At 45.9% G+C, this 44,487-nt stretch carries 25 protein-coding genes, 2 tRNA genes and 2 rRNA genes (2 of these 29 running past the window's edge); 5 read left to right on the top strand and 24 right to left on the bottom strand.

Annotation, left to right across the window (positions count from 1 at the left end; genetic code table 11):
* The 11 genes from NEE14_RS15460 to NEE14_RS15410 all read right to left on the bottom strand — a co-directional run.
* Positions 1-1,090, bottom strand: a 23S ribosomal RNA gene (locus tag NEE14_RS15460); it reaches 1,793 nt to the left of the window's first position.
* 111 nt (positions 1,091-1,201) lie between these two features.
* Positions 1,202-1,275: transfer RNA gene (locus NEE14_RS15455), tRNA-Ala, on the bottom strand.
* A gap of 100 nt (positions 1,276-1,375) precedes the next feature.
* Positions 1,376-1,449 (bottom strand) — tRNA-Ile (locus NEE14_RS15450).
* A 123-nt stretch (positions 1,450-1,572) separates the two neighbouring features.
* Positions 1,573-3,098: ribosomal RNA gene (locus NEE14_RS15445) — 16S ribosomal RNA — on the bottom strand.
* Together the 16S and 23S rRNA genes with 2 tRNA genes alongside form the textbook arrangement of a ribosomal RNA operon.
* Positions 3,099-4,016: 918 nt before the next feature.
* Positions 4,017-7,172, bottom strand: coding sequence for a DUF5107 domain-containing protein (locus tag NEE14_RS15440; protein WP_251968072.1), 3,156 nt, complete (start codon positions 7,170-7,172; stop codon positions 4,017-4,019).
* A gap of 151 nt (positions 7,173-7,323) precedes the next feature.
* Positions 7,324-10,314, bottom strand: a complete 2,991-nt coding sequence (locus NEE14_RS15435) for a glycoside hydrolase domain-containing protein (protein ID WP_251968071.1) — start codon at positions 10,312-10,314, stop codon at positions 7,324-7,326.
* A gap of 24 nt (positions 10,315-10,338) precedes the next feature.
* Positions 10,339-11,361, bottom strand: coding sequence for a sulfotransferase family protein (locus NEE14_RS15430; RefSeq protein ID WP_251968070.1), 1,023 nt, complete (start codon positions 11,359-11,361; stop codon positions 10,339-10,341).
* A complete protein-coding gene (gene chrA, locus NEE14_RS15425; RefSeq protein WP_251968069.1) occupies positions 11,358-12,587 on the bottom strand; it encodes a chromate efflux transporter in 1,230 nt (409 codons plus the stop codon). The genes NEE14_RS15430 and chrA overlap by 4 nt, the downstream gene beginning before the upstream one ends.
* A gap of 12 nt (positions 12,588-12,599) precedes the next feature.
* The gene (locus NEE14_RS15420) at positions 12,600-14,090 is read right to left on the bottom strand and encodes an aryl-sulfate sulfotransferase (protein WP_251968068.1); all 1,491 of its coding nucleotides are present in this window, start codon (positions 14,088-14,090) and stop codon (positions 12,600-12,602) included.
* A 76-nt stretch (positions 14,091-14,166) separates the two neighbouring features.
* Positions 14,167-15,717, bottom strand: a complete 1,551-nt coding sequence (locus NEE14_RS15415; RefSeq protein ID WP_251968067.1) for a RagB/SusD family nutrient uptake outer membrane protein — start codon at positions 15,715-15,717, stop codon at positions 14,167-14,169.
* A gap of 27 nt (positions 15,718-15,744) precedes the next feature.
* Positions 15,745-18,855 carry a SusC/RagA family TonB-linked outer membrane protein gene (locus NEE14_RS15410; protein WP_251968066.1) on the bottom strand — a complete coding sequence of 1,037 codons (3,111 nt, stop codon included), beginning with the start codon at positions 18,853-18,855 and terminating at the stop codon, positions 15,745-15,747.
* Positions 18,856-20,191: 1,336 nt separating this feature from the next.
* Here NEE14_RS15410 and NEE14_RS15405 point away from each other — a divergent pair.
* Complete coding sequence (locus NEE14_RS15405; RefSeq protein WP_251968065.1) at positions 20,192-23,224, top strand: SusC/RagA family TonB-linked outer membrane protein; 3,033 nt, start codon at positions 20,192-20,194, stop codon at positions 23,222-23,224.
* Positions 23,225-23,236: 12 nt separating this feature from the next.
* On the top strand, positions 23,237-25,018 hold the full coding sequence (locus tag NEE14_RS15400) for a RagB/SusD family nutrient uptake outer membrane protein (protein ID WP_251968064.1): 1,782 nt from the start codon (positions 23,237-23,239) through the stop codon (positions 25,016-25,018).
* Positions 25,019-25,118: 100 nt separating this feature from the next.
* Here the strand turns inward: NEE14_RS15400 and NEE14_RS15395 are convergent, their stop codons facing one another.
* The gene (locus NEE14_RS15395) at positions 25,119-26,561 is read right to left on the bottom strand and encodes a CCA tRNA nucleotidyltransferase (RefSeq protein WP_251968063.1); all 1,443 of its coding nucleotides are present in this window, start codon (positions 26,559-26,561) and stop codon (positions 25,119-25,121) included.
* 134 nt (positions 26,562-26,695) lie between these two features.
* Between NEE14_RS15395 and NEE14_RS15390 the strand changes: the two genes are divergently transcribed.
* Together NEE14_RS15390 and NEE14_RS15385 are read left to right on the top strand one after the other, a co-directional pair.
* Positions 26,696-27,526, top strand: a complete 831-nt coding sequence (locus NEE14_RS15390; protein WP_251968062.1) for a hypothetical protein — start codon at positions 26,696-26,698, stop codon at positions 27,524-27,526.
* 64 nt (positions 27,527-27,590) lie between these two features.
* Entirely contained in the window at positions 27,591-29,417 is a 1,827-nt protein-coding gene (locus NEE14_RS15385; protein WP_422394716.1) for a CocE/NonD family hydrolase, read from the top strand.
* 82 nt (positions 29,418-29,499) lie between these two features.
* Here the strand turns inward: NEE14_RS15385 and NEE14_RS15380 are convergent, their stop codons facing one another.
* The 10 genes from NEE14_RS15380 to NEE14_RS15335 form a co-directional block, all read right to left on the bottom strand.
* The gene (locus NEE14_RS15380; RefSeq protein WP_251968073.1) at positions 29,500-30,759 is read right to left on the bottom strand and encodes an ABC transporter permease; all 1,260 of its coding nucleotides are present in this window, start codon (positions 30,757-30,759) and stop codon (positions 29,500-29,502) included.
* A gap of 13 nt (positions 30,760-30,772) precedes the next feature.
* Positions 30,773-31,951, bottom strand: coding sequence for an ABC transporter permease (locus NEE14_RS15375; RefSeq protein WP_251968060.1), 1,179 nt, complete (start codon positions 31,949-31,951; stop codon positions 30,773-30,775).
* Positions 31,952-31,953: 2 nt separating this feature from the next.
* Positions 31,954-32,964: an HlyD family secretion protein gene (locus NEE14_RS15370; RefSeq protein ID WP_251968059.1), complete on the bottom strand. Its 1,011-nt coding sequence runs from the start codon at positions 32,962-32,964 to the stop codon at positions 31,954-31,956.
* A 30-nt stretch (positions 32,965-32,994) separates the two neighbouring features.
* Positions 32,995-34,386: a TolC family protein gene (locus NEE14_RS15365; RefSeq protein ID WP_251968058.1), complete on the bottom strand. Its 1,392-nt coding sequence runs from the start codon at positions 34,384-34,386 to the stop codon at positions 32,995-32,997.
* A gap of 118 nt (positions 34,387-34,504) precedes the next feature.
* Positions 34,505-35,920 (bottom strand): ATP-binding protein, encoded by a 1,416-nt coding sequence (locus tag NEE14_RS15360; RefSeq protein ID WP_251968057.1) that lies wholly within the window; start codon positions 35,918-35,920, stop codon positions 34,505-34,507.
* 471 nt (positions 35,921-36,391) lie between these two features.
* Complete coding sequence (locus tag NEE14_RS15355; protein WP_251968056.1) at positions 36,392-37,165, bottom strand: prephenate dehydrogenase; 774 nt, start codon at positions 37,163-37,165, stop codon at positions 36,392-36,394.
* A 9-nt stretch (positions 37,166-37,174) separates the two neighbouring features.
* Complete coding sequence (locus NEE14_RS15350; RefSeq protein ID WP_317259019.1) at positions 37,175-38,266, bottom strand: bifunctional 3-deoxy-7-phosphoheptulonate synthase/chorismate mutase type II; 1,092 nt, start codon at positions 38,264-38,266, stop codon at positions 37,175-37,177.
* A 98-nt stretch (positions 38,267-38,364) separates the two neighbouring features.
* Positions 38,365-39,546, bottom strand: a complete 1,182-nt coding sequence (locus NEE14_RS15345; protein ID WP_251968054.1) for a pyridoxal phosphate-dependent aminotransferase — start codon at positions 39,544-39,546, stop codon at positions 38,365-38,367.
* On the bottom strand, positions 39,521-40,366 hold the full coding sequence (locus NEE14_RS15340; RefSeq protein ID WP_251968053.1) for a prephenate dehydratase: 846 nt from the start codon (positions 40,364-40,366) through the stop codon (positions 39,521-39,523). The genes NEE14_RS15345 and NEE14_RS15340 overlap by 26 nt, the downstream gene beginning before the upstream one ends.
* A 318-nt stretch (positions 40,367-40,684) precedes the next feature.
* A complete protein-coding gene (locus tag NEE14_RS15335) occupies positions 40,685-41,611 on the bottom strand; it encodes a hydrogen peroxide-inducible genes activator (protein WP_251968052.1) in 927 nt (308 codons plus the stop codon).
* Between the two features lie 111 nt (positions 41,612-41,722).
* Between NEE14_RS15335 and NEE14_RS15330 the strand changes: the two genes are divergently transcribed.
* A complete protein-coding gene (locus tag NEE14_RS15330) occupies positions 41,723-43,063 on the top strand; it encodes a sigma-54-dependent transcriptional regulator (RefSeq protein ID WP_251968051.1) in 1,341 nt (446 codons plus the stop codon).
* Positions 43,064-43,069: 6 nt separating this feature from the next.
* On the opposite strand, the gene NEE14_RS15325 is transcribed toward NEE14_RS15330, so the two are convergent.
* Positions 43,070-43,996, bottom strand: coding sequence for a GNAT family N-acetyltransferase (locus NEE14_RS15325; RefSeq protein WP_251968050.1), 927 nt, complete (start codon positions 43,994-43,996; stop codon positions 43,070-43,072).
* Positions 43,997-44,000: 4 nt separating this feature from the next.
* On the bottom strand, positions 44,001-44,487 hold the 3' portion of the coding sequence (locus tag NEE14_RS15320; protein WP_251968049.1) for a DUF2156 domain-containing protein. The gene runs 431 nt beyond the window's last position; the window shows 487 of its 918 coding nt (coding positions 432-918); its start codon lies off the right edge, out of view; its stop codon occupies positions 44,001-44,003.

The raw sequence follows: 44,487 nt of genomic DNA, 5'->3' as shown, positions 1-44,487 counted from the left end.
ATCCTAGCTGTCTTTGCAATCTGACTTCGTTTTCTCAACTTAAGCATTATTTCGGGACCTTAGCAGGTGGTCTGGATTCTTCTCCTCTCGGACATGGACCTTAGCACCCATGCCCTCACTCCATGGAATCATATAATACGCATTCGGAGTTTGTCTGGACTTGATAGGCGGTGAAGCCCTCGCATCCAATCAGTCGCTCTACCTCATATTATACTTCGCACAGGCTGCACCTAAATGCATTTCGGGGAGTACGAGCTATCTCCAAGTTTGATTAGCCTTTCACCCCTACCCTCATCTCATTGGAACACTTTTCAACGTATAACCATTCGGACCTCCAGGTGGTGTTACCCAACCTTCATCCTGGACAAGGGTAGATCACTTGGTTTCGCGTCTACTCACAGTGACTTGACGCCCTTTTCAGACTCGCTTTCGCTTCGGATTCGTACCTGAAGTACTTAACCTTGCCACTGAAAGTAACTCGTAGGTTCATTATGCAAAAGGCACGCCGTCACTCATTGCTGAGCTCCGACCGCTTGTAGGCAGACGGGTTCAGGGTCTATTTCACTCCTCTGTTCGAGGTTCTTTTCACCTTTCCTTCACAGTACTGGTTCGCTATCGGTCTCTCGGGAGTATTTAGCCTTACGGGATGGGCCCCGCTGCTTCGCGCAGAATTCCTCGTGCTCCGCGTTACTCAGGATTCCACTAGGCTTCGGCCTTGAGTCGTGTACCGGGCTGTCACCGTCTCTGGCCCACCTTTCCAGATGGTTCTACTTCAAGGCTGTCTTGCCACGTCGTGGTCCTACTACCCCGGCTTTGCCTAGACAAAACCGGTTTGGGCTTTTCCGCGTTCGCTCGCCACTACTTGCGGAATCACATTTTGTTTTCTTCTCCTACGGGTACTTAGATGTTTCAGTTCCCCGCGTTTGCCCCTTCTTTCAAGGTGACAGGCCTTCAACCTGCCGGGTTGCCCCATTCGGATATCCCGGGATCAAGGATTATTTGCATCTCCCCCGGGCTTTTCGCAGCTTATCACGTCCTTCTTCGCCTCCGAGAGCCAAGGCATCCACCGTCTGCCCTTGCTTACTTTCTTTATCTGGCACTTTGCGCGCCGGATTGATATTTACTAAGCTTGCTCTTCTTTTTTACTTTACTGAATGTACAACATGTCAAAGATCTTTTTCTGATGTTTCCATCAGGACTGTGGAGAATAACGGATTCGAACCGTTGACCCTCTGCGTGCAAAGCAGATGCTCTAGCCAGCTGAGCTAATCCCCCATGTGAGTTTTTTAGTTTCTTAGTTTTTTAGTTTGTGAGTTTTTCTGTCTGTCGACAAACTTGAAAACTTACGAACTGAAGAACTTAAAGACTTACATCGTAGTCCCAGGCAGAGTTGAACTGCCGACCTCTACATTATCAGTGTAGCGCTCTAACCAACTGAGCTATAGGACTGTCAACTTTGCCGGTTTCCCAGCTTCATCTTTTCTCTCTATTATCTTTTCATATCCAACCTGTAGTACAAGGTATTCTTCATTCATACCTCTACTCGATCCTTCTCGGAATCTCTCGCTCCAGAAAGGAGGTGTTCCAGCCGCACCTTCCGGTACGGCTACCTTGTTACGACTTAGCCCCAGTCACCAGTTTTACCCTAGGCCGATCCTCGCGGTTACGGACTTCAGGTACTCCCGGCTCCCATGGCTTGACGGGCGGTGTGTACAAGGCCCGGGAACGTATTCACCGCGCCATGGCTGATGCGCGATTACTAGCGAATCCAGCTTCACGGAGTCGAGTTGCAGACTCCGATCCGAACTGAGACGTGGTTTGGAGATTAGCTCCTTGTCGCCAAGTGGCTGCTCTTTGTCCACGCCATTGTAACACGTGTGTCGCCCCGGATGTAAGGGCCGTGCTGATTTGACGTCATCCCCGCCTTCCTCACAGCTTACGCTGGCAGTCCCGCTAGAGTCCTCAACTTTACTTGTTAGTAACTAACGGCAAGGGTTGCGCTCGTTATGGCACTTAAGCCGACACCTCACGGCACGAGCTGACGACAACCATGCAGCACCTCGCACATCGCTATTGCTAGAAAATCAGTTTCCTGATTCGTCGCTGTGCGTTCAAACCCGGGTAAGGTTCCTCGCGTATCATCGAATTAAACCACATGTTCCTCCGCTTGTGCGGGCCCCGTCAATTCCTTTGAGTTTCACCGTTGCCGGCGTACTCCCCAGGTGGATTACTTAACGCTTTCGCTGTAGAGCTTACACTATATCGCAAACTCCTAGTAATCATCGTTTACTGCGTGGACTACCAGGGTATCTAATCCTGTTTGATACCCACGCTTTCGTGCTTCAGTGTCAGTTATGGCTTGGCAAGCTGCCTTCGCAATCGGAGTTCTGCGTGATATCTATGCATTTCACCGCTACACCACGCATTCCGCCTACCTCAAACATACTCAAGTCTCCCAGTATCAATGGCAATTTTATGGTTAAGCCACAAACTTTCACCGCTGACTTAAGAAACCACCTACGCACCCTTTAAACCCAATAAATCCGGATAACGCTCGCATCCTCCGTATTACCGCGGCTGCTGGCACGGAGTTAGCCGATGCTTATTCATACGGTACATACAAAAAACCACGCGTGGCTCACTTTATTCCCGTATAAAAGAAGTTTACAAACCATAGATCCTTCATCCTTCACGCGACTTGGCTGGTTCAGCCTCTCGGCCATTGACCAATATTCCTCACTGCTGCCTCCCGTAGGAGTTTGGTCCGTGTCTCAGTACCAATGTGGGGGACCTTCCTCTCAGAACCCCTATCCATCGTCGGTTTGGTGGGCCGTTACCCCGCCAACTGCCTAATGGAACGCATGCCTATCTATCAGCGATGAATCTTTAACAAATATTCCCATGCGGGACCCCTGTTTCATGGAGCATTAATTCATCTTTCGATGAGCTATTCTCCTCTGATAGGTAAGTTGCATACGCGTTACTCACCCGTGCGCCGGTCGCCGGCAGAGTATTGCTACTCCCCGCTGCCCCTCGACTTGCATGTGTTAAGCCTGTCGCTAGCGTTCATCCTGAGCCAGGATCAAACTCTTCGTTGTTGAAATTGTTTTATGTCTTTGCTCAAGATTCCGTTATTCTTTTCAGGTTCAAGTATTATTGACGGTATTCATTCTAAATACTTGTACTACTGTTGTATATGTAATTTTCTCAAAGAACTCTTCTCAATCGTTTCTTGCGAAACGTGGTGCAAAGGTAAGGATTTTTATTTTTATCTTCCAAATTTTTTCGAAGTTTTTTTTCGATTTATTTTTCGGAAGACCTCCGGGCGGATGTCGGATATCTGCTTGGATTCTTCCAACCTCATCCTCTTTCCTCTCCGGATCCTTAACCCGTTCCATCATGTCGTCTCACGCATCTCTCTCGATTGCGGGTGCAAAAGTACTGCTTTATAACATATCCTCCAAATGTTTTTGCCACTTTTTTTCAATTATTTTTTGCCTTTCCTGATTGACAGGATGTTATAAACACACTTTTTCTTCCTTCTATCGGAATTACTTTTCCACGTTCTTTTGGCTTGACCCAAAAGAACCAAAAGGTCAAGGCTACACTCCGAAGGCTGCAAATTAGCTTCCCTCCGCTAAAATCCCGGATAACTCGCGCTTCGCGCTCAGACAGCCGGGATTTCTTTACGCTCCGCTCGCAATTTGCTTTACGCCTTCTCCGTTAGGCCGGTCCTGTTTTCTTCTTGCTTTTTGTTCTTACCTCTTATTTTTCTTCCTTTCCTCTTATTTTTTCTCTCTTTAATTCTCAATTTTCAATTCTCCATTTTCAATTGACCAAAAGCCGGCGTGTTTTTATCATTTCACGCCGGCTTTTCAACAAAAGACGCCGGCTTTTTTCTCTTTCCTGCCTACCTTTTTAAATCAAATAAACGGGAATCGATTTCGATCCTCGGCGGATTTAATTTCGATTCCCGTTTAGTTTGAATAGAGATTACTTCTGATCAGAAGTCTGTCTTATTTAAATAAGCGTACGATCAGGTCAAAATTCGTATCTCGATAGGTCGCTTCCCATGGAGTAGTGTCTTGCTGGCTATAGCGACTCTTCAATAATTCGGAAGCCTTTGCTGCATCACCGTTATAAATAGCGGCACACCATTGAGCCGGTTTGCTATCCGGGAAATTTTTTGCCCAAGAAGCAACCATCGCATCGGCTTCTGTTTGTTTTCCGACTTCCCTCAGCGATAAAGCCGTCAGCAGGTGAGCTGACTCGAAATACTTCGGAGAAGTCTTCACTGCCGCTACCCGATTAAAGCATGCTTGAGCTTTCTCCTTCTGTCCTTGTCCAGCATAAACCTTTGCCTCCAAATAATCTTCCAGACGGCTATCTATCTGGTCGTTGTACGGTTTTCCGACACCCAAGTTTTCCGGCCATTCCTTGGAAGCCTCGATAGATTTCAATGCCGACGCATATTTCCGCTTACTAATCAAATCCATTGCCTGATATAAGTTGGCAGCCCGATATACGGCACGACCGGCATACGAACCTTCATTCGGCAGCACTTCCATCTTCTTCAACAAGGAAACACAGGCCGCATACTGTCCGGTTTCACACAGACCGTTGGCATATTTCAAGCCTATGTAATAATTCTTCGGATACAGTTTGATGTATTTCTTCCCGACTTCCGTCACTTTCTGCCAATCGCTCACGAACGTATAATAGTTCAATAGAGCAAAACCAGCCCGCCAAGAAGCTTCTATCTGTTCAGCTTTCAGCAGATCGTCCAACCGAGCCTGCCCCGATTTCAACTGAGCACGCGACAGATACAACTCTGCATAGTCTGCCGGCGTACAACGATTCATAGCCTCGAGAGCCTTATCCTTTTGCTGATTGGCCCAATATATCAAACCTTTATAATAATCAATCTTCCAGTTCGGAGATTGGGTCTGTGCCCAATCCAGATACTTCATCGTTTCAGGACGGAAAGGAAAAACGAAGTCGGGCGACTGCGCATTCGCCTCTTCCAAAGCCGCCCTCGATTCTGTCTCTTTGCCTTGCTCATTCAACAGATAAGCCGACTGATACAAAGCCATCGGATACTTTCCGGCACATGCCAGCAAAGCCAATGCTTCATCCGGGCAACCCACTCTTTCATACCAGCCCGCCAGTTCGAGATACGTCTCAAACGGAAGCTCATTCCGAATCAGCGAAGAAAAGTCTTTTAACTGATCAGCCGTATACTTACCAGCCAACCAAGCCTCTTCAAAGCGAGCCGCATGATACAAAGGCAAACGATCCAATACATATTGAATCTGTTCCTTCGCCTGTTCCGTCTTGCCCGTCTGACGATATACCAGCATCAGCAACTGACGTGCATCCAAATTCATCACATTAAATTCCAGACTCTTCTGGGCATAATGCTCAGCCTTTGCCCAATTCTTCTCGCAAGCATACATCTCGCCCAACTGTTCATAAGCCGCCGTACGAACCGAGGCCGCAAACGAAGCAATAGAGAAAGCCGCCTTGGCTTCGGCTGTCTTGCCCATCACCCGGTTCACCAATCCATATAGATAATTGGCTTCACCATCATAAGTATTCAGGCTCAAAGCTGTATTCAATAATGGCAAGGCCTCAGCATACCGGCCTTCACGATAGTACAAAGAAGAAAGACGTACCAAAGCCGGAGCAAAATACGGATCTTTCGCCAAAGCCTGCTTCAAATACTGCTCTGCCTTATCCCAGACTTTCTGATTCAGCCACTGTTCGCCCTGCGTATAAAGACCATAAGTCGAATTCCAGTCGAAATCTTTCGGCAATGTCATCGGACGTTCCAAATCATAATCCTTGGCATTTTCTGAATAAACCAGCAGATCATCTCCGATAACAACCTTCAGATGTCCTTCCGGAATTGATTTGGCAGCAGACAACGTAACCGGTTCCAGCACCTTTGTATGCAACGGAAGTGTTTCTACCAGTTTTTCATCCTGATAGATCTTCACATCAGTTGATAACGCTTCCAACGGAGAAAAGGCCAGCTTCAAGCCACCCGCCTCACGCGTCACATGCAAGGCACCGATACGGCTCGCCTTCGAAACACCCTGAATACCTTTTACCGGATACCAGTATTCCGTCCATTCGTCGGTCATCTGCGGAGCAAAAGCATAATGTTTATACGGCGTATAAGCACTATTCGATGCAGGCTGGTTGAATACACGTCCGGACTGCAATTCGATATACTGCCCATCAGTATCCGTCAGCAGATCTTCCCAGATGCCACCATCACGCGCCAGACTCCACAAGAAGATCTTCATTCCCAATTTCTCGTCGAAGTCAGCATGATGAATCGAACCATAGTCTTCGCCATGCCAGTACACACCATAATAATCATTATAATATCCCAATACATGATAAGACTTTGAGCTTTCGAAGTTATTCTTCTCATACCAACCGATATTCCGGCCTTTCTCATCTATCGGGAAGGTAAACAATTCACCACCGTGTCCGATATAATGATCGCCCGGATAGCAGAACTCCGCATTCTTGCCCACCGGATAACCCGCATTCATCCAATGATAATACGGCTGATCGATCGAAGACTGGTTATACCATGTCGTATGCGTCGTGAAATAAGCCTTGTCTTTCGGCAGATTCACTTCCACCGTCCAGACTGTACGGGTCATCCATTCGTATGAAAAGACATAACAGCTCACACTGCCGTCATCCTTTTTCTTCACCAGATAATCAATCGGTGTACTGGATGTCGGCGCGTGACCAATGATACCGAAGTTAAATTCGATACCACCTGATGTCCAAGGCCCACGCATAGCGATATCACGGAACTTGGCAACGCCGTTGTTATAGACAAACGCCTTTCCGGTTGTCTTATCAATTGCGCCCCATACTTTTCCGCCAACTTCCGGGAACAAGGTTACTTGGATATAATCGTTTTCCAGTTCGACTGTTTTCCATTCTTTATTCACTCCCTCAGCCGCAAAACCATCAAAACGGAAATAAGGATAATACAAATTGGAAGGAGAAGCCACCGGACTCGGATCGGAGAACGGATAACTTTTCATGGTTTTAGGCTGCTCTTTAACTACTGCCTGCTGAGCAAAAACAGACGGCCATGTCCAAAAGGCACATACCGCCAAAACCAGCACTCTTTTCTTCATAAGCTTGTCTTTCTTAGGTATTCTTAATCATTAACTATAGCAATCTGCTCTTTCCTGCCTGCTTCCGGCATTTCCAACCGAAAGGGCACTGATATAATAAACAGAGAGACGCCCGGAGCTTCTTATCCCGGTGTCTCTCTGAAACTATGCATTATTCCACAACGATCAACCAGCCTTTTCCTTTCGGAACGGTAATGGTTTCACCCGGTTTCCACGTCTTTTCAGGCTGGAAGTTCTCGATAGCCGGCGCATGCAATGTAGCCTTAGCCGGATCAAGACCTAATTTAGCCCAGTCAATCTGCAAGGTGACTTCGGCATCCTGATCTTCCCATGTAGCCAGAGAGATCAAAGTCTTCTGCCCCATCTTACGATAGATAGTAGCCAGTGTCCGGTCTTTTCCAGTCTTCACCGGATTATCAGAAACCCAGTAGCCGATCATCTCGCTGCCCTTCATACCGAATTCATCCCAGAATTTCCACAACGGACGGTTATCTACGCCATAGCCCGGATTACGACCCGTCATACCATAGATCATACCACGCCACTTGTTTCCACCTTCCCAAAGCATTTCGCCCATCAGACCATACGGAATACCGGAAACTTCAACAATCCAGAACTCCGGTGGCATATCATAGTCGAAATATTCACCGAACCACAGACGATCCAGATACGGGAAATGCTCCAGATACAAGTTCGCACTGTTGGCAAAACCATCTCTATCATTAAACTGATTCGCTGAATGCAAGTCGATCAGTGCGCCCGGATTGGTCCGGTTCAAGATCTTGCGGACACGTTTCATCGACATCCGGTCGAATGCCAAATCATCAATATACAAACCATCAATACCGACATTCTTCACCAGCCAGTCCAAACCTTCCATGTAGTAATTATGCCAGCGGGAAACACCACTGTTGACGATCGCCGCATCTTTCAGAGCCGGAACGAACCACGCACCGATATAATTCTGATCGAGATGTTCCTGCAACCAGGAGAAGCCACCGCCCGGACCTTCCGAGAAGATTTCATTACCCAAGCTGCGCAAAGCAAACATTTCCACACAGCTGTTCGACAACTCACGTACCGTATTGTAGATCTTCACCTTCATATCCAGAGCATGAGCTCCGTCGATGTAGGCCTTCATTTCCTTCGTACGCAAGAACGGATAGTTGATAAACGGATTGATGCCCGTCGCATGGTGGATATTGACTACAGTCGCACCAAAGTCGTGTGTCTTATCAATAAAATCATACCCATGATAATAGCGGTCATGCCACTGCTTGTCAGTATTGATCGTACGGAACGGAGTCACCAGCACATTGAAGTAATAATACAAACGATCACCTTTCTTTACGGCCCGCTTGCCTGAATAAGCATTTACCAGCATATTATCACCTGTTGTAGCCAGCTTGATACCACCATTACCGTCGTTGCACCATGAAACCGGCATGTGCAACGGCTTTTCATGGTAGAAGTTCGTATTCAGCGGGCGTTCATACTTATCATCATAGAAACGAAGCTGAATACCGGCGTTCACATCACCTGTCCAAACCGCATCCTGGTTCTTTTCCACACTCCATTTCCAATCGAAGTTCTTCGGACAGAAACCGCCTTTCTCGCCCAATCCCATCATATAACGGGCAATTCCCGGAGCCAGTTCTGTCTGCAAGGCGATGTCGTTGATCTCACCATCTTCACGGGCAATCAGGACGATCTTGTATTCCATGTTTCCGTCAGATTCGATCTGCGCATCCAAGTTCATCAGGAAACGGCTGTTCTGGTTAGTCGCATGCCAGCCGATAGTAGCCGGTTTCCGCTTTGTCACCGCAAAATCCAAATTCTCCCAAGCGCCACCATCAGCTGTTAATGCCATCGGTTTGGCCAAGATATCACGACCAGACGTTCCAATCTCGGTTACTGTTTCTTTAAAGTAAGAAGTAATCTGCGAAGGCAGACCTGTCTTTTCCAATGTAACTGAGCGACCCAGCAATGAAATAGTCTGATCTTTTATTTCCAACGGAATATACGGAGCAATCACCTCATCGTCAAAACCTATCTGCGAATTCAGCCAGCGCAGACGAGAATGACGCCACGGTTCGTTATCGCCATGATTGGCAATTACATTCTCTGTTACATTCAAAGTCAGATTAACCGTCTTAGTTTCCACGCCTTCCGCCGAAACCGTCACCGTTCCTTCATATGTACCGGCAGCCAGCTGTTCAGGCACCATCGCGCCAATCCACAGGGCCTGTACTTTTCCTTCCGGTACCGAACAATCCTTCTCAAAGACCGTTCCTGTCACATCAATACCACCCGTATTGAAACAAGTAAAAGCAGAGGCCGGAATAGACGCACCTGTCTGCTTATTCACCAAAGCCGAATAATCCACCTTCAGGTGATTGACAGCCCCACGCGCTGCCCAGACTCCTAACTGGAACGTATAATATTCACCCTTGTCGGCCGTTCCGGTAAACGTATCATGACGATCTTCTTCAATCCATTTATAAGGAATATCCGTTGTCATACGGATCGGAAAACGCCGGTCTTCCGTAAACAAGATATATTTCTCTGCCGGACGAGCTTTCAGCAAGGCTTCCTTTTCTGCCTGGGTAGCAATCACCTCCATCGGATAAAACGAGTTGAAGTCATTGATGGCCTGATACTGCTCAACAGTGGCAGCCGGCAGTTTGGGAGCTTTCTTTCCCGTCAGCTTATTGGCCTTGAGCCATTCAGCAGAAGCCGTTTCCTCGAATGGCGGATATTTTACCGTCGGATAATAACGGCTTCCGCTCATTACATTCTTCAGATAATAGATATAATATTCACCCGGTACGGTCTGAGGCTGGAAAGCAACCTCACCTTTTTCCCGGTTTACAGTAAACCGAGCCACATTCATCACCCGTTTGCCTGTCTTCGCATCGACTACAATCAAATTCTTCGCTTCGGGATTCAAATCACGCCGACGCCAGTTCATGGTAGCTAACACAGCGTCTCCCGGACGGTCGACCGAAACCACCACACGATGATTACCCAACGAATCCGCATTCCAGGAACCCGTTCCATACAAGGAAGGAAGCGGCTTTTCCTGTGCCGCCAGGGAAGTAATAGCCAGAAAACCGGCTAAAGAAATCCAAATCTTTTTCATGTTCTTACATTTAAAGGGCCTTGATTACCAAGGCTCATATTGATTAATTCTTTCCACTAACTCAGCTTGTTTTCTCCGTTTTTCCAAGTCTGCCGGATCCATCTTCTGCCGAAAGGCCTGCTTCAACTGGGCATTCAGTTCATTAAAACGGGCCACTTCTTCATCCGAAAAACGAGAGATTAATTTATCGGCGGGTGTTACCAGTTCATACCCCAATTTTACCAACATATCGCCTGCTACAGATTCAAAGATACAAATATCTTCCGGAGAAAGTTCCTTCATAAACTTCTTTGAATTATTTTTAAGAATCGGTTTCGTTACGTTCGACCACATTTTTCCGGCCACCGCCGTATTTCTGGATTCGCGACTCTCATAATAATCCATGATTTTATCGGTATATTCGACCTGCAGAAAAGCACACAACCGGCGCATCTCCTGTTCCGGATTGGCGATTAATGTTTCATAATTCAGCATATAGAAACGGGAAGGTTCACATTTTTCCTTCCAGCGCAAGGCTTCTTCCTGATCTTTCTTCCAGGCCTGGGCCAAAGAATAAATATGTTTTTCCCCTACGATCGCTTTCTGAAACGACAAGGCCACATCTCGGCCGTCACGATACAAATAAATATAGTACGGACGGATACCGGTTGATTCAATACCTTTGGCATAAAACATATTCTTCATGCTTTTACACAGCCAATACGAAGCGCCATGCTGGCGGGCAGCCGTTTCGTAAATCACCCGAAACAACTCATAAATCGTTGATTGACGGCACTGCGACAGAATTTGTTCCACATCCAGCTGCACACCTTCCCACGGAACCGGATTACAATTCACCAATTCACAGACATCAGCTGCCAGCCGCTGAAAATGATCCGGCTTGTTCAGATCTCCATACTTGGGCAACAATGGTATAAAGCGCTGAAGTATATGTGGCGGATGCGGAGCCGATATCTGATCAATCGTGTCTAACATCACACGCAACAAATTGGACCCCGACCGCTGTGTGCCGATCATCTGTATTCCCTGGATTTTCTCTTTATTCATAACATAAACAGGATTAAGCCTACCAGTCCGGATCCCAAAATCAGGAAAATAGGACTAAGATTGTATTTATACGATATAAAAAATACGACAATAAATAATAGAATGGTTCGGATATCCAAAGCCATCGTCTGGCCGATTGTCACCGCTGAAGAAAAGATCATGCCGATAACCGCCGAACGAACGCCCTGCAAGACTGCCTTTACCACCTGCGAGTCCCGGATCATATCCACAAAACGAGACAACAACACCGTCAGTACGGCCGGCGGCGTAAACATGGCCACCGTTGCGACCGTTGCACCCCAGAAACCGGCTACCAGATAACCGATAAATGTAGCTGTGATAAAGATTGGTCCGGGTGTCACCTGACCAATGGCAATGCCGTCGGCAAATTCCGGTGAAGTAAGCCAGCCTAAATTATCCACAAACAATTCATGCAAGGCCGGGATTACGACATATCCACCTCCAAAAAGCGTCAGACTGATGCCAGAAAAGGTAGAAGCCAACTGTAAAAGAACGGACGAATCCATCTGCTGGCCGCCAAACAGAAGCAACGACAGCAGCAACAAAGCGACCAACCCGTACATTCCCCACTGTTTTCCTGAAACAGGAGGAGATACAGCATCAGCCTTTTCTTCTCCTGCTGTCTGATCCTTTCGGTAGAAACAAAGGTAACCGATAATGCCTCCACCGATCATCACCGCGATTGTAATCTGGATTCCGCCTATCCAGATCAGCAGAATCATAGACAGGATGTTGATGGCCCAATGTATCTTCGACTTCATGTTTTTCCGGGCCATTCCGATAGCCACCGTCAATATAAGAGCGGTCACTGCCGGCGTAATACCTAAAAAGAAGTTCTTCACGGCCGGAACACTGCCATACGTTACATAAAACCACGAAAGAATGATAACCAATATAAAGGAAGGAATGATGATTCCCAAGAAAGCCATGAGAGCCCCGCTATAACCCCGCAGTTTATATCCGACATAAGCAATGACATTGACTGCCACCGGGCCTGGAAGAACGGAAGTCAGTGAAATACCGTCCAGCAGATCTTCTTCCTTCAGCTTCTTGTCAATATCAACCAACTGTTTCTGGACGATGGCCACCAACGACATGTAGCCGCCGAAAGCTGTCGCTCCCAGTTTCAAGAAAACCCAGAAAATATATAATAGAGAGACTTTTTCGGCAGAGCCGGCCTCGGTATTCTTTGCTACTTCGGGCATAATCTTCCGCCTTTATTTGATTTCTGTAAAATAGTTCTTGAACAAATCGGCCGGGACATATAAAGCACGATACGGAGCATAAGCCAGCACACTTTCCCACAACACCTTGCCGCTCTGATCTGTTATCAAGACAGTTCCAGTCTTTGAGCTGCACTGCAGGATATTTCCGTTGGGCATCAGATAGGCGCTTCCCATACGCGAAGTATATTTGTCTTTAGGCAACATGGCGCGAAGGGTCGTTTCGGCAGTCCGTTTCTCTTCATCCAGCTTAAAGGCCAACGCACCCGACTGCATTTCATACAGACCGTTATCAAACAGCATCAAATCGCCGTTCGGATTAATATAGGGTGTATGCTGGAACGAGAAATAAGCGGTTGTATCCATCTTGAAATCACCGCCACGGCCAAACTTCCAAAGTATCTCTCCGGTATTTCTGTCGATTTTCCAGATTTGGTCTTCAATCGGTACCGAAACCAAATAATTACTGTCTTTATCAAAGCAAAAACCGTTCATGTGGAAACGATCGTACATGTATCTGGTTATGTACGGATCTTTGTCGATATCCCACACGTCCCAGGCAGACCATGTCTTCAATACGTTTCCCAATGTATCTAAAACCAGGATGCCGTCGCCGCCCAATGTATCCCGCTGCATTTTTCCGCCGATGTTCACATCAGCCACCTTCTTGGGCCGGTACATGGTATATAAATGGCAGGCATCATCCATCCAGATATCGTGATGAATAACCTGGTATTCTTTTTCTTTCTCAATCTTATTCAAATCCAGACGCCAAAGGGTTTCACCCGTCAGTGAAATCTCGGCCATTCCTGTCCCTCCGGCAAAACCGATAGAACCTCGGCGCATCGGTTTCTTATGCTCTTCGTTACGAACCTCTTCCGGAGTCATCGGTTCGTCGTCAATAAAATCTTTCACAAACGGACGCAACATCGCCAATATGGTTCCCCGCGGCGTAATAGAAGCAGCACGGACACCGATATCATCGACCTGCCAGTACCAGCGCATATCGCCTTTATTATCCAATAAGGCCATATAGCCCGGCAAGCGTCCAAAACAAACTAAAATAAAGCCGTCATCTCCTAAAGCATCCGGATCATGCGGTCTTTCTTCTTTCAACCAATGGTTTACCAGCCAGGGTGATTGTTCCCTCGTCTTAAAACTCAAGACTTTCGACTTCTGATGAAAAAGATTGTCTATGACGATTTGATATTCATATTCCGTGCCGGCCTTCAGCAGCAACAGATCAAGCTTATGATCCAGCTTCGATGAAGAGACACAGGTCCTGAATTTCCGGCCTGTAGCTTTCTCCCAATATTCGATGTAAACGGGGGCTTCTTTCGCTAATTTCACTTCCACCTGATTATACATCGCCGTATTATGCGGAGAAGTCAATGTCAGTTCCAACAACTCATTCTTTTCACTCCAATAAAGGAATCCGGCAATTACCACGACCAAAATTCCTATGATAACAATCAAACGCTTCATATCAATCTTTCTAAATAAGAAAAGTTATTTGTGCCTACCTATTTCAGAGGCACAAATAACTTTATATTTCAACTAATTACTGCGGCAAACGAGAAGGATTCTCGGCTTCCATATAGGAATTCAGCTGGGCATCGTCCAACGGATACGGGAAGTAACGAAGTTTTTCCGTTACATTTGTCGGACTTACCAGATCCAGCTCCTTCAAATGTTCGTTGACAATTTCTTCATACATGCCAAAGCGAACCAAGTCGGCTTTACGCTGGAATTCGAATACCAACTCATAACCACGTTCATCCAGGATTGCCCGGTTCATTTCCTCCTTGCTGCCCGGTACCGGGAATTCTGCGCTTGAACCGTATTCAGGAGCACCGGCACGTGCACGAATTTCATTCAGATAAGGCAGAGCGGCAGCCGGTCCGTTCAAGTTGTTTTCAATTTCAGCCTTACACAAGATCACATCCGACAAACGGAAAATGGAAATCGTACGTCCGTCATAGTAAGCATCCGAAACCATATCATACGAATACTTCATGGTCGCTACATTGACCAGCAACTTCGTCGTATCGTTAGGCGGAACCGTCTGTCCCTTTTCCGGCATCATGTAATAGAAGCCATATTGAGACTTGTCATCCCGCTTGGCATCACCCGTATAGTTGTAATAGAAGAACTGCTTACGCGGGTCGGCATCATTATACTTGCGCCAGAACGGAAGTGATACACCATAATACTGCCAACGGTTGGTTACATCCGGGTGGTCAGACGGACCGAAGTGGTTCGTGATTTCACCACCGTTCGTACCAGCTTCATGCAAGATACAGAAAATAAACTCTTTGTTGAATTTATTGTTTTCAGACCATACATTCTTGAAATCTGATTCCAATGCATAGACACCTTTGTCACGCAAGTCCAATACCATGTCGATATAAGTCTTGGCATTGGTATAATCATGACTTCTCAAATAAATCTTTCCTAACAACGTAGCCGCAGCACCCTTTGTGGCACGTGCCAAATCCTGACCCGTCCATGTTTCCGGAAGATTCTCAATGCATTCCTTCAGATCGGTAATCATAAAATTATTGATATCCTCAACAGAAGTCAACGGCATGTTTTTAGAAGCTGAAGGATCTACCAGTTCCGTAAGCAAAGGTACAGGACCCCAACCATCCGTCAAGTCACGATAAGCCAGCGCACGCAAGAACTTAGCCTGAGCAATTACCTGCTTCTTCTTGGTTTCATCCATACTGATGTTATTAATATTCTGCAGAAGCACATTGGCATTCGAGATCACCTGATACATACACTGCCAGTTATACTTAAAATAGCGGTTATTGGCATCGTAGGTCATGTTACTCAATTTTGTCGGGTCGCCGGCAGCCGTTGAATAGCCCATATCCGTAGCATAATCTGTTGTCATTACCAGATACCCGGCATAATACATCCACGCATCTCCTGGATACGGATTCAAATCCGCATACAAGCCTACCAACGCCGCATCAATATCACTTTCTGAAGTATAAGCGTTAGCTGTCGTCAAATTACTATATAATGTTGGCTCCAAATCTGTACAAGCTGTAAATCCCATCGAAAGTCCAGCTGCCACCACAAAGCCAAGTAAACTCTTTTTCATATAAAATATCGTTTTAATAATCCTTATTTAAAATGTAATATTCAAACCGAATGTATATGTTCTCATACTCGGATAGGCATTGTAGTCCAAACCGGCGCCGGCATTCGCTGTCTGATTAGAACCACTCTGTTTCTGCTGTTCATACGACTTGGTATCGGTTTCCGGATCCCATCCTGAATAACCGGTAATCGTAAACAAGTTTTCTGCTGAGAAATATACCCGGCAAGAACTAACAAACTTCTTGAAAGGAATCGTATAGCCGAATGTCAAGTTCTTCAAACGTAAGAATGATGCATCTTCTACAAAGTGATCGTTTACATAACCACCATACTGTGAATAGTAGAAACCATTACGCGGAATATCGGTATCCGTATTAGTCGGAGTCCAACGGTTCAATGCTTCCGGAGTTTTCTTCCATTCCAGGTTCATACGGGTCATATTCAGCAAATCATTGCCGACTGATCCCTGGAAGAAGATAGACAAGTCGAAGTTCTTCCATGCAAAGTTGTTAGTCAAACCAAAAATGAAATCCGGATTGGCATTACCAATAATCGTACGGTCGTTTGAATCAATAATACCATCACCGTTTACATCTTCAAACTTCGGATCACCTGGTTTAGAGTTTGGCTGTGGAGCGTAAGTTTCACCCTGCTGCAATACACCAATATATTTGTAACCGAACAGAGAACCTAAGGATTCACCTTCACGGACAACGGCATAAGCTTCTTCTGATACATTACCCATCGGCTTGGAAGAAGTGATGTAAATATCACCATTATCACCTAAGTTCAATACCTTATTACGGTTCAAAGAGAAGTTAAATTTGGTATCCCAAGAGAAATCACCCGTCAAATTATGAGAAGTGAAATCGAATTCAAAACCACGGTTCTGGATCGAACCAATATTTTGCTGACCTGAAGTAAATCCGGTGTACATCGGCATCTTGATAGACAACAGCAAATCATCGGTTTTCTTCCAATATCCATCCAATGTAACTGAAATTCGGTTGTCTAAGAAACCCATATCCACACCGACGTTCCACTGTTTGGTTGTTTCCCACTTCAGATTGGTATTTTCGGCGCTGCTCTGGTTCATGTGAACACCAGCTGTATTGGTAGAACCATCGAATGTATAACGAGTATTCGACATCAGGGCATACGAAGCATAGTCGCCGATACGTTCGTTACCAGTAACACCGAAACCGGCACGTACCTTCAAGTTACTGAACAGATTCAGATCTTTGATAAAATCTTCTTCACCGGCACGCCATGCCAAAGATCCGGAAGGGAAAGTACCCCAGTGTTCGTTGGCACCGAAACGAGAAGAACCATCTCGACGTACAGTTACCGTTGCCAAATACTTATTATTGTAGGTATAGTTGACACGACCGAAGAATGATACCAGAATATTTTCTGTCTTATTGGAAGCGATGCTCGTCACAGTCGAAGCAGCTCCCATATTATTGTAGGAGAACAAATCGGTAGAGAAACCTTTTGCATTTTCCTGACGGTATTCAGCAATAAACTTTTCGTAGGTGTAACCCACCATGGCACTAAAGTCATGAACTTTATTAAAGGTCTTCATATAGTTGATAGTACCTTCAAATACCTGACGGGTTCCAGTATAGTCATATGTACTTGCCACACCACCATCAATACTACCTTGATAGGTTGATTTAGGCAAATAAGTACCTTGGAAATTATGCTGAATTTCAACACCTGCTGATGCTTTAGCCGTTAAACCTTCCAACGGAGTGATCTCAACAAATGCTGTTCCATTGAACTTGTCTTTTGTTTCATCGTTCTGACGTTCCAACAAGTTAGCCAACGGGTTATCACCACGTCCGCCCGGAACTGTACCATACGAACCATCTTCGTTATATGGCTTAACAGTCGGGTCATACGTCATGATACTATTCAATACGTTTGATTCAAGCAAGTTACCACTATACATCTGGTAGTTCGATTGCTCCCGATGTGCATACATGGTGGCACCTGCTTTGATCCAATCAGTAATGGTCTGATCCACATTCACACGACCAGAGAAACGAGAGAAGTCTGTATTCTTCAAAATACCTTCCTGACTATAATATCCTAAACTGGTCAAGATCTTCGTTTTTTCAGTACCACCTCTAAATTGAATGCTGTGGTCTTGTACCAATCCAAGACGCGTACAAACATCGATCCAGTCGGTATCGACATTTGATTGTAACTGCGAAGGTGTATAAACACCATTCGGGTTACCTTCCTGACCCTCGATTTCCTGATACAAGGCATTTTCCAAATTCATGTAATCCTTTGCATTGATAAATGTAAACGGATTCTGAATCTGCTGAACACCTAAATAACCATTGTATGAAATCTTGTTTTCACCACTCTTACCACGTTTCGTAGTGATCAAGACAACACCATTCGCACCACGCGCACCATAGATAGCCGTTGCCGAAGCATCCTTCAAGATCTGCATGGATTCGATATCATTCGGGTTGATGTTCAAACCTTCGGTTGAAGGGAAACCATCCACTACATACAACGGTTCGTTGGTTGAACTGATAGAGTTACTACCACGCACACGTACCGAAATAGATCCACCCGGCGCCTTAGATGTCTGCTGAACCTGTACACCGGCCGTCTTACCCTGCAAGGCCTGGGCTGCATTACTTACCGTACCACCCATCACCATATCATCCGCTGATACAGAAGAAACGGCACCTGTCAAATCCTTCTTTTTTACATAACCATAACCAATGGCCACTACTTCGTCCAATCCAATTGCTTCTTCCTGCAATACGACATTGATAACTGTTTTATTTGCCTTGATTTCCTGGGCCTTCATACCCACAAATGAATAAGACAGTACAGCGCCTTCTTCAACATTAATTGAGTAGTTTCCATCTAAATCCGTTACGGTACCATTGGTTGTACCCTTTACCACTACAGCTGCTCCAGTTACCGGTTCGCCGTTAGAATCCTTAACGACACCTGTCACCGTAATCTGTGACTGATTCACAATCGGAGCATTTGTTTTCACCGCTTTAACTCCTGTCGCAGCCGAGGCTTCATTTACCCCCCCCAATTGAGTTGCTAACATGCAGGCTAAAAGCACTTTAGATCCGAATAATGCTTTGGTATAATCCATACAATTAAAATTAAACTTGAAGCTATACTTTACATTCCAGATCGCTCATTCATAAAATATAACTTCGATATACACACTTTTTATATAAACTTTCGTTTCGCAAATGTATAAATAATTTATAGAAAATATCCACAGCCAATACACAAAATATTTAATAACACTCATTTTTAACATTAAACAAAAATAGGCTTTACAATTTGTCAGCTTGTTTGAAACCCCTTTTCGATATAATATTGATCTATTTTCCACATAATAATCAAGCAATTATGTTTTCAAACATATTTCTTCCCGCATTCCGCCATCAGAATTTATCTGACAGGGAATAATAAATCATTACTAATTCCATAATTAAATTTACAAGAAGAATCTCACATTATCAAATTTATATCAAATTATCATTCATCATACAATTTGAATCCTTCAAAAGATAACAATTTGATAAAAATAGTTCATTCCTATTTATTTCATTTTATTTAAAAATAGAGTCGCAATAAAAAAACAATCTGAATTATTTCGGAATGCAGTGTCTGATTAAAACATTTTCAGAATCCAGCGAACCGGATATTTTCCTTATTCAGATTTTCAGGATTGATCATTTTCCTCTCTATCGCTCTCGCGCACGCGCGCGTGTTGTGTGTGAATGATGTTGTTTATTTTTATCTACTTTACTTTATTATTTTCTTTACTTTATTATTTACTTTACTTTTCTTTGTGCACTTTTCACGGTGAAAACCGGGGTTTTCACGGTGATAATGCAGGAATAGCATACAATAAGTATTTTTCTATTTTATTAGAAACAAGAAACTTAGTACGATATTTTAACGTAAGTTATATTTTGGGATTAAAATCTGTATGTTATGCAAATATCTGTTAAACAAGGAAACTTAGACGTATCTGACGACTGGAAACAGACAATTGAAGACTGACAATTGGCGATTCTAATTCTCAATTCTGAATCCTCAGTTCCCAATTGACAAAAAGCCGGCGTATTTTTACAAATTCGCGCCGGCTTTTCATCAAAACACGCCAGCTTTTTTCTATTTTCTGCCTACCTTTTTTCCAACTTAGGATAATCATTTTATAGAACCATCCAACTAAAAAAAATTGAGATTGACAATTTGTGCATTAAATCAATAATTGTCAATTATTATTTATCTATTTGAAGACAAACCATTGTAAAATTCACCTAATCCATCTTCTACTACAACATATTGTTTAAAGACAAGACAGTTTAAGCCCTCTAAATCATAAATAAATTTCAATTAAAGTTTGCACATGAGAAAAAATAGGCATAAATTGCACTCAAATTTAAAAATACTATCAAATTTTACTTTTTATGAATGTTAATACAGTAACTCAACGAAGCAGAAATGCAATTTTAGTCGGCGCACTATGTTGTATTTCCCTACCGGCATTCGCTGTTTTTCCGGATACAGAAAGTGCTGTACCTTTTGCCATCACGCAACAAACCAAATTATTAAAAGGTCAGGTGTTGGATCATAAGACAGGCGACCCTGTCATTGGAGCCAACGTGATCGTGAAAGGGACTACTAACGGAACCATCACGGATATGGATGGTTATTATGAACTCGAAGCACCGGCTGGAGCTACACTGCAGATTTCATATATCGGATACCAGACATTAGAAATCAGTGCCAATTCAGAAAATCTGACTGTAAAGCTGATGGAAGATTCTGAAACGCTGGATGAAGTTGTTATTGTGGGTTATGGTGTACAGAAAAAAGAGAGTCTGACCGGTTCTTTGCAGACATTGAAAGATGAAAAATTGAAAGACATCACCACGGCCAATGTTGAAAACATGCTGAACGGCAAGGTTTCGGGTGTTTATGTAGCACCGGGTTCCGGTCAGCCGGGTTCGAGCGGCGCCGTTGTGGTTCGTGGTAAAGCCACTTTGAGCGGTTCGACGGCTCCTCTGTGGGTTGTAGATGGTGTTATTGTGGGTAATGGTGCGGGTGCATTGAACCCGGCAGATATCGAAACCATGACCATCCTGAAAGATGCTGCCTCTACAGCTATTTACGGATCGGAAGGTGCCAACGGTGTAATCCTGGTAACGACCAGACAGGCCAAAAGCGGAGAAATGCGCATTAACGCTTCTGCCAAATTAGGTATCAGCACATTATATAACGGAAACCTGGAAATGATGAATGGAGCAGAGCTGTATGACTACTATGCTTCTTTCCAGAATGCAGATCAGATCAATTTCCCACGCTGGAACTCTGACCTGCGTAATTCGAACTTCGACTGGTGGAATTTGGCTACACAGTCGGGCTTTACACAAGATTACAACGTATCTCTGTCGGGTGGTAGCGAGAAATACAATTCGTACTTCTCATTAGGTTACTACGATGAAGAGGGCGCTGTAAAAGGATATGACTATTCACGTTATACCTTCCGTTACCGCTCAACTTACAAGCCATTCGACTGGTTGACGATCAAACCGTCTATATCAGGAGCCATGATTGATACGTACGACGGACAATATTCGGTAAGTGCCATGTATTCTATGTTCCCGTGGGATAGTCCGTATGATGAAAACGGAGCACTCGTGCCAGACCGTTATCAAGGTTGGGTAAACAGTCAGCAGACGAACTACCTGAACGATTTGTCGTATGGTAATCATACAGACTATAAGACCTACGAATTCTTCGGCAACTTCGACTTTGATATCAAGATTACCGACTGGCTGACATTCCACTCGGTCAACAACTACAAATATCAGAATTATTACTACCATTCTTATTATGATCCGCGCAGTAACAGTGCTTCGGGTGTCAACGGACGTATTGATGAATACCAGAGCAACATGTCACGCCGTTACACCAACCAGTATTTGAGTTTCAACAAGCTGTTTGGCAAACACTCGGTTGACGCTATCCTGGCTTATGAGTTCAAAGATTACCAGGGAAAAGCTACCCAGGCTATCGGTACCGGTTTTGCCTCTGGTTTTGAAGTGCTGGATGTAGCAGCTCTTCCGGAAAAAGTAGGCGGCAGCCTGAATGAATGGGCAGTCCAGTCGTATTTCTTCCGTGCCAACTATTCATATGATAATAGATATGTAGCTGAATTGTCACTCCGCCGAGACGGAGCGTCCAACTTCGGTGATAATGCCAAATACGGTAACTTCTATTCAATCAGTGCCGGATGGAACATCAACCGTGAAAGCTGGTTCAAGGCAGACTGGGTAGATATATTGAAACTGCGTGCTTCTTACGGAACGATGGGTAACCGTCCGAGTGTACTCTATCCGCAGTACGACCTGTATTCGGTTTCAGCCAGCTACGACGGAATTCCGGCTACATTGATCAGCCAGGTAGGAAATAAAGACCTGACCTGGGAGCAGACTTCTACCTTAGGTATTGGTTTGGATGCAGCCATGTTCAACAACCGCCTGCGTTTCAACTTCGATTATTACAACAAATATACTACCGACGTTTTGTACCAGACTCCGGTTTCCGGTATCACTGGTGTAACCAGCCGCTGGCAGAATGTAGGAGAAATCAGCAACCGCGGTATTGAACTGAGCATCGGCGGAGACATTATCAACACAAAAGACTGGACCTGGAGCGTTGAGGCCAACCTCGGACACAATGTGAACACCGTAGAAAAACTGTATGGTAATGATCCGAACCTCGAAATTATCGGTGGTGGCGGTATCGGTATTGCCGGTGAAGCAGACAAGATCCTGAAAGTAGGCTACAGCAGTGATTCTTACTACATGATCGAATGGGCCGGTGTAAATCCTGACAACGGTGCTCCGCAATGGTACAAGACAGCTGAAGACGGCAGCCGCGTGAAAACAGAAAACTACTCGGAAGCCGACTATATCATTACGGAACCTTCTACTCCGAAGGTATTCGGCGGTTTCAGTACTTCGCTGAGATGGAAAAACATTGATTTGGCAGCCAACTTCGGTTATTCAATTGGTGGTAAGATCTACAACTATTCACGACAGGAATATGATTCAGACGGTGCATATACAGACCGTAACCAGATGAAGCTGATGGACGGATGGAGCCGCTGGCAAAAACCGGGCGATATCGCAACACATCCGGTGGCTCTATACAACAACTCATCGAACTCCAACAAGGCTTCTACCCGCTATTTCGAAGACAATGACTTCCTGAAGCTGCGTTCATTGAACATCGGTTACAACCTGCAGTTGCCGGATTACCATATCCAGAACCTGCGCATCTTCTTCTCGGGAGAAAACTTGTTTACCGTTACCGGATATTCGGGCGTTGATCCGGAACTGCCAGCCAGCGACGGAAGTGTAATCGGATCAGCCGGTCCTTCTGTTTATCCATCAACCCGTAAATTTATGTTTGGTCTTAACGTCACATTTTAATACTTGAATTATATGAAAAAGAATAATATAGCAAAAATCCTGTTAGCAACTTTAAGTTTCGGTCTGGTGACGACTTCCTGCGATGTCGAACGTCTGCCGACCGGAAGTATGGCTTCAGAGGTCATTACCGGAGACCCGAATTCGTACCTCGATGCCATGGTTCGTGGTGCCTATGCCCAATTGAAAGACTGGTCTGACCCCATGCACCGACTGGGTGAATATGCCGGCGACAATATGATGATCCGTGGTTCTTCAACCGATGCTTTCTACGAATTTATCACTTATTCGCGTACGCCGAACAACTATCGTCTGCAGAACTTCTGGGATTACGGATACAAAGCCGTAGCCCAGGCTTCAAACACAATCAACATGGTAGCTGAAGGACAAAGCGAAGAAATAGATAGCAAATTGGGCGAATGTTATTACATCCGCGGTATGATGTATTTTTACTTGACCCGCGCTTTCTCTCGTCCGTATTACCAGGCTCCCGATAAGAATTTAGGTGTGCCTATCGTAAACGGTACGCCGGAAGATATGGAAAACCTGCAATTGCCGGACCGCTCGACAGTGGCTCAATGTTACCAGCAGGCCATCGGCGACCTGCGCAAAGCCGAAAAGATGCTGACAACCAACAACGGACCGGCGTATGCTTCGAAAGGAGCCGCTCAGGCGATGTTGTCACGTATTTACTTGTACATGAGTGGAACGTATGAGAATCCGAATACACAATATGCGGATTCAGCTGCTTATTATGCTTCGGAAGTGATCAACTCAGGCACATATACACTGCTGCCTAGAAATGAATTCATGGTATACAACACGATTGTACCGGAAAACAACTCGGAATCCATCTTCGTGGTGAAGCGCGTGGCAACTGAGTTCTCCGGATACGACCATTATTACGGTATCGGCGGTATGTATGCTGTGATCGGCGGCATGGGCTGGGGCGAAATGTATGCCAGTGCCAAATACATCGACTTGCTGAACGAGACCGGACGAAACGACTGGCGTCCTGACAAGAAGAATATTGTGGATGCCCGTGCCAACTTCATCGAACCGCAATACGTAACTGATGCGAGCGGCAACTACACAGAAGTATTCCGTTTCATCAAGAATGTGTACGACCAGAGCGGTGTACAGACCAACTACAATTATGTACAGGCAACATTAAACCGCAACGGCAGCCAGCTGACTTGTACGGAAACCATTGACGGAAAAGAGACGACCTACGCCTTGACTCCGGTCAACGAAGAGCAGGAAATCTATTCGATCAAGTATTCCGACGGCAATACTTACCAGGGTGTTATCGACTATCAGATGTCGCTGAACCGCGTTTATCCGATGTTCTACATTGTGAAATGTTCACGCGAAGGTGAAGACTCGCATCTGCATTCACCCATCATTTCCCGCTTGGGCGAAGTTTATCTGAACCGGGCTGAAGCCTATGCCAAGTTAGGACGTTACAGCGAAGCACTGAGCGACCTGAATTTAATCCGCGAACGCTCGATTCCGGGTGCAGGATACAAATCACTGGATGCCTCGAACGCTCATCAGCTGATTGACAAGGAACGCCAGCTGGAATTAGCTTACCAGGCAGAACGAAGCTTCGATGTTTATCGTAACGGCGACACGCTGACTCGTCATTATCCGGGTCCGCACAATGCGATGGAAGAAGTTTCTCCGGCTGATTACCGCGTAACTTATTACATTCCGCAGACGGCTATCAACTCTTATCCGAGTGGAAGTACCCTGACACAGAATCCGACCAGCAACGCAGGTGTTATCCTGAATTAATCGGAGTTCACATACATAAGAAAAGCCCGGCGGAACAAATCTGCCGGGCTTTTTATGTTAAGACAAGAAGCATACTGGAATATGCTACCCAGATAAATAGTTACAGTTCCAGACTCTTAACAGGCTGAAGTCCCATACCTTTGGCCTTTTCTAAGAGGAAGTGGTAAGCGGCTTCACGTTCGTTGGGAATGACACCGTCGAGAATGGCATTCTTGATGGCTTCTTTCAGAACACCTACCGGCCGAGACGGCTGCAGATTGAATAAATCCATTATTTCCTCGCCCTTAATCGGCGGCTGGAAATTGCGGACACGGTCTTTCTCTTCGATATCTGCCAGTTTAGAACGCACCAGCTGGAAGTTGGCCAGGAAACGGCGTACCTTTTCCGGATTCTTGCTGGTGATGTCGGCTTCACAAAGCAACATCAGGTCTTCGATGTCATCGCCTGCATCGAAAAGCAGACGACGGATGGCCGAATCGGTCACTTCATCATCGCTCAAGGCAATCGGACGCATGTGCAAGCTCACCATCTTCTGTACATATTTCATCTTTTCATTCATCGGAAGTTTCATTTTCCGGAAGATTTCCGGTATCATCTTCTCGCCGATGAAATTATGATTATGGAATGTCCAGCCCAGTCGCGGATCAAACCGTTTCGAACGAGGCTTGCCGATATCGTGGAAGATCGCACTCCAACGCAGCCACAGGTTGTCGGTCGTCTTGCTCAAACGGTCGAGAACCATCAGCGTGTGGGCGAAATTGTCCTTATGCCCGATGCCTTCTTTCGTCTCTACTCCTTTCAGCGCACACAGTTCCGGGAAGATCAGCGGAAGCAAACCGCTTTTATCCAGTAAGTCGAAGCCTAAAGACGGTTTCGGCGACAATACAATCTTATTCAGCTCATCGACAATCCGTTCTTTGGAGATGATGGAAATCCGCTCCCGGTTACGGATAATCGCGTCGAATGTATCGGGATCGATAAAGAAACCTAACTGGGAAGCAAAACGGACGGCGCGCATCATCCGAAGCGGGTCATCACTGAAGGTAACATCCGGATCAAGCGGCGTACGGATCGTCAGTTCATCCATATCTTCCAGTCCGCCAAAAGGATCAACCAGTTCACCATAACGGTCTTTATTCAAGCACAAGGCCAAGGCATTGATCGTAAAGTCGCGGCGGTTCTGGTCGTCTTCAAGCGTTCCGTCTTCCACAATCGGCTTACGGCTATCGTGGCTGTATGATTCTTTGCGGGCACCGACGAACTCCAATTCCAGGTCACCACATTTCACCTGGGCCGTACCGAAGTTCTTGAATACCGAAAGATTCGCCCGGCGGCCCAGTTTTGCCGCCACACGCTTGGCCAGTTCGATTCCGCTGCCTACTGCCACGATGTCGATGTCTTTCGACGGGCGGTTCAAGAATATATCCCGGACATAACCGCCGATTACATACGCTTCCACCCCTAATTCGTCTGCCGCCTCCGAAACCAGCCGGAACGGCTTGGCAGAAATATGTTCTAACAATTCATCATTGCTTATATACATGCTTATCTTTCTTCTGTTTCGGTAGCAAAATTAATGCTTCTTTCCCGAAATGGCAAATTCGCGCCGGCTGAGCCCGCAACACGTCTATTTATTTTCTACCTTTGCGGACAAAGAACAGTATAAATAACAAGGATATGAAAAAGTCGATTGCCTGTTTGATGCTTGCAACGGCCCTTGCCGGTTGCAACAATGCGGCCAAACAAGCCCAGGAACGCCTGGATAAAGCCCGCGCTTATTATGAGAACAACGAGTTATTCGCCGCCCGGTCGGAGATTGACAGCTTGCGGGCCAAGTTTCCGAAAGAGTTTGATGCCTTAAAAGGAGCTTTAACCCTGATGCGTGAAATCGACCTGAAGGAAGCCGAACGCAACATCGCCTATTGTGACAGTCTGATGCCAATCCGCCTGCATGAATCGGATTCACTGAAGGCAGGTTTCACCTTCGAGAAAGATACTTTATACGAAGAAATCGGGAATTATATCTGGCGGCAACAGACGATTGAGCGGAACGTCCAGCGGTGTTATGTGCGCTGCGGTGTGAACGAGAACGGCGAAATGTACCTGGCCAGTGTCTATTTCGGCGGGAAACCGATTGATCATACCAGTATTAAGGTGAGCACACCCGACGGACTTTATGCGGAAACCGCTTCCATTCCATACGACGGCGGTGTGAACTACCACTTCAAGGATATGGGTAACACGACGGAAGTCGTCACCTATAAAGCCGAGAAAGGTCAAGATGCCATCAAGTTCATCTACGACAACGCCGACAAACGTATCAAGGTGGAATATCAGGGCGGCAAACCGTATGTCATCTATATGGCCGATGCCGACAAGAAAGCCCTAGTAGCTACGTATAATCTGGCGACAGCCTTGAGCGACATCTACCAGATGACCCAGGAAAAGAGAAAGGCGCTGAAACGCATCGCCTACTTAAACCATCGGATGAATAAAGAAGAAGAATAACGGAAACACAATGAAACACGTAAAATGTATGTTGCTGGCAGGCCTGCTGTGCGGTCTGTTCGGCATGAAACTGTATGCACAGCAAGAGACCAGTAAAACAGACAGTGCCGAACTCAAGCTGAGACAGAGTTACACCAAACGGGAAGTCATGATCCCGATGCGCGACGGTGTCAAGCTGTACACTTCCATTTACGAGCCGAAAGACCGGAGCGAAAAGCATCCCATCCTGATGATGCGTACGCCTTATTCGTGCGAGCCTTACGGAGACAAGTTCGGCATCAAGGAAAATATCTATACGCAGCACCAATATATCCTGGTTTATCAGGATATTCGCGGACGCCATAAAAGCGAAGGTGAATTTGTTCAGGTACGTCCGCTGAACAAGAACAAGAAGAGTAAAAAGGATATTGATGAAGCCACCGATACGTATGACACGATCGAATGGTTACTCAAGCATACCTATAATAATGGGAACGCCGGAACTTGGGGTATCAGTTACGATGGCTTTCAGGCAACGATGACGGCCTCATCCAATCATCCGGCACTGAAAGCGGTTTCTCCACAAGGTCCGGTAACGGACTGGTTCCGGGGCGATGACCGGCATCACAACGGAGCTTTCACCTTCTTACAGACCACCAACTTCCTGCCCTGGCTGGAAGGCCGGCATGCCGGAAAAGGAGTGATGAAAGAGATTGTGAAGAATGATGTTTACACCGATTTCCTCCGCCTGGGAACCTTCAAGGATGCGGATGCCTTGGTACAGGACACGACCGAAACACTTTGGAATCTGATCAAGAATCATCCCAACTTCGATGCTTTCTGGCAGGAACGCGATGCCCGCCAGTCTTGTTATAACCTGAAACCGGCCATGCTGGTCGTCGGTGGCTTGTTCGACAGTGAAGACTGCTATGGCGCCTGGAACACCTATAAGGCCATCAAAGAGCAGTCGCCCGAAACCGAACTCTATCTGGCCTTTGGTCCGTGGTGGCACGGAGCATGGACTCGTCCCGGCTTCGAAGGCTTCGGGAACATTTATTTCGGGAAAAGTACCTCGAAGTTCTATCGGGAAGAAATCGAATATCCGTTCTTCCGCTATTACCTGGAAGGAAAAGGAGAAAAGCCGAAACACCATGTGAGTGTGTTCCATACCGGAAAGAACGAATGGGTATTTGCAGAAGAATGGCCGCTTCCGGAGATGCAGCCGACACCGTATTATATTCATGGTGACGGTTCTGTCTCTACCGAAGCTCCGGAAGAAAAGGAATCGTTTACCGAATATGTATCGGATATGAGTAAACCGGTGCCTTATACCGGAAATCCGACACGATACCGCACTTTGGAATATATGCTCGACGACCAGCGTTTCGCTACGGCACGTCCGGATGTGATCTCATTCATGACGCCGGTGCTGACTGATACGCTGACGTTGGCCGGTCCGATTGAAGTCGAGTTGCAAACAGCTATCAGCAGTACGGATGCCGACTTTATGGTGAAAGTCATCGACGTCTTTCCGGAAAACTTCCAGTATCCGAAAGAAGCGACTGAATACCTGAAGAACGGCCGTTATCCGATGAGCGGATATGAAATGCTGGTCCGTGGCGAATTGTTCCGCGGTCGCTTCCGTACCGGATTCGATAATCCGCAACCGTTCGAGCCAAATCAGATCACGCCGGTTCATTATACCTTGTATGATGTAGCCCATACGTTCCTGCCCGGTCACCGGCTGATGATTCAGATCCAAAGTTCCTGGTTCCCGATCATCGACCGCAATCCGCAACGGTTCATTGATACCTATCAATGCTCGGTAGAAGACTTCGTGATGAAACAGAACATCCGTATTTATCACCAGCAGAATGCGGCTACCCGACTGATCCTGCCCGTCGTCAAATAAGGGAATTTACTTGTAACATAAAACCCGTTAGTTTCGGATTCAAAAGTGACGAGAATCACAACCGAAACTAACGGGTTTCTTATTAGGAGACAACGGCTTTCGATTCCCGCCGTCGCTTCATCTCCAGATAATGCCGGATTAACTGTTTCCGGCTGCGGATAATCTGATAACGGTAAACCAGGCATGCCGTAATAAAATAGACGCCAGCTTGAATCCACAACACCTGATATTCGTGAGCGACTTCATTCAGAGTTGCTCCAGTTGTATTGATCCGGGCAAAACCCTGTACGCCCATGGTGGACGGGAAGATATAACCCAACGCCCGCCAGAACGGAGAGATCGAATACATCGGCCAGGAAATACCGGAAATAAACACCAGGATCACCGATGTAAAGACAAACAGGATCATCGGTTCCTCGCGGTTGGAAACGAAGCCGGAAAGCGTCATCGAGAAGAAGATGCACGCAAACAGATAAGGCAGGATAAAGAGAATCAGATCCAACGGCTGACCGATCTGCGGGAAGGCAAACAGGCGAGGCACGATGACCAACACCCAGGCACAAACTACCACATACAGGACAATGTAAGTCAGACTCTTGCCTAATACAACACGCAAGGTTCCATGAAAATGCCGGGTAATTGGCACCAGTGTATGGAAACGATTCTTCTCCCGCGCCGTTCCTGCCGACATGCCGATTCCTAAAATCAGGGTTTGCTGAATCACCAGGATCAGAATCGCCGGCACCAGAAAGCTGGCAAATCCGTTCTGCGGATTATACAGCGAGATCGACTCCGAAGGAATCGGCTGCACTGTTATGGCCTGTAACTTGTCGGTGGACTGCGGATGATTCCGGCTTGTCCATTCCGAACCCATATCCAACGAGACTTCCGTGGCCGTCAGCAAGAAGGCTTTGTAGAACAACAAGGCACTCATATCGCTGTACAGGGAAACAGTTGTCTGCCGTCCCTGGTGCAAATCCTTGCTGAATTCCGATGGAATCGACAGGATGCCGAAGGCCTCTTTCGCATCCACCAGCCGGCGGGCTTCATCCATCTCACCGACTACCTGCACGACATGTACTTCACTCGAAGCATCCACCCGGCGGATAAACTCCCGGCTCAGCGGAGAATTACTTTGATCGACCACGACCATCTTCGCCTCATGCACGACTTCATTATTATAGATATACGAATATAAGACCGGATAGACCAGCGGAACCAGGAAGAAGAATATGATGATTCCTTCATCCCGAAATACCTGTTTCAGCTCGTCTTTCCAGATATAAAACATATCCTGAAAGCCTTCCTTGATAATATGGCTTAATTTATGTTCTTCTTTCATCATCATCTCTCCATTAAGGAATGTATTTAAAGTAGAGTAACGCCTTCTTCAGGTTCCGGCCAACCAAAAACGGCAGGATCAGAAAACCGAGTAACCAGACATATTCACTCCAAGTATAGAACAAATCCCGGCCGTTCAGTGCCTGATCGACATAGATCAGGAAGTAATGCCTCAGCGGGAACAACCGCGCCAATGCCTGCAAAACCGGATCCATCGCTAATATAGGGTACGAAAATCCGACGATCGAGAAAGAGATCATCCCAAACAAACTGGCAAAACTCAAACCCAAGCGCAAGGTCGGCAATACGCCGATCATGAAAATACCCATCGCCTGCGACGCGATGACCAGTAGGAAAATCGCCGCCAGCATCGGCAGCCAGCCGCTATGCAGCGGAAAGGCACTGAAGCCGTATAAGACAGCCATGAATAGAAATCCTACTATAGTAAAGACAACCGTTTGCGGAAGAATCTTTCCCAGCAGACTAACCACCAATGAGTTCTTCCCCATGGCCATCCATTTCCGCGCCGTGCCGTACTTCAGTTCCGTACCGATACTGAAAACCGTAATCAGGAAGATCATCAGCTGCAACACACCCGGAAGAATCGTATTGTTCAGGTAAACCGAATAGTTCAGCCACGGATTCCCGATGGCGTGCGTATCTATTACAATGGGCTGCAACTGCCCCATAATCTCCGCTTCTGTCTTTCCTTTTGCCGTTCCGGTCTGCAAACCGACCGAACCGTTTGCCAATACCGAGATTGTCTTCATATCCCGAAACAGCAGGGAAGCAGCAATCAGGTACGTATTGTTGGTATAATACGACAGCTTCGGCTGTTTCCCCGACGTGGCATCTTTGGCAAAGTCTTCCGGAATATAGAAGATGCCATACACATTCCCTTTCTGCATCTCCTGGCGAGCCTCGGTAAACGAATGCGACAACATCACCACCTTCGTCTGTTCGAAGGCATCCAACTGACGGATCAAGGTACGCGACGTGGCCGAATTATCCATATCCACGACCGCCACCGGCAAATTGGTCGGCAACCCTTCGTGCATCAGGGAGAGGAAAAAGACCAGACAGATCAACGGAGCCACAATCATCCCGAACAGATAAACGGGCTGCGACGTTATCCGCCTCGTTTCCCTGCGGGCTATTTGTCCGATCCGATGTAATGATTCTTGTATTGTCATCTTCATTTCCCGTTGTTATGCTTCCATATCACCGACATGCCCGGACGCAAACCTTCTACCGGCTGCACCGGACGGGCGCGGACTTCAAATGTCTTGGCATCATACTGACCGGTTGTTTTCGTAGCTTTCCAGGCAGCATACGTGCCCATATCCTTCATATAATATACTTTCAATGTAATCTCCTGGTTATCGAGTGCCGGCACAAAAGCCTTTACTTCATTTCCGACTTTCACCTGCGAGAGCAAGTCTTCGCGGATACTGAACGAAACCCACATGTCGGTCAGGTCGGCAATGTTCATGATCGGCGCACCCGTTCCTACCAGCTCGCCTACTTCCGGAAAGCGTTCAGAGATTTCTCCGTCAATCGGAGCGACCAGCGCACTCTCCTCCACATACGATTCCACCTCGGCTAAAGCACCGCTTGCCTGATTGACCAGGGCAGCCGCAGCCGCCTTATCTTCTTTGCGGGCTCCTTCTTTCGCCATTTCATATTGCGAACGGGCTGCTTTCTCGGTTGCCACCATCGCATTGTAGTTGGCTTCAGCCTCATCTTTCTTCTGGGCAGACATTACTCCTTTCTCATACAGGTTACGAACCCGGTCGTACGACTTCTTCGCGATTGTCAAGCCTGCCTGTGCCTTTTGCCACAGTTCGTAGGCAGCCGTTACTTCCTGATCACGAGCACCTTTCATGGCTTTGGCATGCTGAGCTTCGGCAGCAGCCTTCACGGCTTCCACCTGCATCAACTTGGCCTGTACTTCGGGTGTACTCAAGAAGACCAGCGTATCGCCTGCCTTCACCTGATCGCCTTCATTAAAACGATAGGAAGCAATTCGTCCGGGTACTTTGCCTGAAATCCGGACTGTTGTCGCTTCGGCTTGTCCCATAATCACTTCGTCGGGCGGTGTCAGCAGGAAAAAGCCCGCCAGAGCTACCAAACCAACTGCTACCAATACGGCAATGAATGCCAACATCATATTATTGACCGAATATTTTTTCTTATTATCACTCATGACTATTTACGTTTTTAGTATTTTCTTCTCTTATTTGTTTTCCTGTAAATCAACTCCCAAGGCTTTGTTCAGATACACTTGCGTCAGCTTCATGTCGATCTGTGCGTCGATCAGCGTCGAACGAGCCGAGAACCACGCCGTCTGTGCCGCCATCAGATTCAAGGCCGGAATCACGCCTTCCTCAAATCCCAGGTTGGCACTGCGCAGGTTTTCTTCGGCATTCTCCATATTCCGGTTCGAAGCCGCCAGCTTCTTGCTCGCTTCATTCACCTTATAGACCGACTGATTCACCTGCAGTTCGATTTTCTCGCGGGCATCTTCCCATTCCAGTTGTCTGATCCGTGTTTCTGCCCGTGCAGCATTTCGTTTATAGCTGCCTTCCCACCAGGCTGTGATCGGCACACGGACAATAACACCCAGATTAAACATACCGGCAAAGTCGTTCTTGTAGCCATTGAACAGATTCGGGTTGGTCACAAAATAATTGGCCGAGAAAGCCACCGTAGGCAACAGGTCTGCCAATACAATCCGTTCTTTCTTCTTATAAATCTTCGATGCCAGATCCAGGCTTTTCAGTTCATTGCGGTTCATGAATGCCTGGTTCATATCCACGGATGTCGTACGCTCTTCCACCGGGAAGTTATCCAGCTGCTCGTCCGCCAACGTCAGCGTGTCTGTCAACGGCAAGCCACACAACTGCGCCAACAGCATCCTCGACAAAGCCAGACCGTTGTTTACCTTCGTCTGTGCCATTTCTGCCTCATTCAGTTTCACCTTGACCGACAAACCATCGGCTTGAGTAGCCACGCCTTCAGTAATCAGGGCAGCCATATCTTCATCCGTCTTCCGGAGCAGTTCCACATAAGCATCCGCCAGTTTCTTCTTGTTCACCAACGAAACCACCTGCCAGTACGTTTCATCCGTCTTATACAGCAAATCCTGCAACTTCTGGTCGTTCATCGACATGGCAAGTTCTTTGGCATACGCCGTAATCTGATTGTAGGTAACAATCTTTCCACCCATAAAAACGGGTTGCACCAAGGCCACGTTCCCGACCCACACATTCTGAATATCCAGATGCTGAAGGTCGTTGATAGCGCCCACCGTTTGCTGTACCACCGGCAATTGGGCCAAACCACCCAACGAAGAAGCCAGCGAACTCGACAACTGCCCCATATCCAGCAGATTCAAGGCCTTCTGATTCCACATATAAGCACCATTGGCCGAAATCTGAGGGAAATACTTGGTCAGCGCCGCCTTCTTTTCATAATCGGCCATCCGTATCTTCTCCTCGGCAATCCGCAGTTCTTTGTTGTTCTTCACCGCCAGATCCCGGCATTCCTGCAACGACAGGGCCTGCTGGGCGGAAACCATCTTTCCAAATAGCAGCAACAACACACCGCACAAAACGCATTTTCTCATTTCTATCTGTTTTTATCTTTCTTTTCTAACCTATATAAATATAACAACGCACAAAGGTACAGGTTTTAGAAATGAGTATAAATTGAATTAATTCAATTAAGTACGGATGTGGTCTTTATTATTCCTGTACTATATCTGATGGGTATAATATTCTTGCCGATTCTTTGTTATGTGGTTCGCACTTTAAAAATAAAATAATATGTACAGATTGTCCTTTTTTAACAAAAGGAAGATACTCAATCTTTGTTTCAATAGATTTTACTAGCCTGAGTGCATCTTCTTTATTCGTCCACTTACACTCTCCTATAAGGAGATGTTTTTTGTCGAATGATTCAGCTACTACATCAAATTCAACCATTTCGCCATCCTTATTTTCCGCTGTGAAGATTTTTCCCCACCAGCGCGAAGCCACATTGTAAATTATGCCGTCAATGACATTACCACTCACGTATTGGCGACAAAGGTGTTCCCAACAGTCTCCTACATATCTAGAGAATTGTGATCTTATAATGGATAAAACAGTTTCCGTACGCCCTAGTTCCAAAATTGATTTATAAGGTGCGACAAACCTGTAATTGAACTCCAGCAGACTATCATTAATACGATATATACCTTTCTTACTCTTTTTCTCATCTTCACCAAATGGTACTTCCCTACGTATATATCCCAATTCTCTGAGTTTACCTAAAGGTTCTGTTATTTGGGTAACATCCTTTCCAGCCCTTCCTGCTATTTCCGAAAGGCGGTTTGCACCATTTCCAATAATTGAAAGTAGCGTAGCTGCTTGTATAGTATCACGCATATCATCCCTCAACAAGCGTATGGGTTCATCAGCCAAGAAACCTTTGTTATCCAGTAAAAGTTTTTCGATGGCGGTCTCATTGTCTTTGTAGTCAGCTCTTAATTCCCAATATCGAGGTATTCCGCCCCATATAGCATATTCTTCTATGGATTGTCGCGCATCACAGCCAAGTGCTTGTCCGATATATCGTACAGGTATGGGCGTAAGACGTATGATTTCATCTGCCAATCCATACAAAGGTTCTTTTCTGTCAAGAATATAACCCTGCATCAATTGTTGCGATGATCCACAGATGATAAGATTGTATTTCAGAGATTTTTCATTAAGTAGTTTTTGTATAACAGATGGTAATGATTGGCAATTTTTAACAAGGTATGGAAATTCATCAAGACAGACGGTACTCTTTTCCTTTACCTGACGGTTCAATGCCCGAAATAGAGTTTCCCAGTCCGGATATGTTACCTTGTCGAAATCTTCTATACCTTCCATTGCAATTGTTTTGGCAAACAGCATACGCTGATTAGTCTCATTAGTCTGGTCACTCAAAAAATATATGTCCTTTTTGTTCCAGTCCATAATTTCCTTAACAAGCTTGGACTTACCGATTCTTCTGCGTCCATAAATAACAATGAATTGGGGCTTTTCTCTTTGCAAGGCATTATATACTCTTTCGAGGTAATCCTTTCTGTCTATAAAATCTGTAAATTCCATACCATATAATATATCTTTCACAAAGATAATCTTTCTAAAGTATATTTCATAATATCAGAGTTTAGTTTTACAGTAAAGTTGAAAATACTTTTGTTTTCATAAGTGTGAGATTATAGGTACTTACAACTCAATCAATTCTTTTTATTCTTTTACTCCCATATTTTTATCCTTTTCTCGTTATATTTTATATTTTTGACAGATGTCGAAAAGCTTTACCACATTTGTCAAAAAGCTTTAGCATATATATGGAAAAGCTTTACGACTAATGTCAAACAATTAAAAAGTTACGAGTTTTGGATTCACTTCCTATTATTTCAAGGTGGCTATTGCGATTATCTGTTCATGCGATTATACCTTTCGTCCAGTTGTTCGGCATGCGTCATAAAAGAGACATCCTGTGATACGGGCATTCACCTCGCATCACAGGATGACAGTAAAACACAACCGTTTATCTTCGTTGTGAAAGAAGCGTATTAAAAAGACACGCCGGTATTATTCGATATTCTTCCGGATTTTGGTCAGGAAAGCCTTGATACCATCTGCATCTCTATTCTTGATAATATCCAGCAGTGTATTCAATTCCTCCTGAATGCGTTCGATCTGTTTCGGAGTCCGCGGATTGAACAAGATTTCAGTCAGCAGATAATCATCTTCCGAAAGCAGGCCGCGGGCAATCTTCATGTGTCGCTTGAAAGTCGTTCCCGGCGCATCCTGATGTTTCATCGTAGCCGCAAAGACCATGGTCGAAGCAAAAGGAATACCCAAAGAGTAAGCCACTACCTTATCGTGCTCTTCAAACGTATATTCATGAATATTCAGATGCAGCCGACTGTATATATCCTTGAAGAAGATCTTTCCCAAATGATCACCTTCCGAGATGATAATGGTATTTTCTTTCTCCAGATTTCCCAGATTGGCAAAAGTCGGTCCAAACATCGGGTGAGTTGACACATACGGAAAACCGCAGTTGTCGTAAAACTCCTTCAGATGAGTCTTGACAGAAGCAATATCAGAAATAATACAATACTGTGGCAGATAAGGCAATACTTCCTGGAAAGCATCAATGGTATGGTTCAATGTCACACAATTGATCACCATTTCAGGAGCAAATTCCTTGATCTCTTCCACATGCTGCATCCGAATGGCATTGTAAATAAACCGCATGCGCTTCGGGTCTTTTTCCAAAACGGCTACTTCATGGTCAAAGCTAAGCAAATCCGTAAAGAAGGAGCCCATTTTACCGGCTCCTAAAATCAGAATTTTCATCGTGACGTCTTATTTTTGTTCTTGCTCTTGTTCTTCGTTCATTATAATCATTTGCTGACGGACAGATTCTTCATGAACCAGACTCAACATCTTCTTGATAAAGTCGGCATTCAGATCCATCTGCTGTCCCATATTGGAACGATTTTCCAGAATCTCGCTGTAACGTGGTGACTGCAAAATCGGCATATTGTGTTCCTTCTTGTAAACACCAATCTCACGAGAAATACGCATACGCTTTGCCAACAGCTCAAGTACCTGTTCGTCGATGCCATCAATCTGGCGGCGCAAAGCACTTAAATTCTCGGTTGTCTGGTTCGATTCACGGATGACCAGCAAGTTCAGTACATAATCCAATACATCCGGTGTAATCTGCTGAGCAGCATCACTCCAGGCAGCATCCGGATTACAGTGTGATTCGATCATCAAACCATCCAGACTCAAATCCATGGCCTGCTGACAAAGCGGAGCAATCAGTTCGCGTTTACCACCGATATGGCTCGGATCGCAGAAGATCGGCAGATTCGGCATCCGGCGACGCAGCTCAATTGGAATGTGCCACAAAGGCAGGTTGCGGTAGATCTTCTTGTCGTAAGAGCTGAATCCGCGGTGAATAGCGCCCAGACGCTTGATGCCGGCACCATACAGACGCTGGAAAGCTCCGATCCACAATTCAAGATCCGGATTAACCGGGTTCTTTACCAGAACCGGAATATCTACACCACGTAAAGCATCGGCGATTTCCTGTACAGCAAACGGGTTAACCGTTGTACGAGCTCCAATCCACAAGATATCGACTCCGGCCTTCAGGGCTTCGAATACATGGTCTTTGTTAGCGACTTCGGTAGCCACATACATTCCGGTTTCTTCCTTGACTTTCTTCAGCCATGGCAGGCCGATGACACCGATTCCTTCGAATCCTCCTGGCTTAGTACGCGGTTTCCAAATACCGGCACGGAATATCTTGATACCTTTGGCTGCCAAATTCTTGGCAGTTTCCATTACCTGTTCTTCTGATTCAGCACTGCAAGGTCCCGCAATGACGATCGGGCGCTGCGGATCCACACCCGGCAGTAAAATTGATTCTAATTTCATTTCTTCCATAACTGTATGCTATCTTTTTAATTTCTATTTTTGAGTTGCCACGTTTATAAGTCGGATGTTCCCCATCACTCATAAACCGACAAACGGCTCTGATTATATTAAATGACTTTCTTAATACGATTTAATGCTTCCTGTAACATCTGCTGGTTGCAACAAAGCGAGATTCGGATAAAGCGGTTTCCCTGACTGCCAAAGATAAATCCCGGCGTAAGGAAGACATTGGCTTCATACAGCACCTTATTGGCCAGTTCTTCGCTACCGCTGTATGTATCTGGAATTCTTCCCCACAAGAACATGCCGACCTGGTTTTCATCGTAAGTACAACCCAACGTATGCATGATTTCTCCGGCCAATGCCCGACGGCTGCGATACGTTTCATTCATTTTGTCATACCAAGCTTTCGGAGCAGCCAATGCCTCGACAGCCGCATACTGCATCGGTTTGAACTGTCCTGAATCAATATTGCTCTTCACTTTCAGTACCCATTGTACGAACTGCTTGTTGGAAGCCAGCATCGCCATACGCCAGCCCGGCATATTGTGCGCCTTACTCATTGAGTTCAGTTCGATACAGATATCCTTTGCTCCCGGAATACTGAGAATACTCAGCGGATGTTCATTCAGGATAAAGCTGTACGGATTGTCGTTACATATAATAATACCGTGCTTTCTGCCGAAATCAACCAGTTTTTGATACAATTCGATGCTGGCATTCGCTCCGGTCGGCATATTCGGATAGTTTGTCCACATCAGCTTCACATTCGACAAGTCCATTTTCTCCAGCTCATCGAAGTCGGGTTGCCAGCCTAATTCTTCCTTCAGTTCATACGGAATCAGATTCGCCTGAACCAATTTGCCTACTGAACTATATGTCGGATAACCCGGATTTGGAATCAGCACGCCGTCGCCCGGATTCAGAAAAGCCAGTGAAATATGCAGGATGCCTTCCTTCGAACCAATCAGCGGCTGGATTTCAGTCTTCGGATCCAAATCCACATGATACCAGGTCTTATACCAGTTGGCAAAAGCCTGACGTAATTCAGGAATTCCCACATACGGCTGATAGCCATGTTCGTTGGCATTATGAGCATGCTGGCATAACGCCTCAATCGTCTGTTCGGAAGGAGGTAAATCCGGACTACCGATTCCTAAGTTGATTACATTTTTCCCGGCAGCATTCATCTCTGCCACTTCCTTGAGTTTCTTGGAAAAATAGTATTCCTGTACGGTGTTTACCCGTTCGGCAGGAACGATGTTACAAACCTTGTCTTCCTTCTTCATATTCACCTAATATTTTTAAGTCCTTTGTCAATGGCCGGATGGCATCCAATGCCTGTCTGTATCGGGTATAATCATTGAATGTCAGGTTGATGTAGAACATATATTCCCATTCACGGCCTATAATCGGTAATGATTGTATTTTTGTCAGATTCATGTCGTAGAAAGAAAGTACAGATAAAACTTTGGAAAGGCTTCCGGCGGTATGAGGTAAGGCAAATACAAGCGAGGCTTTGTTCTTGATAGCGTCTTTCATCATTTCATCGGCAGTCCAGCGATCGGCTATTGCCAGAAAACGGGTGAAGTTCCGTTTGTTGGTTTCAATTCCCTCGGCCAGGACTTCCATTCCGTAGATTTCGGCGGCCAGCTTTCCGCAGATAGCCGCATGTCCTTCCAGTTTATTTTCAGCAATCCAGCGGGCGCTTCCGGCAGTATCGTCTTTTTCAACAACCTTGGCATAAGGTATCGTATCGAGGAATTCCGTACATTGCATCAAAGCGATCGGATGAGAATTGACTTCTTTTACATCTTCAAGCTTCGTTCCGGGAAGTGCTACTAACGAATGAGAAATACGCAATTTGTATTCACCTATCACACTGAAACCACTTTCACGAATCAGTTCATGATTCTGTAACAGACTTCCGGCGATGGTATTCTCGATGGCCATTAATCCCAAGATAGAAGGATCACGCTTGATGGTCGTAATGACATCCCGGAAGGTATTACATGGAATCGTTTCCACTTCATCATTCTCAAAGTACCGACGAGCTGCAATGTCGTGATACGAACCGGCTATTCCTTGAATTGCTACTTTTCTTTCCATTGTTACGTTTCTTTTGTCTTTTATTGGATTTTAGTTTCAGGCTCGAATTATCGGATAATAAAAAAGTCCCACCGGATTCCGGCAGGACTTTATATCTGATTATTGACACATTCAAATTATCATCAACTCTTTACATACAAACTCCTGCCCTTACCTTGCTAAAAAAGTAAAAGTAATAAAAGTAATATGTAAAGCTAAATCGAGTCATCTTTATTTGTTCGTTTTTAATTACGGGGCAAAAATAACTATTTTTCCGTAAAAACAAGAAAAAAGTAATATTTTTCTTCAGAAAATGATATTTTTTTCAATCGGTATAAATCAGACCACTTTCTGTCCGGCTCTTAATCGGAGCATTTCTTTCGGAACAGCGTCCTGAATATGCTCAATCAAAAGCTTCGAAAGTGAATGGCGGATGAAATCTTTCCGGGTAACAAAATAGATTTCGCGTGTTGGCCTTGGAATGGCAAACGGGCGGAGTAATTCCCGCTGTTCCGCATTCAGCTGCAAGGTGGCCAGCTCCGGAATAAAAGTCATTCCATAGCCACTTTCCACCATGTGCATGAAGGTTTCCAGACTACCGAAACGATATGCCGCCTGATTGACCTTCACTTTCTCACGCTGGCAGAAGCGCATCAGCTGATCGCGGAAGCAATGCCCTTCGTCGAGAAGCCATAACCGCTCATCATTAATGTCCGTTGTCCGGATCTTATCATGGGCAAAAATCGGTTCGTTGCGCGACACATAGCCAAAGAATTCTTCATAATACAGAAAATGCCCCTGCAATTCGCTTTCTACCGGCTGATTGGCAATGATGGCCGCATCAATTTCTCCCTTTTTCAGGGCCGACAAAGTCGGAGCCGTCTGCATTTCCTGAATCCGGATATCCAGATCTTTGTGTTCTTCGGCCAGATGCTGGAGGAAACGGGGCAACAGATACGGAGCGATCGTAGGCAAGACAGCCAGACGGAAAGAGCCTCGTACCGATTCTTTCTCTTCAGTGACAATATCCTTGATCAGGGAAGCCTGATACAAGACACGCTGGGCCTGCTCAAGAACCTTCATTCCCGCAGGTGTCGGACGAACCGGCTGCGACGAACGGTCAAACAGTTTAATGCCCAGTTCATCTTCCAGCTTCTGCACCATCATACTTAATGTAGGTTGTGTCACCCGGCAATATTCGGCCGCCTTGGCAAAATGACGGAATTTATTTATCGCCAATATATATTCCAGTTGTTGAATCGTCATAAATACCTATATATTCTGTTTATTTCACAAATGTACATGATTCTGTCCGATTCTGCTATGTGGATTCTTTGAAATATTGTATATTTGTCAAGAGAAAAAAACGATACATGTATGCAGCCATCTATATTAATTGTAGAAGATGATGTTACTTTTTCACTGATGCTGAAGACTTGGCTGGGAAGGAAAGGGTTTCGTGTAGAATCCCAGACGTCTGTTTCCGATGCCCAGAAAAGCTTGGATAGCCAGGCATTTCAGTTGGTCCTGTCTGATTTGCGATTACCAGACCGGGATGGAATTGAATTGCTCAAATGGCTGAAAGAAACACATCCGGATGTTGCCTTAATAATGATGACCAGTTATGCTGATATTCATACGGCAGTACAGGCCATCAAACTGGGAGCTTCCGATTACATTTCCAAACCGGTCAATCCGGAAGAATTACTGACGAAGATCAAGGAAACCATACAAGTTCCGGAAGCCACAGCTCACAAAAGCATGAAAGCACCGTCTGCGAATGCCTCTTCCAATCCTTATTATATTGAAGGCGTCAGTCAGGCTGCCGTCTCGATGTACGAGCATGTCCGGTTAGTTGCTCCCACTGATATGTCGGTATTGATTACCGGATCAAGCGGAACCGGGAAAGAATATGTTGCCCGCCGTATTCACGAGCAGAGCAACCGGGCCAATGCGCCTTTCGTTGCCGTCGATTGCGGAGCTATTCCCAAAGATCTGGCTGCATCCGAATTCTTCGGACATGTAAAAGGCTCTTTTACCGGAGCCATTGATAATAAAGTCGGCGCCTTTGTGGCGGCACAAGGAGGAACCATTTTCCTGGATGAAATCGGAAACCTGACCTACGAAGTACAGGTTCAGTTATTACGCGCTTTGCAGGAAAGGAAAGTCAGGCCTGTTGGCAGTAATCAGGAAATCACCATCAATGTCCGTCTGGTCTCGGCTACCAACGAGAATCTGCGCCAAGCCATCGACAAAGGCGATTTCCGGGAAGACTTATATCACCGCATCAATGAGTTCACCATCCGCATTCCGGATTTATGCGAACGCCAGGAAGATCTGATGCTGTTTGCCAATAACTTTCTGGATCAGGCCAATGCCGAATTGAAGAAAGACATCATCGGGTTTGATGCCGAGACCATCCGCCTGTTCCAGTCGTACAGCTGGCCCGGCAATCTGCGTCAGATGAAGAATGTCATCAAATATGCCACGTTGTTGGCCAAGGGGCGCTTCATCACGTGTGCCGAATTGCCCGACGAACTGCGTGAAACGCCAAAAGTCAAACAGCCGGTGGCTCAGTTACGCGACGGCAACCATGAGATCGACCTCATCCGAAAAGCCTTGCAGGAATGCGGAAACAACAAGACGAAGGCGGCACAAATGCTGGGAATCGACCGGAAAACCCTCTACAACAAACTGAAGTTGTATCAGATCGAATAAAAGGATTTAATCCATCATCAAGCTCATATAACCAGACGATTCGGTTCCATCCAGGAGGCGGACCGTCTGTTCTTCTGCAGACCAGCTTTTCCATGTATCTGCCGGAAGTGAATGGCCTGCCTGCTTTTCATTCCAATACGGGAAAAGAAGTTCAGGAGAGATCACGCGCGCCATTCCATATCGTGCTGTCTTTCCCGGCAAACGGTAATTAACTTCTTTCCGCTGAAAAGCAGACGCGGCTGCCGTTATCAAGACATCGCCAACCTGTTCCGTATCGGCCTGCAGTTCGGGTAAAAAGAGCTTTTCTTCTACAGGTACAGCCATAAGCACGCCCTCTACTTTTCCGGCTTTCCGGTACAGGAAGCTTTTGCCTCCGCCCGCCTCGACATCCCGGAAGACAAACTGGAAGTCGGGCCAAGAATGAAGCACAGCGACCGGCATCTCTTTCCATTTCCGGGTCAGATAATCCCAGCAAGCCGGTATATCGGTTTCTTTTACCTCTTCTACTCCGGCAACCGGAGAAAGCGGGACTTCCGGCAACGACAAAGTCCGGCAAGTGCATCCGAAAGCCTCGGTAAAACCGGATTTCCGGTAACAGTCAAACAGCCAGTCGTGGGCCGGAATTAAGAAAGCCAGTCCACTTCCCTGCTCTTTCAGCCGGACAAAAGCCGTCTCCAGCAACTGATGCATATAGCCACGCCTCCGATAGTCGGGATGAGTACAGACACCATATATATAAGTAGCCGGAATGGTCTGCCCATAATAACTGATGGTATAAGGAAGCAACTGCATGGCGCAGACGATCTGTCCGTCGTGCTCCAGCGTCAGGGCGTTTTCTTCCCGATAAACCTGACTGAAGAAACGGCGGATGAAATCTTCGCTGTCTTCAAAGCAGCAACGCCACAGCTGAATGATCTGTTCTTTCCGGTTCATAGACTTATTCTGATTTAATCTTTTTGATAACAGCCGCCTTCGGAAGCAGGATGGTCGGATTATACGATAACTTGGCCTTTCGCAAGCCGGGAATACCTAAATCTTCTTCCCTGTTTACATATACATATTGCTCGGGAATACGCGAAGCAAACTCCTGATTGATGATACTGTAAGCTCCGTCATAATCGGTATCGGCCTTTTCTACGTGCACGCCAAACGTATCCTGGTTGATGGGCGAACCAAAAGTAAAGGCCACCAATTTATGATCGATCCGGATAGCTCCGCCCAACAAGTTCAGTTCCTTGAAATGATTCAGGGCGAAGATCATCGACTTCCGCTCGTCGGTCAATTCCTCCTGGTCGTCGTCCGTCCGGTTGGCTTTATACCATTTCGCTTCAAACTCGAGGCATTCAGGCACGAGTTCAGCCGTCAACGGCTCGTATTCATAGGCATATTGTTTCTTGAACTTATTGACATGATTCCGCTTGGCC

The organism is Parabacteroides sp. AD58 (assembly GCF_023744375.2).
Lineage (GTDB): Bacteria > Bacteroidota > Bacteroidia > Bacteroidales > Tannerellaceae > Parabacteroides > Parabacteroides absconsus.
Note: the sequence above shows the minus strand (reverse complement) of the source record. Positions and strands in the feature narration are given on the sequence as shown.

Coding starts and splice junctions, on each gene's coding strand:
- NEE14_RS15370 (WP_251968059.1), bottom strand. CDS start 32,964: ATGAGTGATAATAAGAAAAAATATTCGGTCAATAATATGATGTTGGCA.
- NEE14_RS15355 (WP_251968056.1), bottom strand. CDS start 37,165: ATGAAAATTCTGATTTTAGGAGCCGGTAAAATGGGCTCCTTCTTTACG.
- NEE14_RS15390 (WP_251968062.1), top strand. CDS start 26,696: ATGAAAAAGTCGATTGCCTGTTTGATGCTTGCAACGGCCCTTGCCGGT.
- NEE14_RS15365 (WP_251968058.1), bottom strand. CDS start 34,386: ATGAGAAAATGCGTTTTGTGCGGTGTGTTGTTGCTGCTATTTGGAAAG.
- NEE14_RS15430 (WP_251968070.1), bottom strand. CDS start 11,361: ATGAATAAAGAGAAAATCCAGGGAATACAGATGATCGGCACACAGCGG.
- NEE14_RS15440 (WP_251968072.1), bottom strand. CDS start 7,172: ATGAAGAAAAGAGTGCTGGTTTTGGCGGTATGTGCCTTTTGGACATGG.
- NEE14_RS15335 (WP_251968052.1), bottom strand. CDS start 41,611: ATGACGATTCAACAACTGGAATATATATTGGCGATAAATAAATTCCGT.
- NEE14_RS15340 (WP_251968053.1), bottom strand. CDS start 40,366: ATGGAAAGAAAAGTAGCAATTCAAGGAATAGCCGGTTCGTATCACGAC.
- NEE14_RS15395 (WP_251968063.1), bottom strand. CDS start 26,561: ATGTATATAAGCAATGATGAATTGTTAGAACATATTTCTGCCAAGCCG.
- NEE14_RS15385 (WP_422394716.1), top strand. CDS start 27,591: ATGAAACTGTATGCACAGCAAGAGACCAGTAAAACAGACAGTGCCGAA.
- NEE14_RS15435 (WP_251968071.1), bottom strand. CDS start 10,314: ATGAAAAAGATTTGGATTTCTTTAGCCGGTTTTCTGGCTATTACTTCC.
- chrA (WP_251968069.1), bottom strand. CDS start 12,587: ATGCCCGAAGTAGCAAAGAATACCGAGGCCGGCTCTGCCGAAAAAGTC.
- NEE14_RS15380 (WP_251968073.1), bottom strand. CDS start 30,759: ATGAAAGAAGAACATAAATTAAGCCATATTATCAAGGAAGGCTTTCAG.
- NEE14_RS15420 (WP_251968068.1), bottom strand. CDS start 14,090: ATGAAGCGTTTGATTGTTATCATAGGAATTTTGGTCGTGGTAATTGCC.
- NEE14_RS15330 (WP_251968051.1), top strand. CDS start 41,723: ATGCAGCCATCTATATTAATTGTAGAAGATGATGTTACTTTTTCACTG.
- NEE14_RS15345 (WP_251968054.1), bottom strand. CDS start 39,546: ATGAAGAAGGAAGACAAGGTTTGTAACATCGTTCCTGCCGAACGGGTA.
- NEE14_RS15410 (WP_251968066.1), bottom strand. CDS start 18,855: ATGGATTATACCAAAGCATTATTCGGATCTAAAGTGCTTTTAGCCTGC.
- NEE14_RS15325 (WP_251968050.1), bottom strand. CDS start 43,996: ATGAACCGGAAAGAACAGATCATTCAGCTGTGGCGTTGCTGCTTTGAA.
- NEE14_RS15415 (WP_251968067.1), bottom strand. CDS start 15,717: ATGAAAAAGAGTTTACTTGGCTTTGTGGTGGCAGCTGGACTTTCGATG.
- NEE14_RS15400 (WP_251968064.1), top strand. CDS start 23,237: ATGAAAAAGAATAATATAGCAAAAATCCTGTTAGCAACTTTAAGTTTC.
- NEE14_RS15350 (WP_317259019.1), bottom strand. CDS start 38,266: ATGGAAGAAATGAAATTAGAATCAATTTTACTGCCGGGTGTGGATCCG.
- NEE14_RS15375 (WP_251968060.1), bottom strand. CDS start 31,951: ATGACAATACAAGAATCATTACATCGGATCGGACAAATAGCCCGCAGG.
- NEE14_RS15405 (WP_251968065.1), top strand. CDS start 20,192: ATGAATGTTAATACAGTAACTCAACGAAGCAGAAATGCAATTTTAGTC.